Source organism: Niveispirillum irakense DSM 11586, from assembly GCF_000429645.1.
GTDB lineage: Bacteria > Pseudomonadota > Alphaproteobacteria > Azospirillales > Azospirillaceae > Niveispirillum > Niveispirillum irakense.
The window spans coordinates 93,756-151,426 of the sequence record NZ_KE386936.1 but is presented as its reverse complement, the minus strand read 5'-3'; the positions used below and the strand labels follow the sequence as shown (position 1 = coordinate 151,426).

Here is a 57,671-nt window from a genome sequence, read left to right as displayed (position 1 = left end):
CAGCTACCAAGGAGGCAGGGGCGGCAAACAGGGTGGGCTGTATGGTGACCACCAGATCCGGACGAAAACGCTGGGATTCCACCAGCAGGGCTGGAAGGCTGCTCAACCCGAAGGAGGCGAGATGCACAAGGCGTTTCAGCCCGGTCGGTCGTGATGGTACATAGATTGGGCACCGCAGAGCCAGCCCATCACGCCACCATCCGCGACGGCGATAAGAGTCTTCAACGCGCCAGTCCGGATAGTAGGGTGGCGCGCAGACAATCCGCACCTCATGCCCGGCCTGTTGCAGCCAATCCAGCCATTCTGCGTTGAATTTGCCGATACCCGTCTTTTCGGGAGAGAAATTCAGCGAATGGAATAGAATTCGCACCAAAGCACCGTCGGAGAATTTGGCCTGTGCAGCCTTGGGGGCCACGATCATCTTCAGAAACCCGTTGATCGCTTGTCCTGTCAATCTGAATCGCCACAGAAAATCCAATCCTGACCTGAGAATAGATTCTATTTTGCCGTTCTGCGTTGCAGATAGCTACGCCAATGTACTGGCTGTTTCCTGCCACCGGCAAACCGGGGCGGTTCAATGGCGCCAGATTGAACCACGCCGGATAACACCTAAAGGGTGACCTTCGGGCGGATTGGAGGTCGGCGACTGCCGTCCGCCACCCATTCGGCGTAAGCCAAACCAAAGGGGACGGATGCGCCTGCCCGGCGGTTGTGGGAGCGCAGAATCTCCCCTAAATCCCCATAATGCCATAGGGGCAAGGCAAGCCCCCGGCAAGACGATGCCACACCCCTGCTGGACAGGCATTGTCCAGCAGGGCCGTCACAGCGCCACAGCGATATGTCAGGATAACCGCATCATTTCTCGAACGCGATGATCGGATCGCGGAACAGAATATCCATGTCTGCCGTAATGACCTTCAGGCCGGCATTGCGGGCCATATCCGCCATGCTTTCCTGGGAAACGTGGAACCAGCGGCCGGGACGCATATCGTCTGGCTGGTTTTTGTCCAGGATCTGGGGACGGGACAGGTCAAACAGCTTGCTCCAAAGCTTATAGGCAATGCGCATCGGAAGGGTGCGACGTTTGGAGAATGCGTTACCCAGGGAATAAGCGGGCCGGTTGGCCATTGCCTCATTCCACTTGTCATAATCAGCATACATGACGAAGCCCCGCCCGCCGGGACGTAGAACGCGACCGAACGTTTTCATGTATTCTGCGATAATCGTCGGGGACAAATGGCAGAAGCAGCCGAAAGAAAACACATAGTCCACTGAGTTATCAGGCAGGAAAGACAAGGAGCAATCTTTGACCTGATGGTAGGTGACGTTGTCGCGCCGTCCCACATTCTCCCAAAAGCAATTATGCTCGGCTGACAGTACATCGGCCACATGCAGATGCTTGGGGTTACCGGTCAGTATGCCGCGCGACCAGGCACCACGCCCCGGTCCAATTTCCAGGGCCACAGTATCGCTGTTGACATAGGGTTTGATCGCCAGCCGATAGACCATGTGGATCAGGCTGGCATAGCCCATATCATGCAGGAACGAATAGGTGGAAGGGGCCAGCGGGTCCAAGGGATCACCCTCGATGAACCCACCCTTCCAGAGATTTGACTTCGAGAAATAGTCAACCTCGGCAGTAACGCGCTCTGCTGGATCACTCGGCGGCTGAACAGCAACCGGCTTCGTGGCGGACATGAAGGACTCCTCGGTCAGGAATGATCGCTAAAGGACAGGCTGTTACGTTGTCATGAAAGGTGACAGCTTGGTGATGCCATCGCAGATCGCATCCAGGGTTCCATTCCGACCCGGCGCCAGTTCATCCAAGCTATTGAAAGTGTAATAACGTTCGCCCGGATCGCGGACCTGCCGATGGAATTTCGGTGCGATCAGGGGCATATCCATCATGCGGCGGAAGAAGAGATAGTTGGCGAAGCGCCGTACCCGCTCCTTCTGCTCCTCACTGACGCGCGGCAGGTCTTCCACCCGGTCCAGCAGCGCGAAATATTCCTCCCGGCTCTGGATATCATAGGTGAAGCCCTTGCCGCGGTTGAACGTCTCCCCGGCCACGATCACGGGGATGCCGCGATAGGCAATCTCCAGCCCCATCTTGGTGCCATAGATCAGGGCGGCGTGGCTAGCCTCCGCCAGCGTATAGGAACTGAGGTTACTTTCCGGCGGGATCAGGAACACGTTGGCCGGCAAGGTCGGGAAAATTTTCTGGATTTCCGGGGTGATCGGCTGACGGGTGGGCATGCTGCCCCCTTTCACCTCTGCCGGATGCACCCGAATGACCAGTTGCAGATCTGGGCGCTTCTCAAAATAGCGGATAGTCGAGTAGAGCCAATCAAAAATATTCTCAAAGGCATTATATTCGTAATAAATCTGTGCATCCCAGATTACATTTGTGTAGAGGCTGACGATCTTTTTATTCGGATCAAGACCCAGGGCCTGTTCCATTTTGGAGCGGTCGAGGATGGGATTGGGGTGGTAGTTCACATAATCACGTCCGCCCGCGACCTTGCTTTCCAGATAGCTGCGTAGACGTTCCCAGTCCCCGTCATCAATCGCGGTGTCTTCCCAGACACTGTTTGGTTCGGTCACCAGACTGCGATGATATGTTTCACGATGGGAGAAAAGGACTGTATTCAGCCGGTACGGAACGCCATAGACGCAGACGGGAATATTGCGCTGGTTGCACAAATCAACCAGCGTGCCATGTTTCAGATAGACACCATGGATACAGACGACACGGTCCGGCTTCTCCACATCCAGGAAGCGGCCGGCCCGGCGGGTCATCAGGATGGCGGAGATCAACTGCCGGCGATAAACCCACACCTCATAAGGATCATTCAGATCCACCTCACCCCGCAGGGTGATCCGCAAGGTGGAGGAAAAGGCATGGTCACCAACCGGGATTCCATCCTGCACCTGTTCCCGGATGCGCTCGACGGGCAGCCGCTCCACCATCGCGGCGACTTCGTCAATCTCTCCGTCCACCGCATATTGGGTCAGGGCATAGAGCGGCAGGCCTGCCGCTTCCAGCGCGGTGGTGGCCGTGTCGGTGCAGGTGGCGCAAAGCGCGCCATTGGCTTGCCTGGAAAGGGCCGCGCCGAACCGGCCTGGATCCACCTGTCCCGGTCCGACGATATTGAACTCACAGGAAGCCAGCCCTTCCCCACAGATCAGGGCAACAGGGTTATGGCCACGCAGCCGCAGGGCCATCCCCCACAAAGCATCCATGCTCAGGGCGATCGTGTTCAGCCCATTACCGCTGACCAAGGCGACCTTCAGCCCCTCCGGCGCGGGGGCCGGCAAGGGCCCGCTGGCTTTCAAAAGCTCGTCCAGTTCGGCTGCCAGATTGGCGACTGCCTTTGTCAGGAAAGGCTTACGGCCTAGAATCCGTTTGGCCCAATAGACCCCCTCCCCCCTCACTCTCTCCCGCACACTCATCCGCATCGCGACACCGAACCTCAATAGTAAATATACGGCAACCAAAAGCGGTGGGCTGCGCCCCCACCAGAAAGCTGCAGAAAATTTTGGCATCCAGCACCTGCCCCAGTGCTCAACGCTTTCCATACAGCGCCGCTACTTGGCAGCCAAACAGTCGACAATATAACACATACCGGACCGGCCAATTCCTGTCACCCTGACATCTAGTCCCATGATAGCGAACCGCTCCCCGGAACATCGCCCTTCGTGAATAGGCCCCCTGATTTGATAGAGTGGGTTGAAGGCCGTTCAGCCGACCCTGATGTTGCGTGGCTCTGCCGGTAGGACAGGTTCCGCTTTCTTTGGAAGGGGGACCAGAAAACTCAGGCACACTTCCATCGCGAATTCATGATCTCGATAATAGGCGGGGTGCCGTCCGGCTGTGTGGGAGTCATCGACCGCTCATAGGTGGCCAGGCGGCTATAACCGGGGCGATAGCCGGGTGTCCGCCGGATCAGGCCGGCGATGATCCGTCCAGAGAGCAGCGGACCACGACGCTGGGGCGGCACCAGCGACCCCAGCCCCGTCCCCAACCACTGATCCACAGTCATGTAGCGCCAGGCATAATCGCTGAAATCATTCTGGAAATGGACAAAGGGAACGCGCCGGCCCCGGTTCCAGATCTGACCGTCACGCCAGAGGAAAAGCGGCTCTCCCTTTTGTTCGGTCACCCACTCCCCCGGGAACAGAGGGTTCTGCACCCAGTAGAAATCGGAATCGAATACCCGAGCCGTGCGGTCCTGCGGCAGCCGGCCGGCAGCGATCAAATATTCCTGAAGATCCTGCTCGTGGCGGAAGGGTGTGGTGAACAGGCTGACATTGCAGAATTCCCGGTCAGGACAGGTGGGATTGTCCCGGACATGCACGGCATCGGCGGCAAATGCCACAGGGTCGCGGGCGAACCGGGTAACCTCCTCCCGGTAGGCCTCAAACCAGCCCATGTCGGAAATGGTGGTAAAGCAAGGACAGCCCTGAATCATGAAGGTCTTGCCCCGGACATCCGCCAGAATGTCGTCGGGATGGCTGGTCAGCAGCAGGTCACCATCGATCAGAACCGCCGGCAGCTCCGCCTCACCCGACCGGATCAGACGCTCCAGCAACAGCCAGCGCAGATAGGTGAAACTGAAATAGGCGGGCAGCACCGTCAGCGTGGGAAAACCGGCCCTGATCTCATCCATCCAGGCGCCACGATCCGTCACCTCATACCCCAAATCGCGTAATTCCGCGATATAGCCGGGGGAGAGCCGCTCAAAGCCCGACATAAAGGAAACGGTTATCCGGTTCGGCCAGTTGCGCGCCGCCAGATAGCGGCCCTGGAAGCGCAAAGGCATGACGCGCTCGAAAGCCTCATCGTCGCCGGCTGCGAAAACCAGGACATGAAATCGCATAAGGGGCCTCGTTATGGGTACGAACCGGGCGCAGGCCGCATGGCCGTTAACGGGCAACGGGGGGCCGGTATGGGGTCGGATAAGAGGCGGAAGCCGCCCTATTTAGGAGAGGGTGGATGACCTGGAGGATGCCGGGATCAATAGGCTTCCTTGTCAATGATCCGCAGCGCCGTCAGGAAGAGGATCTTGACATCCAGCAGGATGGACCAGTTCTCCACATAATGGAGATCATATTCCACGCGCCGGGCCATTTTCTCCAGGGTGCGGGTTTCCCCCCGCAAGCCATTGACCTGGGCCCATCCCGTGATACCCGGCTTCACCTTATGGCGTTCCAGATAGGTATCAATCAATGTGCTGTACTTTTCCGTATGCGCCACGGCATGCGGGCGGGGGCCAACCAGCGACATGTCGCCCTTGAGGACGTTGAAAAGCTGGGGCAACTCGTCAATGGAGAGCCGGCGCATGATGCGCCCACACCGGGTCACCCGGGGGTCATTGCGCTGCGCCTGGCGGACTTCCTTATCCTCCACCTCGGCCATCCGCATGGTGCGGAACTTGTAAACGGTGAAAGCCCGGTTATTGAACCCGGACCGGCCCTGGCGGAAGATGATGGGGCCGGGCGATTCCAGCCGGATGGCCAGGGTCGCCGCGATCATGATCGGCGACAGCATCAAGATCATGATCCCGGAAAGCAGGATATCAATGCTGCGCTTGGCAATGCGCGCACCCAGCGGCAAAGGGCTGGACATCATGTTGATCGTGGGCAGATCATTGATAAACACGATGGGTCGCTGGGAATAGCGGATCGTATCGGGGATCAGATCAACATCCACCGGCAGACAGCGCAGGCGGGTCAGGATGCTGGAAATGCCATCCTCATCCCGATGGGGCATCGCCAGCAGCACACTGCCCACATCATGATCCTGCATCCAGGCAACCAGGGACGGCAAGGCATCAAACCGCTGCCCCTGCACCGCCCCATCCCCGCGGTCGTCCTCATCCAGGATATGATGGGCGATCACGCGGATGGTCGGGGCCGGATGGCTGTTCAGGTAATCACAAAAGCGCAGACAATCCTCCCGGTTACCGATGAGAACAACCGGCTTGGAGAAACGCCCCGCGCGGTGGGCGGACAGCACCACAGACCGCGCGACTGCCCGGTTGAAGATCAACAGCCCCAGGCTTCCCGTTGCCCAAACCCCGATCCAGAGGCGGGCGTAATTTTCTTCCGTTGCCGTGAAGAAGACGATGGCCGCCACAATCAGCAGGGTCAGCATCCAGGATGTGCTGATCGATCGAACCTGATGGATGAAATGGCGCAGACTGTCGAACGTGTAGCTGCGACGGTGCTTGGCAATATTGACAAAGACAATCCCGCCAAAGCCGGCCAGAAGGATATAGGGGGAGACCGGTGCCAGGCTTCCGAAAACGAAAAACAGGGCGATGTGGGCAGCAAAAACGATGGAGACAATATCAGCCAACTGAACAAGCATCAGGAAAAAAGTCTGGCTCCAGGCTTTTTCCATCCGGAAAGCGTTATATTCTTCCTCATGGGCTTGCTGCAGTAGCGACATAGCTGGGGTCCGCCGGATGTTTGCCAAGAGAATAGAGCGGAGGAAGGTCCGACCTGGTTGACTCTGATCCCCCAGCGACCATAGGCGCGAAAATACCACACCGATAGGTTGGGAAAAGCTGATTCACTGGCAAGATGATTATCAGAAGCCTGCCCAAGTGCCAATAGGCTTGCAAGGAGGCGAGCCCCTCTCCCTCGTTCGGAAGCTGCGTCATTTGGTTGAAAAATCAGTCAAACCAGCGCTGCCCAGACAAAAGGCTTGCCTCTATTTTGTGGCATTCCTCCCCCAACCAGGTTTCAATCCCATTGCCTGAAAACCGCCCCCATCAACGCTGAAACAGGAAATCCGCCTGCACCGGCTGCCCCTGATCGTCGCAATGCAGGTTATAAATCCCCGCCAGGCGCAGTCCGACCTTATCCAGAAAGGCGATCACGTCCGCAGCCAGGGCCTGCCCGTCATAAAGCTGGATGAATGAGGCCTCGACATAGGCATGGGTGACCTGCGGCAAAATATCCACAGCCCCTTTCAGCACCTCCAGCTCAAACCCCTGAACGTCAATCTTCAGCAAAAGGGGGCCGGTCTTCTCCGCCTCCTCCAGGAAGCTGGACAAGGGGGCAACAGGCACCTGCAGGGTGGCACATTCCCGCGTGCCGGGGAAAAGCCTGGCCTGGGCCTCCCCCACTGGCAGCAGGGATGAGCTATCTGGTCGTCCAGCCACATGCAGCGTCATTTCCTGCGCCACCGGCCCCACCGCCGCCCGGACAACCCGAAAAGCGGAATCGCCCTTGAAGATCGTGGCACAGCGTTCCGCCATGTCGGGCAACGGCTCAAACGCAACAATGCGGGCGGATGGAAAAAAGGCACGGGCCGCCAGACTGAACTGACCCTTATTGGCCCCGACATCCAGGATGGTGGCAGGTGTGCCTACCATCCGCAACGCGGTGTGATGTTCGATCGTGGCTCCGACACCATGACGAAGCGCCCCACGATAGCGGGGATTGCCAAGCAAAACGACCAGCTTGCGGGCCTGCCGCAAGCGCTTGTGCAAAACGGCGAACACAGCAGCCCCTTATGCGATTATGGTTTCTTTTAGGCCATTTGGCCGGTGAGGTGTCAAGGCCCTGCGGCGGCACGGCGTTCTTTATGATTATCTTTAAAATGACCGCTCAAGTGCCGACATCCGCCGATCCACGGCTCTGCCGCGCAAGGCGGGAATGGTAAGCTGCCGCAACGGCACTCGCCATGGCGATCGTAATCCATAGCGGGCCGCCATAATAAAAGGGAAGGCGGCCCAAACAGCTGAGAAAAACCCCCAGGAAGGAACCACCCAGCCCCATCCCGACCGCAACCATTCCCAGAAAGCGGGCATCTTTTTGGGCCAGAATAAGGAATCCGGCGATGCTGCGTCGCACCTGCAAGAACAGGGCGGCAGTGAACAGGAAAAAAGCCCCGGTCCCCAAAATTCCGGTTTCCGATAAAAGCCGTAACAGCAAAGACGCCGCATCCTGAGAATTCAGATACAGCAGTCTCAGCGGCACCATGTCAAACAATGCCAGATCATTGTTGGCAAAGGCGACGGGATGCCCCCCCAGGCCAACGCCAAGAAGCGGGTGCGCTTGCAGATTCTGGACGGTCACAAACAGGTTTGTCGCCAGGGCCAGGGCGGAGACTTCCTCAGTAGCAATCCGATCAAGGCCCCGGTTGGCCAGCACATCGCCAACGATGCCCAGGGAAGCCAGCTTGACCAGAAAATCACTGTCCCCGCCGCCCAGCAGTAACACCAGCCCCCCCACCAGACCAACAATCATGACGGTCACCAGCAGCAGCTTCGACACACTCAAGCGGGGCAGGAAGAAAATCAGCCCCAGCATCGTGGCGAGCATGCCCATATAGGCTACGGATGAAATGGTGACGAAAATTCCGCCGGTGATCAGCACGGCCACCCTCAGGCGCACAAAGGGACGGATAGCCATTTGCCACCCCCTGCCCAGCACCCTCAGACGAATAAGGGCCGGCCCCAGAAAAGCCGACAGAAACAAACCAAGATGGCTCGGCTCATTCGCGAAGACATGAGCCCGGTACAGGCCGGCCACAAGGTTCGCCGGCAGGATCATATCCTCGCTGGACAAGGCATTGAGCAGGCTGAAATCAATAACCCCCGCCCGGACGATGTTGTTGACCAGAAACTGGAAGACCGCCAGCCCGCCAATGACGGCAGCCCCGCCCATACCCCAGCGCAGCAGCCGGATGAACATATCCGGCCGATCCGCACATATCTGGATCACCAATATGACCATGCCCAGCATGGCGGCCATACCGATAACCTGGGACAGGCCGCGCGCAAAAATGGCCCCGGCAAAGGGAGAAACCAGGATAGACAGCACGCCCAGGAACAAAAATGGCAGGAACCAGGCCACAATCTGGAACTGGCGGGTGATGAGTTTGATCTGGTGAGCCAGGACCATGGCATAGGCAATGCCCCCAGCGGCAATGCTCAAGAACAGGCTGGCGGAGATCCATCCCCCCCCAATCTCCCGCCCCAGGAAAAATGCTGGTTGCAGCACAAAGGCTGCCACAACCATGTAGAACAGGATATCGGCTGATCCGTTTGACCGGGCTGATACCCTGTTGGCGTATGTCGAGGCCTGGGTCACCCGGAATGCTCCACAGACAGGCCGTTGCGGGCCGGCGGGGGCCGGTGGGCGCGTGTCACACCGGCAATATCCCGCTGTTCTGCCATGGGCACGCCGGAAGCGTCAACCCGCGCCGGCCATGGCACGCGGATCAGGTCAGGCTGGGCGGGTGGCCTGCTGCGCGATCCCGCTCATACCCGGTCAACCGGGCAATGATACCCGCAAAATCCACCGTGGCCTGCCACCCCAGCCGGTCCAGCGCCTTGCGGGGATCAGCACAGCCATAGCGAAGATCGGTGGGCCGCATCAGCGTCGGGTCACTCTCCACATGCTGTGTCCAGTCCAGCCCGAATTCGGCAAAGGCCGCGGCGACGAAATCGCGCAAAGCGTGGCTTCGGCCCGTCCCGATAACGAAATCATCGGCTGTTGGCTGCTGCAGCATGCGCCACATGGCTTCCACATAGTCCGGCGCCCACCCCCAATCGCGGTGGATATCCAGATTGCCCAAGCGCAACCCCTGCTGCTGTCCGGCGGCAATGCGGCAGGCAGCGGCCACGATCTTGCGGGTGACAAAGCGTTCCGGCCGTAAGGGGCTTTCATGGTTGAACAGGATGCCGGTGCAGGCATAAAGCCCGTACGCCTCCCGGTAATTGGCCACCTGCCAGAAGGCCGCTGCCTTGGCCACGGCATAGGGGCTGCGGGGACGGAACGGGGTCAACTCATTACAGGGTTCATCGGCATCGCCGAAGCATTCGCTGGACCCGGCGCTATAGAACCGGACGGGCTTGCCAACAAAGCGGATCGCTTCCAGGAAGTTCTGGGTGCCCACGCTGATGCTCTCCAGCGTCTCCATAGGCTGTTCAAACGACAGGCCGACCGAACTCTGCCCCGCAAGGAGATAGATTTCATCCGCATCCACCGTAACCATGGTCTGAAGGACGCTGCGGAAATCCGTCGGTGCCAGCGATTTCAGCGTGACCTTATTCTCCAGCCCCAGCAGGCGCAGGCTGGCGAAGGATGCCGATTGCGCATCGCGGGAGGTTCCGTAAACCTGATACCCCTTGTCCACCAGCAGTCGGGCGAGATAGGCGCCATCCTGGCCTGATATGCCGCAAATGAGGGCCTTCATCGTTCCGTCTCCTGGTAAGCGCACCATCTCCGGTATCAATCAGACGATCTGCTTGTAAAGCCCTATGGTTTGCGCGGTGGTGTGACGCCAGGTGAAATCCTGCGCCCGCAGGCTGCCACGGCGACGCATTTCGGCATGCAAGGCAGTATCATCCAGCAGCCGGCCCATCACATCCGCCATATCGTCCACCCTCTCCGGGTCGAAATAGAGGGCGGCGTCGCCCCCCACCTCGGGCAGGCTGCTGCGATCAGAACAGGCGACCGGGCAACCGCAGAAGGCCGCTTCCACCAGGGGTAAGCCAAACCCTTCATAAAGCGACGGAAAGACGAACAGTGCCGCACGGCTGTAAACAGCCTGCATCTGGCTGTCATGCAGGTTCATCTGATGCACCCGTCCGGCCATGCCGGCGAAGGGGGCAAGCTCTGCCGCCTTCAACGGGCCGCCGCCCACACAGACCAGATGCAGATCGGGCCGGGTGACCATCAGCGACGCAACAGCCGCCGCACAGCGGTCGAAATTCTTGTACCGGCCACGGGTGCCCACGAACAGCACATAGCGGTCCGGCAAGGCGGGAACCGGCAGGGAACCGGCGGACCGCGCATCGTCGATCACATGGTCACCGCCCAGATGGATGGTGGTGATCTTGTCGGCAGCGACATTGTGCAGCCGGATCAGGTCGGCCTTGGTGCTGTCGGAAATGGTTATGATATGGGCGGCCCGCGCCAGTAGCGGGCGCTTATCCTCCATCGCCAGTTCCGCCGCCGTGAAGCGGTCGGCATAAAGCTCGTGGATCAGGTCATATACCGTGAGAACAAAAGGCTTGGTCCCGAGATCGGGCAGAAACCAGGGGTCGTAGCTGGTGGGATGCAGCAGATCAAAGCGCCCCCGCCGCAGGGTGCGGCCGACCAGCAGCCGGTTCACGCTGTGCAGCAGCCGCCCCTGTCCCCGGAAGGGCCGATTGCCCAGGATCGCACGGAACCGTTCCGGCTCTTCATGCAGCAAATGTTCATTCTGGACGTACCGAAACGGGGTCACGATATCCAGACGCTCATCCCGACGGGCATTGCCGATCAGCTTGGCGAAATAGCGGGACACGCCACCGAAACGATGGGAAGAAAAGGTGTGGTGGTCGAAAACGACCGTCGGCTTTCCCATGGGGCGACCTGTTGCCTACAAGACAGGAAGATATGCCGGGGCCGGAAGGTTTGCTGCTGCCGGCACAACAGACCCGTGTGCTGGTACATCCATTTGGAATATCTATCAACGGCTTTCGGATCAACCAGACAGGCTTTGCCTGCAAGAAGGGGGCGGAAGCGGCAAGAAGCCGGCTTCCGCCCCGCCCGCCATAAGCAACATGCCCCGTCGAAGACGGAGCGCCGATCTTGTTCGATCATGCGCTTCGCTGGTAGAAACCCATGTGTCGATCCTTCAGAAAGTAAATATCCGTGCCGACCGACCACCTGCCCCCGACGTCCGAGCCATCCGGAGTCACCTGTCGTCTGTGTGGTCACCCGGCCCGCACGGCCTTCAAAGGCCGGGTTCTTGGTCGATACGATGTGACATATGCCGTCTGCGGGCATTGCGGGTCCCTGCAGACAGAGAGGCCATACTGGCTGGAAGAAAGCTATGCCGGTGGGAATTTAGCGACGCTGGATACGGGCGCCGGCCAACGTGTGCTGAACAACTGGGCACTCACCCTGTTCACCGCCCGTATCCTGGGTGCCCGCCGCCTGCTGGATTTTGGCGGCGGGGACGGGCTGCTCTGCCGGTTGCTGCGGGACAGCGGTCTGGATGCCTGGACAACAGACCGGTTCGCCAAGGCCACCTATGGCATTGGTTTCCAGCAGGAGCCGGCAGGACCTGTCGACCTGCTGACGGCGTTCGAGGTTGTCGAGCATCTGGCCAACCCCGAAGCCGATCTGCCCGGCCTGCTGGCCACGGCACCCCAGGCCTTCCTGGGGACGACCTGCTTCTACACGGGTCAGGGGGCGGACTGGTGGTACCTGACACCGGAAACCGGACAGCATGTTTTCTTCTATAGCCCCAAGGGGCTGGAGATCATTGCTGAACGTTTCGGCTATTCCGTCTTTTACCAGAAAGACATGTTCTTGTTCACGCGCACGCCCCTGACGGCGTGGCAACGGCTGCGGCTGCGGTTGTTGTTCAATCCCCGGAGCCTGAAATTGCTGCGCTGCCTGATCCCCCTGCTGCCAACGCCAGGGATTCAGTCCGATCTCATGACGGCAAGACAGGTGATCGACAGCAGGTCGTGAATATTGCCACCCTGGAGCCAGGCTGCGGCGCCTGGCTGTTTGGGGCCGCATTCCCGGCTTATCAGTCCAGCATTGTCCCCAAGGTTCGCTGGAAGGACACCATGTCGCGGGATCCCGTCGTGCTGATCAAAGGACCGCGAACGCCCAGCATCTGCCCGCCATCGCGCACCAGCGGCCGCCAGCCCCATCCCATGCTGCCGCGGACCGAGCGGACATAGAGCTGATCAAGGGGGATCGAAATATATATCCCTTTGTCGAAGCTCCCTTCGCCGAAATCCCTGGACGAAACATCGGTGAAGGTCGCGAAGGCGCCGACGGTGATGCCACTGTCAAAGGTGCGGGATATATTGAATGTCGCCCCGACATCCTTTGCCAGATAACGACCGACAGAGACCTGAGTATTCAAGTCTAAGCGATCGATATAGTAATAGCCGGTCAGATGGCCCGTGAGCGTGTCATAGTTCCGGAAATCAAACCACTGGTTATAATCACGCTGCCGCACCCAGTTCAGATCGGCACCGACCGCCCAGTTGCGACCAAAGGGTCGGTACAGGACTTCCCCGCCCACGCCGCCGAACATTTCATCCAGCAACCCGCCATAGAGATGACCATACCAACCCTGGGCAATGGTGAAGTTGTAATCAAGCTGCGCGTGGGTCAAAGCCGTTGTGCCCTCGGCCAGATACTCTTTGATATCCGAGCGGACATGGGGCAGCACGCTGTCGGAGGGAATGCGGAGCTTGTCGAAATTATTGTAGATATCGATACCCACCGCCCCGAAGACCGAAAGCCCGCTGCCAAGTTGCACGCTTCCGCCTACCCGCATCCACAACTGATACAGAAAGAATGCTTCCGGACGGCCGATGGTTTGGCGAAAGGCCGGCGACACGAAAAATGACGTGGTTGGATAAGAAGATGGTGCCGGGTGACTCGCCTGGTTCAGTTTCAGTGCCGGCTCCTCGAAGCGGGCACGGGACAGCACCTCCCCCAGCGACCCACGGCCCGGCGTCTCCGCATATTCCAGGTCGGTGCGCATGATGGTGGCTTCGAGCGTCTCAATGCTCTTTTCCATCAGCACGATACTGATTTCCTCAAACCGTGCAGGCAGGGTCACGGAAGCTGACCGGGCGGCCCGACCGATAGCCTGCGGAATCCGCCGGTAGCGGTTCTGGGTAAGATAAAGCCGCACGGAATAAGGCTTGTAATCGGCGGCCACCAGACCGAACCCCTGGAGCTTGAGCAGCCGCTCCAGTTCCTTCTGCTCCGCGACCGTCGGCGCACCATCCGCCGCTGACAGCACCTGTGGGCTGTGATCAACCATGACCGGAGGGGCATCGGCCACGGGGGCGGCAGAATCCGCCGGTTCCGCCATGTCTCCCAGAATACTCGGAGTGTGTCGGAGCTGCGCGGCATCAAACGTCATGCGCAGACGCTCTTGCCCCAGCTCGACCATCCGTACATGGATGCCGCCCTGCAGGTCGGGATCGGCCAGGGCAGCCCGGGTCGCCAGAGCCATCGCGGCGGTGAAGGCATCCCGGTAGGGGCTGCCGGCCACGGTCAATTCCAGCCCGGACGCCCCCTGGACGGTGTTGACAAGGCGCAGGCCATCCAACGCGGCCTGACTTGCAACTGAGATACGAACAGTTTGATCACGCGGTGAGGGCTGCGGGTCGGAGGGGGATTCTGGCAGGGGGGGGAAAGCCGATGCGGCTGCGGGCAAAAGAGCGGGGGCCGGCCGCGGCTGTAAAGGTGGCGGCGGCGGGTCCACTTTGGGAACCCGGGATTCGTCATTGAAATTGGTGGTGGTTACAACCCGGAACAGGAGTTTGTTGCCACGTTCCACGCCCAGCCCGATCTGAAGCCAGCCCCATGGCGTATATGTCACCCCCGCATTGATGGGCAAATCAACGGGTAACGCACCACCCACTTCATTGCGATAGGCGTTGCTGTCATATTCCGCCATCAAAGCCAGACCGGGAACGGGGGTCTGGTAACGAACGCCACCAAAAAGGGCAACCTGCTCCCCCCGGAAATAATTGTTCCCGAGATTGCCGACCTCTCCGCTGAAACCCGGCCGGGTTTTGAAACGGTCGGAAAACAGGCCCAGTGGATTGTCGAAATGCCCGCGTGAACCCAGTTGGCCCCAGGCCATACCGAGGGACGCATCCCAGGGGCCAAATTGTTTGTTGGCCACCACATATTCCGACTGGAAAAAGCCGGTACCGGCAATGTCGCGCATGCCGACCGACAGATCCGGCAGCCAATCCGTCTCCTTCATCAGCCGGAGCTTCAGATCGAAACCGCGATCCTTATAGGTCTGATCCCCGCTGAACTCCTCCGGACCGTACAAGGCATTGCGCACATCCGTATAGCGCAATGTGGTCTCAAGCCAGGGCATGGCCTGTAACGTTATGAAATAGCGGCGGTTGGGCCATACAAAGCTTGCCCCGCCATGGAACTGACCCTCCCGGTTCATCCGGGCCGTCGGGGTCTGGAACAGGCCGATATGGCCGTAATCATTGACAGAATATTGCGCGCCCGAGGATGTCTCCTCGGCACGCGCGGGGGACGCAACGGAAAGACACGCACCGACAGCCACTGCACCCATAAGCCGGTTACGGAAGCTCACCATGGAAACGGTCTCTTCAAGGAAGTCTGCTCCGTCACAGGTCCGGAAAGGCCCGGATGGCCGGGTCGCCCCAGGGGGGCGACCCTACACTAAACCGGTTTCAAACATGTTTGCAGGATACCGGGCCGGGGGCGGTTAGCTTTCGCCCCCTCAATTTGACAGAACAACGAGAGAGGCAACGGTCACGGCCATATCGCGCACCAGCCCGAAAACGCTCGTCGTCGTACGAAGGAAGTCGAACTTCCGCAGGTCGCGTGGCACGACAATCGTGGAACCCGGGGGCAGCGGCTTGTCATACCGGCTCCGGCTATCAAGCTTGAGCGGCACAGCTTCGCCATTGGGCAGGATCAGGAAAGCGCTGTCCAGGTCGGCATCGGGCGTGGTCCCACCGGCCAACCGGACGTAGTCTTTGGCCGTCAGTTCTGCCTGGAACAGGATGTTGGCCGGGTTCAGCACCTCGCCAGTAAGCGTGACATGGGCGGGGCGCTTGGGAATGAACAGGGTGTCTCCCGGCTCCAGAACGAAATCGAATTCCGGACGGGCAAGCAGGGCCATCGGGTCGGCTTCCACCATGACCCGGCCAACCGCTGGCGTTTCCCGAAGGCTGGTGGCCAGCGCCTGCAACGCTGGCAAGGCCGAGCGCATGGAATCGCTTTCCGTTCCGGATGCGCTCATAAGTGCCTGCGGGACTGACCGCTCCAGCTCACGCGCGGCGCGGTCAAAGGCCGCCTGCTCCGCAATACGCACACGCTCACGCGTGAAAATGGAGCCGTAGACATAGCTCTGCTCTGTCAGCCCGCCGGCCCGACGCATCAAATCCGACAGCTTTTCCCCCCGACGGATATTATACCGTCCGGGATACATCACCTCGCCCCTGATCTGCACCAGGCCAACTTCCAGTTCCGACCGCCGGGCGGGAACGCGCAGCACGTCTCCCGGAGACATCGTGCGCCCGTCCAGTTGCTGCAGGCTCAAGGAGGACCGGGATTCATTGAACAACTCGCTCAATTCCAGCCGGCTGGTATCCGCATCCAACGTAAAGCCCTTGGTGACATAGAGAACTTCGCTCAGCGGCGTACCGGGCAACAGGGGGAAGATGCCTGAACGGCGCACCGCACCCTCGACGGCGGTGGCGTGTTCCAGCGTCAGGGGCAGCATGTCAGGGTGGGTATTGAAAACAGGGGGGCAGACCGGCGGGCTGGCCGTATCGGCTTTGGCGAGGGTCGCAGTTTCAGGGGTGTCGCGCATCGTCCGCGTGGCCGCAGGGAAGCGGGTATGGACACTGAAGCTCACCGTCTCCAGCAGATTGGCCAGCCCGGCGCAGTTGGGAGGGACATTCTGGTTGGCCCGGTTATGGAGAATGTTCTGAACGACATCAGAGCCCAGGAAATCGATATCACTCTGGCTGAGAATGATGATCCGGTCATTGGCCCGCAGGGACATATCAAATTTGCCGTCCAGCGCGTCGCGAAGGCTGAACGGGATATACCGCCGCATGCGGGTGACCGGATCCTCTGTCAGCACAGCGGCGAACAGCAGATAGGGGTCCGCTTCCAACAGGCGCGGGGAACTCAACACCGTGCGCAGCGTCTTGCTCCGGGTCACGGACCGTTCACCCGGCATGCGTACGGCGCCTTCCAGGGCAATGGCCGTTTCCGGTCGGCCGACCACAACGACGTCATTGGGCTGCAGCGCCATGGACATGCTGGTCACGGCCACCACACGGTCGCGCCCGGCATCGTCCAGACGCATGACCATAATCTCGTTGCCCTGGCCGCGCTGCGGCCCGCCCGCCATGCGCATCGCCTCAGCGACAGTCAGCTGCGTGCCGGGGGCACCCATTTCAAAAATGGCGGAGCGCACCACATCACCGATCACGGCGACAGTCTGGCCCAGCGGCGGGACAATGATCTGATCGCCGTCCTGCAGCTTGAGATTAAGGGCGCTCGTCGTGTTCACCAGAAGGTCGTATATATCGAGCGATGTCGTCTCGCCATTGCGCAGCAATCGGACATTGCGCAGGCTGCCGTTACGCTGAATACCCCCGGCCGTCACCAGGGCGTCGATCACACTGGAAAGACTGGTCAGAACCAACTGACCAGGTTTTTCCACCGCGCCGCCGACCAGCACCCGTACGGACCGTACCGAACCAAGGGAAATAAACAGTTCGGTATGCTGGAATGTCGCCTCGATTCGGGCAGCAAGTTCTCCCCGCACATCTTCGAATGACCGCCCTGCAACAGGAAGTGGCGTCAGATCGGTCAAAACGATACGCCCTTCCCGGTCCACGCGGACCAGCTCGGTCCGGTTCACCTGGCCTCGTAAGGTAACCACCAATTCATCCCCAACGCCCATGATATAATCATTGGGAATGGAACCAGTGAGGATGCCGGCCGCCTGAATATTGGAGCCGGCCAGGAAATCATATCCGAAGAGTCTGACCAATGAAGAGGTGCGGCTTTGATAGTCGATTTCGACCGGCGCTATATCATCTTTATTGGCTTTTTCTTCGTTATCCGTCCCTTCCCTATCCCTGGGATTTGCGTCGGCGGAATTTTTAACCGGGTCGCGGGCGCCGTCCAATGCAGATTGGGGAGACCGCTGCGGAGCATTCGCGCCGGACAATCCGCGAGACTGCAACTCGCGCTGCACGTCCTGCATGGTAACGCCGGCCGGCAACTCTAGGGTTTGTGACCTGGCGATCGGAGCGCTCATCACGAGAGCACTGACAAGAAGAAATGTCCGTGCTACAGCGACAGGACGGTGCCGGCTTTCCCGACACCCTGACCATAGCAAACGCATCCTGATCTCCATGAATGACATACACGAGCAATGCTTAGTTGGGCGTCGGTCGGTTTTGCGGCATGGGGTGACCACCCTGGCGGCTTTACCCTTTGCCCTTACGGGATGCCAAGTGGTTAGCATCAAATCGCCCTTCTGGGCAACTGTGGCCTCGATTATGCCGGGCAGCATGGATGGAAGTCCTGTAACCCGGGCGCAGATCGACGCTCTGCCCTATGCTTCCGTTATGGCCTGGTTCGAGAATACGCCGAAAGCGTTCATGGTCCTGGGCGAGGTGACGGCGAATGGCAGCCTGGTCTGGGTGTCCTCAAACCGGCAGATCCTGGTTACCCGCGGCCCCTTTGTCGTCAGAACCGCCGGCCTGCCGGAGGATTTGACCGAGGTACGGTTCACGGATGATAGGATACCCGACCTTCTGGCTGCCCAGGGCACCCAATCCCGGCGGCGGATCGATATCCAGAAGGCCCAGCGCTTTGATATGGTGCTGAACAGCTTTTATGGGCGGGGCCGGCCGGTGGAGCTGACAATCATGGGCCAGTCCCACGCCGTTCTGGCCATTGATGAGACGGTGCAGTTGCCGGATGGAAAAAAGATAACCAATACCTATTGGGTGGATCCTGAGACAGGTTTCTGCTGGAAATCGCTACAGAATCCTGTTCCCGGCCAGCCCGCCCTCAACCTGGAAATCCTGAAGCCTTTCGCCGGCGGCCCTGCATCGCCAGCCTGAATCCGGGATGGTATAGGCCGGCTCAGTGCCGGTCTTTCCGGCCACGCCGGATCACCCAGTGCGGCAGCAGCCGTTTCAATGGTGGAACGACAACGGCCCTGAGCGCCTGATAGGCGTAATAGAAGGTCAGGCCGGGGGTGCGCAACCCATGGCTGCCCAGAATCTCCCAGCGTTGCCGGACGGACGCCAACCGCTTGGTGTCGCTGACCCCGCCGGCTGTGACGGCCGCCACCATGGTCTCCACCCGCTGGAATTTGCACCCCGCTTGCCACGCTTCCACAAAGAAGCGGTAATCTGCGGCGGTCCCGCTCATTGCAAAGGGGAACCGTTCAAGCACGCTGCGGCGGGCGAACAGGGCTTGGTGTGAACAGATCATGCCGTAAACCAGCCGTTCGGGCGGGCCGGCAAACAGGGTACGACTGTCCCCATCCGGATAGCAGAAGCGGGCGCGGCCATAGACCAGATCCGCATCGGTGGCATCCAGAGCCGGCGCCAGTGTGGCAAGGACCGATCGATCAACAAAACAATCGCCGCTATTCATGAAACAGACCCACTCGCCCGTCGCCATCCGAACGCCTTTGTTCATGGCATCATAAATGCCACGGTCACGCTCGCTGACCCAGCGATCCACCCCTTCAACGCCTGATAGCAGATCGGCAGTGCCATCGGAGGAACCACCATCGACGATGATGAATTCAACCCCCTCCCGGTCCTGGCCGCGCACACTATCGATAGTCGACCGCAACCCGTTAATATCATTATAGCAAATGGTAATTATCGAGACGCGCGGCGGCGGCGCGACCGTAAGGCTGGACATGTGTGGCGGTCCTGTCAGGCAAAAAGGCCGGTACGGTACAAGGGAAGGGCAGGAATTGGCAATGTGGATGGCGCCCGTATCCGGGCTATATGGGCGGTCTATTTTCCTGCTTTTGGCTACCCAGATGGTTGCAATGCCGCTATAAGAACGCCGATCCGCTCCGCCGACCGCGGATCGGCGCCGTCAGACTGGCTTAAATCCAGCATCCGGCCGGCAATCAGTTGTTCTCAAATCGTGTGGGGGTCACGTATATGTCTCGAAAAGTGGCGCTGATTACGGGCGTGACGGGTCAAGATGGCGCCTATCTTTCTGAATTGCTCCTGTCCAAGGGCTATATCGTTCACGGGCTGAAGCGCCGATCCTCTTCGTTGAACACAGGCCGGATCGACCATTTGTACCGTGACCCGCATGAAGAGGACGTCAATTTCTTCCTGCATTACGGCGATCTGACAGATTCGACCAATCTGATTCGCATCGTGCAGGAGACCCAGCCGGACGAGATCTACAATCTCGCGGCGCAGAGCCATGTGCAGGTCAGTTTCGAGACGCCGGAATATACGGCGAATTCCGACGCTATCGGCACCTTGCGTCTGCTGGAAGCGATCCGCATCCTGAAGTTGGAAGGCAAGACCCGATTCTATCAGGCGTCGACCTCCGAACTGTATGGCAAGGTGCAGGAGACGCCGCAGCGCGAAACCACGCCTTTCTACCCGCGCAGCCCCTATGCCGCCGCCAAGCTGTACGCCTACTGGATCACGGTGAATTACCGCGAAGCGTACAATATGCACGCCTCCAACGGCATTCTGTTCAACCATGAAAGCCCGATCCGTGGCGAAACCTTCGTGACCCGTAAGATCACCCGCGCGGTGGCGGCGATCGAACTGGGGCAGCAGGAATGCCTGTATCTGGGCAACCTGGACGCCAAGCGCGATTGGGGGCATGCCCGCGACTATGTGGAGGGCATGTGGCGCATCCTCCAGCAGCCGGAAGCGGATGATTATGTGCTGGCCACCGGGGAAACCCATCCGGTGCGCGAGTTTGTGGAGAAGGCGTTCGCCTGCCTTGGCCGCAGCATCGTCTGGTCGGGCACCGGCGTGGATGAAATCGGGACCGACCCGGCAACCGGAAAGGTTGTTGTGCGCATCGATTCCCGTTATTTCCGCCCCACCGAAGTGGACTTGCTTTTGGGGGATCCGTCCAAGGCTAAGGCCAAGCTGGGCTGGACTCATACTACGCCGTTTGACGAACTGGTCCGCAGCATGGTCGAAAGCGACCTGGCCCAGTTGCGCCGTCAGAACTGACACCAGGAAGCAGGACGATGCAGGGCTTTGATCTTACGGGCAAGCGTATATGGGTCGCCGGCCACAGGGGGATGGTCGGCAGCGCCCTTGTTCGCCGACTGGGGGCAGAGCCCTGCACCGTTTTGACGTCGGACCGGGCGGCGGTGGACCTCCGCCGCCAGGCAGAGGTTGAGGCCTGGATGCGGGACAACCGCCCGGATGCCGTGGTGGTGGCTGCGGCCAAGGTTGGCGGCATTCTGGCCAATGACCGTCTGCCGGCCGACTTTCTTTATGAAAACCTGATGATCGAGGCCAACATCATCCATGCGGCCTATCAGGCGGGTGTGGAGAAGCTGTTGTTCCTCGGCTCCTCCTGCATCTATCCCAAAATGGCTCCCCAGCCGATCCGGGAGGATTCGCTGCTGACCGGCCCGCTGGAACCCACCAACCAGTGGTATGCTGTTGCCAAGATTGCCGGGATCATGCTCTGCCAGGCCTACCGCCGGCAGCATGGCTGCGACTATATCTCGGCCATGCCGACCAATCTGTATGGTCAGGGCGATAATTTTGACCTGACCTCCAGCCATGTCATGCCGGCCCTGATGGCAAAGATCCATGCCGCCAAGACCAGCGGCGCGGAAACGGTGCCGATCTGGGGTACGGGCACGCCACGGCGGGAATTCATGCATGTGGACGATCTGGCCGATGCCCTGGTCTTCCTGCTCCGCACCTATAGCGGGGAAGAGCATGTGAATGTCGGCACGGGTGAGGATGTCACCATCCGCGAACTGGCCGAAACCATCGCAGAGATTGTCGGGTTTACCGGCCGTTTCGATTATGACAGCAGCAAGCCCGATGGCACACCGCGCAAGCTGATGGATGTCTCCCGCCTGCGCGATCTGGGCTGGTCGGCCCGGATACCCTTGGGCGAGGGCATCCGCCAGACCTATGAATGGTATCTGGCCACCCAGCCCGAAGCCGTGCGGCGCCTGGATATGGGCGGAGGGACTGGCCGGGGCTGAGACGGGCCCCGCCTCTCCCCCCCTCCCCTCTGCCGCCTGATCAGGACAGCATGACCATGATAAGGCATTGCTGCGGTGACAGGATGCGGCGGATACGGCCGATCCGGTACGGCTCCAGGGCCGGCTCATAATCGTCGGGTGATACGGCCAGGGCGCCGATGCGGTCCCCTTCCCGCTCCACCGCAATCACCAGATCACCCGGATTTCCCGGCGCCATCGTCACCGGCACCTTGCCGCAATAGGCGATACGGTCCACCCGGGTGCGCATTGCTTCATACCGGTCCTGGAAGCCAGGATCATCACCGGCGGCACCCGCGCCGGCCAGTTCCACTGCCCAGTCATCCCCGCCCACATAGCCGGGCTGGGTGGATTTCACGGCGAAGGAGACGGCCTGCGACCAGCGGTCAGTCAGATACCCTTCGGCATCGAAGCCGCACACATCCCCCTTGGCAATGGGGCCGCAGTCAGCCCGCTTCACTTCATACTCGGCATAATCGCTGCCCTGGACATTCAGCGATCCGCCGGCATTCAAGGACCGCCCGGTCAGGCTGTTCCGCCCGATCAGCATGGCGGCGGCGGCGGAGTTGTATCCCTCCTGCGCGACTGCATAAATCTCCAGTGCGGCCGTCTGGTCGGAACCGTAACTGGTCAGGATCCGGCCCCCTTCGACCACATCCCGATAAAGGGCATGGGACGAACTGCCCTGACGGCCAACGAGCAGATTGCCCGAGGCATCCAGTCGTAAGCGCTCCACCCCGCCGATGGACAGGGCCAGCCCGCCATCAGGGGCGCGGAACAGGCCGGTGGTGGATGCTGTGGAAAACCCATAGGCGGGTGACGGTGCGCCACCATCATCGGCCATCACCTGGCCAGTGAACCGGGGACCGGCAACCGGCGCAAAGCCAGCGGTCGGAATGCCTGAGTGAAAGGGGCTGAACATGGCACTCACCCATAAAAGACGATGTTGACGATGCAGTCGGACGCGGCGGCAAGGCCGATATCGGCGATCCCAGCCACCTGTCGCCCCACCGGGTTCAGTTCCGGCGCACTCCCATCCAGGATGTCCTGGTTGGGCACCATCGCCGCACCGCCCAGCCGCAGCCAGAAATGCCCGGTCGCGCTGAACAGGGCGACACGGGCACCGGTTGGCACCGCGATGGATTTCGGAACCCCGGCGGTAAGCAGGATAGCGTAGATGGTGTCAGCGGGGTTGGTCACAGGCAGCGACACGCCCATAGCGTCAACGGCCAGACAAAGGCTACGCATTGGCAATCCCTTATAAAAGAAAAGGCCCGACGGGGGACATCCCCGTCGGGCCTTTTCATGGTGACTATCGCATCACCGTAATAGGTTTTTTATCGTAAGTAAAGCTATTATTCCTTTTTACTGGACGGCCAGATTTCTCTGGCGATGCTGCCGGATGGCAGGGGCCATCGTCTGAGGAAATACAGAATCTCTCTTGATCGGCTAACGCCAAAAAAAAGACAGTACCCGCATCTGCCATTGATTCAAAAATAATAATAAACAAACTCACTTCGTCAATCATTGATGAAAAGTTATAAATAATAATAAGTGATAACTAAATTTATTACATTGCATGTGCAATAATTGGAAGTTCTCACTCCCATTGCGATGTATGGAGCCTTTGAAATGCACCACAATGACATCGGCACCCTGTACCAGATTGATGCCGACCTGCGGGCTATCCTGGAAGACATGCTGAGAATGGTCCTGCAAAAGACGGCCACCGGCACAGGTTCCATCCACCTGCGTGGCTCGGATGGTGTTGATACCCTGAGGGCTGAGTATCGTGACAATCGTGTGTTTAGCCATTGGACCAATGTAGGAGAACTCCCCTTCGATGTCGTGGCGGAAACCGGCATGGCCCGTGGTGCCGGCCCGGCCGGGCGCCGCGGCGTCACTGTGCCGGTGAAACTGGCTGGCACCATTATCGGGCGAGTTTCGCTGAGTGTTACCGCACAGGATCGGCTGGCCTGGACGGAAGCGTTGGCCCAGGTTCTGGCGCAGCAATGCACTTATCTGATGCAGCGGCATTTGGCCCGAGGCTGGAGCCGGGAGCGCTTGAATCAGCACTGGATGCTGGCGGGGATGAGCCAGGGGATGCGCCTGCTGGATGCCTTTGTGGAGCGGGCTGCCGCCAGCAGCCTGCCCGTGCTGCTCCACGGGGAGTTCGGAACGGAAATCCCCCTGGTCGCGGCGGCCATTCATGCCTGTGCGGCGCGACGGGATGGACCTTTCCTGCATATTCAATGCACGGCGGGGGAAGCAGCGGGGCCGGAATCCTGGCTGAATGCGGCGGTCGGCGGTACGGTGCTGCTGGTGGATATCGAACACCTGCCCATGGCCGCGCAGGACCGGCTGGCCCAGTATCTGGCTTTGCCCGCCATGGCAAAGGCGGCGGAAAACGGTGCGCCGGCACCGGCCCGGCTGATCGCCGCCAGTGCCGCCGATCTGCGCCAGATGGTGCGGGACGGTCAATTTTCCCGCCCGCTGCTGGCCCGGCTGGATTATCTGACAGCCACCATTCCCCCGCTGCGTGACCGGCGCGAGGACATGCGCGCCCTGCTGGCCGCCGCACTGGAGCGGCACGGGCAGAAGCCGGAAGAAAGGCTGAGCGACGAACTGGTTACCCTCTGCCAGGCCCATGACTGGCCAGATAACTGGCTGGAACTGGACCGGTTCGGGGGACGGCTGGCTGTGATGGCGGCGGGTCGGGTGATCAGCCATGCCGACATTGTGCGCCACGCGGCCTGGATACTCCCGGCAGATCGCCAGACCAGCCGGCAACAGGCCGCCACAACGGAGGCGGCCCCACCAACCCCGCCACCGGCAAATGCCCCCCCGAATGCGGGTAACGCCGGCGGGGCGGTGGTACCGTTGGCCCCCCCGCCGGCGCAGACGCCCCCGGATCACCGGTCTTTCCCGCCTGACCATTGGGTGGCGATGGCAATCAATCCCGATCCGACCCTGCTGAAGACCCTGCATCCCTGCCTGCGCCGGGCACTGGCCTTTTTGGGCCGATCTTATGCGGAGCCGGTTTCGTTGCATCAATTGGCCAGCCAGTCCCATGTCAGCGCCTCTCATCTCAGCTTTCTGTTCCGAACCGAGCTGGGCCTGTCCACCAAGACGCTACTGAACCGCATCCGCATCCACAAGGCGCAGGAAATCCTGCGCAGCCATCCCCGTTTGCCGGTGACGGAGGTGGCCCTGCAGGTGGGGTTCGCTGACCTCAGCCATTTTGAGAAAAGCTTCCGCCGCTTCGTCAACCGCACGCCGGGGCAATACCGGCGCGGGGGGTGACGAGGACACACGTCCCGGGCACGCCGATATCGGCGTGCCCGGGTGTTTGCTCGGTGGGTTATCAACAATAAAATGATCGCAATGGTATGTATTTTTACAGCGTTGTAGAATATATTTCCTAGTTAAATCTGTGTTCAACTAAATATCTTGCTTCCTCCCCTTCCTCTCCTTTTATTGCATCTAGCATCGTATCCATTCTTGCCTCCCAGGGAGCGATTTTTTTGTAATCTTCGTAACTTAGAAAAGTGTTCTTATATTGGGACATAATATTTCTTTTTTCAAAAAACGATCCATCCTTTAAAGATGCGATCAAATCGTCGCCAATTTTTAATATTAAATCGGCTACATTTTTTCTATATTTGAAAATAATATCCATTTGTAATTGTTTGTAATTGATTTCAAAATTTTTAGCAGGTCCGTCAATAAAGTAACCAACATCTAGAAATCCAGATAATATTAAATTTTCTATTGGATGCCTGAAAACTTCAGAAAATTTTCTCTGGTTAAAAAAGTTAATAAATGTATAAAATCCAGAATCACTATCTTGAATCTGTTCTGTACAGATTACATCGAAAAGAGATGCCTTAAACCATAAACCAGTCATATTCTTCGACGTGCTTGCGTAATCCATCCATTCCGTATCATTTAAAATTTGCTCTTCTATATATCCAAAATTGTGAATTGTCTTATTAAAAGCAATATTCCATTGAACTTCTTGCCATTTCGATAGGCTACTTTCACCCAAAGAACCTAAAGCTCCTGAAATTAATTTATTTGCTATTAAATATATGAACGCACGAAATTTTATATCATTATAAGTTAGTTGATCTGTTGTTTTAAATTTATTTTCAAAAATCTTGCTTAAAATAGTTTCATGAAATTTCCATATTATGGTCCTCCAATACCATGTTGTCAAAATACGAATCATTTTAGATATGCTTTTTAATTTTAACTTTTTCTTTTCCGAAATATATACATTATTATCTTTTCCTTTTAGGTATCCATATAATGACGATATATTATCATATTTTTTTTTAGAATAAAAATAAAATCCGACCAGAGTCATTGGCATATTAACCTGAGATGTGTAAATTCTGTCCAAAACTTTCATATATTTAGACAAAATTATTCCATTAACATAATCATACCAATTATTGGATATTATGTTATAGGGAATTTCTGGATCCAATTTGTCGTATGTCATCTTTCCAGCGGCTATAGATGTTCCCTTAAACACTCTTTTTTTATTCATTTTATCTTCTAATTTGTCCCAATCATTTACCTGTGTAAAAACACAAATATCATTTGTTATATAAATTGATTTTAATATTGACTCTAAATTTTTTACCCAATCACTAAAATAAATTGAAACAGGCTCTTCCGATTTTTTAGGAAAACCGGGTACCGTTCCACTAGGGTCAAAAATGCTCTCCCCGCCAAGAAAATTATTAACGGGGTCTCCAAATTTTTCTTGTATTGATTTAACAAGAAGTTGACATATTCTGTCTTTTTCCATTTTTGCATTTGCTATATTTATATGCCTTCTGGGAGGAGACACTAATTCAAATACATTTAGCGCGTCCGTTTCTACTGCCCAAACTTCCGTGATAATTTTTCCATCATCACTTTCATAAATATATTTACCTGTAAATTTATCCACTGATTTAGATTTCAAATCTGGAATTTGGCTAGCTGAAACACTCTGATCCTTGCTATATACCACAAATATTTTTGCGACATCGATGTGCAAAAAGCTAAAAACATCGCTATTATGCGAACAAAATTCTACTTCGTATCCATATGTATTATTTTTTATTTCCTCTCCACCGTTTTTAATTAAAACTTGAATTCCACTTTCTGGAAATTTGTATATAATCTCTTCATTTTCGCCTTTTCCGCCATTGTTTATAATTTCCATTTTTTATTCCTCCTGATCATAGGTGCGAAATTCCATTTCGACTGACGAATTAAGAGCTGGGCCTGGCTTCCGCCCCCTCACGCCACAGGCGGCACCCAGCCCTTCCAGGCGTCCCACCAGCATGGCGAGGGGTTGCTGGAGAGAAACCAATTGGCGCGGTTCACCCAGCCGTCGCGATATTCGAAATCCGGCGTGCCCGGCTGGCTGATGGATTGATAGAACTGCACCCGCGCGGCGGTCATTGCGTCGCAGGCGGGGGCGATGCCCTGGGCGGCGATATACTGGTTGACCAGCGCACTGGTTTCCGGCCCCGGTATGCCATCCTGGCTCGCCCCCACCAGCCCCTGCAGGCAGGAGACCGCCTGGCCCGGCCCCGATGTCCAGCCGAAATCCATGACAATGGCCACCAGCGGGCTCCAGGTCAGCTGGTTCAGGCCGGGTCCCTGATAGAATTGCGTTACGGCAATATCGGCGGCCACGGCCAGCGTGACGCCCTGCTGCATCTGGCTGGCACTCAGGCTGCAGGGATCGACCTTCAGATAGGCACCATAAACATCGGGCGTCACGCCCCGCATGGTGCCGATCAGCGTGCTGCCGCCCGCAGCGCAATTGGCATAATTGCCCGTATCATTCGGATCATCCTCCCATAGCCCTTCCCATTGGGCGATGGCAGTCTGGAAGGCGGTGGCGGGAGTGGGATAGGCCATTGTCGGAACTCCTTCTTTCACCTTTATTGACGGGTGACCGGCACAGGCGGCGTCAGGCGCCCGGCATCAGGCCGGTCAGCGCCTGTTCGGCCGCCGCCATCGCCTGATTCACCGCATCCTGGGCGGCCTGTTCCGCGTTGGTGGCACTGCTGGTGGCGCTGGCGGCGGCGGCCATGGCGGCATCCACCTCCCGCTGTGCCGCCTCCATCCAGGAAGCAGGGCCACCGCCGGACGGGATGGCAGCAGCCGACACCGCGCGCTGCACGCCTTCTTCCGCCGCGCGCATGGCGGCAACAATGGCATCCTCCGCTGCCTGCATGGCCGCACTGATCGGGTCCGGAGGGGCGGCAACCGGGGCCGGGCCACCCGGCAGATCGGGCGCGGGCGGAAGGGGAGCGGAGGCGTCGGAAATGTCGGTCATGGCATCCTCATTCCGGGAAGGGGGCATCAGATCATGGCAACCGGGGAGGCGGCTTGCCGCCGGAACAGGCGTGTGGTGATGGACCCGTCCGGCCCCAACACCAGTTCGCCGTAAAGACCATTATTCTCGATGGGGAAAAGACAGGTGGCGCCATCCTGCGCCATCTGCCCCCGGCTCGGCAGGTTCGCCGCCAGAAAGCTCTGCCAGCTCCCCATGTAATCATTGATGGTCTGCTGGGCCTGAGCGGCGTTGCCCCCGGTATAGTTGGAATAGATCATGATCGTGGCCACAGCTTCCGAAAGGCGGGCGAACCCCACCTGCTGGCCCTGGCGCTGCCAGGCCTGCACCGCCGCCGCCACCTCCCCCGGCCCCACCAGCCCGGCGACCGAGGGGCATTCCAGGGTGGAAAATAGCAGGGGCAGCAGGGTCGTCAGCGCCGTCGATGCCATCTCGGTCTGCGTGGCAGCCGGGGCGGATTGGGCCGACATCCTGGTCACATAGCCCAGGAACGCGGTGTAGTAATCCGCAAATTCCGCTGCAGTGCGCGCCTGCTGTACGGCGAACTGGGCCGCCGTCTGGTTGGTCGGGCCGGAGCCGCCGGCATCGGGGAAACCCAGCATGCCATGCAGCGTCAGGGTGGTACGCAGATCCAGTGCCTGAAACAGCGGATTTCCCGCCACGCCCAATTGCGTCAGCAGGTTCTGCACGCCGGCCAGGTCCTGGGCGGTGACCAGCTTGTTGCGCGACAGGATGATGGAAAGCTGCGCCGCCAGGGTCGGGTCCCCCGTGCCGGTTGTTTCCGCCTGGGCCAGAACCCGCAGGTCCGCCGGGTCCATCGTCTGCAATTTCACCGGGCCGACCATCAGCCCGATCATCGGCAAAACGGTATAGGGCGATCCGTGCAGGCCCTGCTGCACGCCGTCGATAAGCCGGCTCTCATCGGGAAACGCATACTGGAACCCGGATTGCCCCGCCCAATCCACCCATTCCAGCCCGCCATCGACAAATGCCATGGCAAACCGCGTGGTTTCCGTCAGGTCACCCCGCCCCATCACCGGTTTGTTCGCGATCACCAATGTCATGATACCCTCTTTTCAACCGTCAGCCGGCGGGAAAACTCTTCAGAACGGTGGAAGCCGCCACGCCGATATTGCTGAAATCCTGCGTCGCCGATGCCGTCATCTGCTGGGCCAGGGTCAGCGCCTGGGCATAGCGCTGGTCGCCGGTGGCCAGAAACTGCGCCATGGCGACGCCAGAAGCGGTATTGGCAATGGTGGTGGCATTGCGCAACGCGTCGGCAGCATCCTGCACCGCGATGGCCGCCGCCTGGGCAACGGATTGATAGGCTTTGCCAGCACCGCTGGTGAGCACCACCTGCGGCGACATCGTTGCCTGCTGCACTTGGTTGATCACGTCGATGATCTGCGGATTGACTTTGGTGATATCGGCCATGACGGGTCCTCATGCTGCGGGATCGGGCCGGTCGGCGCTACCGGGGGCCGCGATAATCTGTCGATGGTCTGTCTTGCGCGGGCATCGTTTCCGGCATTGCCTGTCACCCACCCGGCAGGAGCCCCCGAAGCTGCCGGAGCCAACGGGCCCACCGTGCCCGGCATCCGGCTTTTTCAGCCCTGTCCACGCTGATACCGGCCACGGAGCCGGCAACCGGGTGGTCGCGGGCCAGTCAGTCATCGCCCGAATAACTGTATGGGGCATAGGCAGAATATGAACCGGCCGGATCGCTTGAACTGCTAGGGGGCGGGCTGCTGGAACTCGCGGGGGAGGGCGGTGCCGGGCCTGTCGCCAGCTGCACCAGCTCCGCCAGGGCGGCATTGGCCGTGGCTGCATCTGCCCCCGACTGCTGGGCCAACTGGCGCAGCCAGGCGATGCCCGCCTGCGCCTGGGCCATGGCGGCAGCCTCGGCAGCGGCCATGTTCGATGGCGGGTTTGGGCCGGCCAGCGGGGCCACCTGCGGTGCTGGGGGTGCCGGTGGCGGAGGCGGCGATGGCATCGGAAACGGCACTGCCAGCATCTTGGCACAGGCGGCCGTGACGGCGGCATTGGTTGTCATGCCAGCGTTCTGCTGGCGGCTGACGGCGTTGTACATCGCCATGGCCATGGTTTCGACCATGACCGTATCCAGCATGCCAAAGGCCTGCGATGGCGCCTGTCCTGTCATCAGTGTGGCGACACCGGCCACGCTGTCGACGATCTGGTCATTGACCAGGAAATTGTCAGCCATTGACGATCCCCAGGGTTAAGGGCTTGCGGTGGCGCTTTGCAGGATCATGGTAATCACCCGGCCCAGGGCGGCCTCGGCGATTGCTTGTCCGCGCTGCTGGTTTGCGGTGGCATTGGCCATCGCCAGTCCGGCGGCATGGGCGGTGGCGGTATAGACCATGCCCATGGCCACGGATGGCGCCATCGCGACATTCAGCACCGTCACATCGCTGATGGCCGATACCGGTGTAAGAGTTGAGCCACCGGCCATTGGCTTCCCATCTCAGCTGGCTGGCGATGCTGATCATGTGCGCGGGTCGGGCGCTATCCATCGCAAAGACAGCAGCCCGATCCGCGCAGGGCCGGTTAAACCAGCCCGAGGATCTGCGTGGTGGCCACGCCGGTAGTCGCCGTATCGATCGACAGCAGGGTCGAGATGCCCTGGGTGGTGGCCGTCTGCATCGTCACATAGGACTGGTTCTGGTTGTTGGTCGCATTGTGGGCCGCATTGGACAGGGCCTGGCTGGTCACCACCATCAGGTTGCCCACGGCAACGGCGGGCGCATCGCCCAGAACCGCGGTGTTGACCTGGCTTACGCTGTCAGTGACCTGACTGTTCAGGGAAGTGGGAAAAGCCATGTTGAATTCTCCTGGTCAGTAGAATTGAAACAGATCAACTATCGAAAGGCATCATCGCCGCAGCTTCAGGAAGGCGGCAGCCGATGTTCCGGTATTCAGGGAGTAGAGCAGGGCCACGCCCGCTGTGGTTGCAGCCTGTGCCGTTACATACATCTGCTGCTGCGCCATCGTGGCATTATGCGCAGCATTCGCCAGGGCCTGGGCGGTGGCCTGATAGAGGTTTCCCATCGCCACCGCGGGAGCAGCGCCCACAACCTGGACATTGCTCTGGGTCACGCTGTCGGTGATCTGGTTGTTCACGGAAGTCGGGAAGGCCATGGGAACAACTTCCTAAAATCGTCAAGAAACGTCAGCAGGCACTATCTGGCCCGCCAGCAGAGCCCGCCCGGGCACCTGTTCAACGCCGTCAGGACGACAGGATGTCCTTCGTCGCCACGCCGGTCGACGCGGTGTCCAGCGAATAGAGGGTGGCGACGCCCATGGTGGTGGCGGCCTGGGCCGTCACATAGCTCTGCTGCTGGGCGTTGGTGGCGTTGTGGGCCGCATTGGCCAGGGCCTGCGCCGTGGCCTGATACAGATTGCCCATGGCCACCGCGGGCGCATCGCCCAGAACCTTGGTATTGGCCTGGGTCACGCTGTCGGTGATCTGATTGTTCACGGAAGTCGGGAAAGCCATTGCCTTATCCTTTCATCATCATTGTCGCCGGGGCTGGCCGGCCTTGTGGCGGAATGTCAGCGCGGTCAGCCCAGCCCCTTGACCCCGGTCTTCAAAATCTCCGACGTCGCCACGCCGTCCGCCGCCGTATCCAGCGAATAGAGGGTGGCAACGCCCATGGTGGTCGCAGCCTGCGAGGTCACATAGCTCTGCTGCTGGGCATTGGTGGCATTATGGGCCGCATTGGCCAGGGCCTGGGCCGTGGCCTGGAACAGGTTGCCCATGGCCACGGCAGGCGCGTCGCCCAGGACCTTGGTGTTGACCTGGGTCACGCTGTCGGTGATCTGATCATTAACTGCTGTCGGGAAAGCCATTTTATCGCCTCTATGTTCGGGTCCCGGTCGATGCCCCCGGAAGGGGCCGCGACCGGTTCCGTGTCGGTTTGATGCAGGCAGTGATTGTTTTTCGATGGTAAATGCGCGCCTATTCGTTTGATTGGGGCATATTACTATTGACGCGGGCATATTTGCTCTCATAGCGAGAGTGTCGGCACAGGCTTCCATAATTTAAGCGTTTTTCCATCGCCAGATACACCCTCGCTAGGTGTTTTTTGCCAGGATAACTAAGCTAAAAATCTGGACGATTTTAATGTTGATGACCAAATAATGCACGCCTAACCTAGGAAAAATGGCGCATCTTCTGGTTTGAACTAACCGTTTTATCGAATAAGTCGCCATTAATAATTTAATTATGAATGGTGATTAAGTGAACACCTACAATGGAAAAACGTTAAATAATGTATATGCCTGTCTGGTTCACGAAGAACGTGAATGCATACTCGATTTGATTATGAACATCCGGTTTCATGACGAAAAATCTCCTATATTATTATATAATGGCGGTCGCGATCCGGATTTGCTCGTTGGGCGTGAAATATGGAACAGGTTGGGGGTGGTGGTTCACCCCTCCCCCCAGCCAATGACCTGGGGGTATCTGCATAATTTCGCCTTGGACTGCATAAGATTTTCCATTGCGAATTTTAGGTTCGACTGTCTGACAATCGTTGATTCTGACCAAATCTCACTTCGATCCGGCTATTGCGCCCATTTGGGTCATGCTTTAGCCCAATGGCCGTCGGCAGGCGTGCTGGGTGCGGTTAGTGGCCCCCACGGACGGCGCAATGCCCCTCCCCCCGCCCAACGCATCTGGGATGAATATGAGCTGTGGAAACCCTTCCTCTCCCGTGGCCCAGGTGGGGAAGAGGGCTCTATCCATTCGCTGTTCTGGCCCTCCACGGTCTTTACTGAACGCGCGGCCCGCGACCTGTGCGACCTATGGGACAGGGAGCCGGCGTTGCGGGCCGCCTTGGGACGCACCAAGGCATGGGCAACGGAAGAGGTGGTGCTGCCGACCCTGGTGGCAATGATGGGTTACGAGGTCCGCCCCAGCCCTTGTTCCTTCGATTATGTGAAGTTCAGAAAAGCCTTTACGGCGCACGATCTGGATCAGGCGCTGGCGCGCCCCGACGCATTCTGGATGCACCCTGTTCCCCGCCAGATGGGGCACCCGTTGCGGATTGCATTGCGGGAGCGAACGCAGAATTACAGGAGAAGTGTGCCCATGCGACCGGATCAGTCCCATGATCTTGCAACCTTTGGCAACCCGCCGCTGCTGCTGGTTTCTGACATTCTGCGGATCATGCATGGCATTCCCGGCTGGCTGCGGGACGAGGAAGCCGATTTGCTGATCGCCGTTCTGTCGCGGATCGTTCTGGGCCGCCCCGGCCCCCATACAATCGTGGAGGTTGGCAGTCACCGGGGGCGCGCGACCGTTGTTCTGGCTAATGTTCTTCGCCAACTGGCACCGGACTCCCGGCTTTATGCGATTGATCCCCATGATGGCCTGGTTGGTGCGGCTTACCAGCAGCTTTATTCAACCGGCCCCACCTTGGCGTCTTTCCAGCAGAATATTGAAAATGCCGGCGTGGCCGACATCATCACGCCTATTGTTTCGAAAACGGGTGACTTGGGTTGGGAGAAGCCGGTCGAGTTCCTGCTGATTGACGGGCTGCATGATTATGCCAGTGTTGCCAGTGATTTCAGAAGCTTTGAGCGTTGGCTGGTTCCTGGCGCCTGCATCGCATTTCACGATTATGCGCCTTCATTCCCAGGGGTGCTTCGGTTCGTGGACGAATTGCTGCGCCAGCCCCGCTATCGGCCTGTCACCCTGCGGGGCAGCATGATGCTTGTGCAATGCCTGTCACCGCAGACATAGGGATGGGTTACAAAATCCCAGTCCTGTTAAAGCCTGCCGCCTGAGGGCGAGCCCCCTCTCCAGGGCACGCGCCCTCTGTCGTCACCCCGATACGCTTCACATCTCCAGCATCCCGACAATTACGGTGGCATCAGCCCTGCCGATGCAGATACTGATCACTCTTCAGAATGCGCCGGGGCCCGGCAATGCCGGAATGCCACCTCGTTGCACCCTGCCCCGATCAATCCGGTAACCGGAGCGCCCAATACCCATGCAGACCATCGCCGCGCTGATGGCAGATGCCGTTGCCCAGCACGATGCCGGCCATACCGCACCGGCAGAGGCGGGATACCGCGCCGTGCTGGCCCGGCAGCCGGATCATGGGGAGGCGCTGCACCGGCTGGGTATCCTGTATCTGCAAACGGGGAACGCGGGGGCGGCACTGCACATGCTTGATGCCGCCCTGGCCGCCGAGCCCGCCAACCCTGCCTATCATTCCAACCGCGCCAGCGCGCTGCGCCGGCTGGGCCGGATGCAGGAAGCGCTGGAGGCCTGCGTACAGGCCCTGCGGCTGTCCCCGGATTTTGCCGATGCCTATGTCAATCTGGTCAATACCCTGGACCAGATGCGGCGCTATGGCGATGCCGTCAAGGCGCAACAGCAATTGATCCTGCTGCGGCCCTTTTCCGGGGAGGCCCGGCTGCAGCTCGCCCGGCTGCTGATCCTGGACAATCAGGCCGAAGCGGCGATTGATGCGCTGTACGAGTTACTGGGAATGCAGCCGCTGTCGGTGGCGGCTTATGTCAATATGGGTGTGGCGCTGCGGCGGCTGGGCCGGCTGGAAGAGGCGGAAGCGGGCTACCGCACGGCCCTTGGTTTTGCGCCGGATGATCCCGGCCTGCTGTGCAATCTGGGGATCGTGCTGCAGGACCGTGACCAGTATCGAGAGGCGATTGAGTGCTTCCACCGCGCCATTGCCCGCCAGCCGGACAGCGCCACCGCCTATCTGAACCTGTCCGTCGCCTGCCGGGAGGAAATGCGCACCGCGGAATCGGTAGCCGCCGCCCGCGCCGCCATCCGGCATGATCCCAGCATGGCCGCCGCCCATGCGGCGCTGGCCGTGGCGCTGCTGATGCAGGGCGATTACGCGGAGGGGCTGGCCGAATATGAATGGCGCAGCCGGATGCCGGATTTCCCCTCGCCCAAGCGGGATTTCACCACACCGGTCTGGGACGGGTCGGACCTGACGGGCCGCACCCTGCTGGTGCATGATGAACAGGGGGTGGGTGATGCGCTGCAATTCGTGCGTTATCTGCCGCTGCTGCGGGATCGGGGCATTGATGTTGTGCTGGAATGCAACAGCCAGCTGACCCGCCTGCTGACCCAGATGCCGGGTTTGGGCCGGGTGGTGGGCCGGTACCAGCCGCTGCCGCCCCATGATGCCCATGTGTCGCTGCTCTCCCTGCCCTATCTGCTGGGGGCGCGGGTGGATAATATCCCGGCCCAGGTGCCCTATCTGGCCACTGAGCCGGCGCTGGAAGCGGAATGGGCGGCCAGGCTGTCAGGCTTTGCCGGGCTGAAGGTGGGGCTGGTCTGGGCCGGCAATCCGGAATTCAAGGCCGACCGGCTTCGCTCCCCCGGGTTGGCGGCCTTCCGGCCGCTGCTGGACGTGGCGGGCGTGTCTTTCTTCGGCCTGCAGAAGGGGCCGGGACGGCGGGATCTGGAAACGATCGGGCCCCTGCCCGCCTGCTTCACCGATCTGGGCCCCGAGATCGGGGATTTTGCCGATACCGCCGCCATCATGGCCAATCTGGACCTGATCATCACATCCTGCACCGGCCCGGCGCATCTGGCCGGCGCGCTGGGGCGGCCGACCTGGACGGTACTGCCCTTCTCCCCCGACTGGCGCTGGCTGGAAGACCGCACGGACACCATCTGGTACCCGACCATGCGCCTGTTCCGCCAGGAAAGGCGCGGCGACTGGGCCCCCGTGCTGGCGCGGGTGGCCGAGGCGCTGGCCATTAACTCCAGGGAATAAAAGGCCGGATACCGCCGGCTTCCATGTCCGGCCCCACGCACAGGCGGGCACGCTGATTCAGCCGGGCGGCCAGTTGGCTGAAGCCGCTGGCCGCACTGATGCCGACGATGTCGGCCTGGGTCAGCACATGGAAATCCTGCAGATATTCCAGCCCCGGCCAGGAGGGGGCCGCATCGTCCAGCGTTACCGGCCGGAATTCCCGGAAGGCGGCGCGCACCGCCGGGATGTCGTCGCTGGCCAGATAAAGCACGGGCCGGTCCAGGGTCGGCCACAGGGTGCGCAGCCAATCGACATACCAACTGGTTTCCGTCACCGGATAGCCATACTGAAGAAAATCGCCCCGCCGGATATGGATGGCGACGATGGTGCGCCCCACGGCGCGCAGCGTATCGACCGGCGGGTCGATCCAGGGGGACCATTGCGGGCGCGGACGCAGCCAGGACCGCACCCGATCGCGATATGCCAGCGGGTAATCATAGAGAAACAGCGGCGACAGCAGGTCGCGATCCACCACCGCCGGCCCCTGGTTTTCCCCCGTCAGGGCAGCGTTCAACACCCGGCGGGCAAAGGGCCAGGGCGGCAGCGGGCCGCTGGGGGCCGGATCATCCAGGTCGAAATAGGCGCCGCCTACCCAATCCGGCGTTTCCAGCACACAGCCCTGTTTTTCCGCATAAAGCCGCATCAGCACATATTCCAGCACATTATGGGCAAAGCGCCCCCGGTTGCCCAGGGTGCTGGAGGTCAGGCGCGGCCGGTCGGGCGTCGGATTGGCCGGGCGCTGCCAGTGCCAGCCCTGCTGGCGGCGGGTGCGTTCCAGGGCGGCCAGGGAGCGGATGGTGAAGGTCCAGCAATTATCGGTGCGCAGTGGTTCCAGCCGGGCGGCGGCGGCCGCCGGGTCGGCCCCTTCCGCCAGATCCAGTGCCGACAGGGCGGTCAGGCATTCAATCGCATAGTGGCGGCCGGCCAGCGGCACGGTCGCCAGCCGGGTGAACAGGCTGCGCGCCTCCGCCCGGCGGTCCCCACGCAGCAGCAGCGCGTAGAGCAGTTCCAGGCAGGTTGAAACATCCGTGCCATCCAACGGCAGATAGGTAGCCAGGGCCGCCTCTGCCGCCGCGTCCTGCCCCTGGTCCAGCAGCACTGCCACCACCCGCGACCGCGCCACCGCCAACCCCAGCCGGGCGGCGCGGCGATAGCAGGCCAGCGCGCCCTCCAGATCGACCAGCCGATAGCGCAGATTGCCCAGGTTGAACCAGATTTCCGGCGTGCCGGGGGACAGGCTGGCCGCGCGTTTCAACGCGATCAGCGCGCCCCCCGTATCATCCTTTTCCAGCAGGGCATTGCCCAGCCCCATCCAGGCGGACAGCAGGGTGGGATCGAGTTCCAGCGCCCGGCGCTGGCAGGCGATGGCCTCCTCTATCCTGTCATGCTGACGCAGCAGCAGGCCCAGATCATGCTGGATATCGGCCCGGTGCGGGGCCAGCCGCCCAGCCCGGCGCAAGGCCCGGATGGCCCCGGCGCGCCCGGCACCGCCATGGCCGGCGGACGCGGACCCCAAAGCATACCAGGCGGCGGCATTGGCCGGGTCCAGCGCCAGCACCATCCGCCATTGCGCATGGGCCGCTGCCCCATCGCCGCCGGCCAGCAGAATGTTGGCCAGGTTCAGCCGGGCTTCGATCAAATGCGGGGCCAGGGCCAGGGCCCGGTGGATCAGCACCATCGCCGTGTCCCGCCGCCCCGCCTGCCGTTCGGTCAGGCCCAGCAGGTGCAGGGCATCGGCATTGCCGGGGTCCGTCTCAAGCACTTGCCGATAGGCAGCGGCGGCCCGGTCGATCCGCCCGGCGCGATGATCGGCCAGCGCCGCCGCCAGGATGTCGGCCGTCATCGGCTTGCCCGCCGTCTGGCCCGGATCAGATATTGCTTTCATCCGTCAGGTCGACGGCCCCATGGCGGAACGGGATCCAGTCCTTCAGTTCAGCCGAATAGTGCAGCCCATAGACCGATTTCAGAAAAATCCGATCCAGCTTAGGGCTTTCGCGCAGGGTGCGTTCAGTGTCAACCAGGGGGGAGAGGGCGAACAGCTTCTCCCACAACTCCGTTGCTTCCACCGCGCGGCCTGCCTTTTGCACATAGTCGCGGGCGGCATCGCTCAACTGCCAGGTCTCCTCGACCTTATCGTAATAGCCCATGACCGGTTTCCCCTGGTGACGCATGTCGCAAGACAGATACAGAAGCCGGTCAGGCCCGGCAAGGTTTGGCGGCGGCCTTGGCGCGGGCCATCTCCGTCAGGGCTGCCGTCACCGCCTGAAAGACCGGTTCCCAATCCAGGTCGCTGGTCTGGCGGAACAGCCGCATACTGGGATACCAGGGCGTGCCCTGCCCCCGGTCGCCATAGACCCAGTAGGGCATATATTGCACCAGATTCCAGATCGGCGTGCCCAGAGAGCCGGCCAGATGGGCGGTGGAACTGTCGGTCATGATGACCAGATCCAGTTGCTCCACCAGCGCGGCGGTGTCAGCGAAATCATCAATATGCGGGCCCAGCGGCGTCACCAGCAGGGGGGAGGCCAACCCGGCCAACTGTTCTTCCGGCGGCCCCTTCTGCAGGCTGTAGAGCCGCACGCCCGGCACGGCCCCAAAGCGCAGGAACCGCGACAGGCTGGTGGCGCGCCGCGCATTATCGGCAAAGGTGATCCGGCCCGACCAGATGATGCCGACGCGCAGCGTCCCCGGTTCCGCCGGTCCCAGCACCCGCGCCGCCTTGGCGCGTGCATCGGGCGGGATATGCAGTGACACCGGCGGCGGCACCGCATCGATGGTGGTGCCACACAGATAAGGCAGGCTCATCTGCGAGGTCTGGACGTCAAAATCGGGAAAGGCCGACCCGGCGGGGACAAACTCATCAACCGGCAGCCCGCCCAGCACCCGGCGCAGTTCGGGATGGCATTCAAACAGGATACGCCCGCCCCGCGCCTTGACCAGCGGCACGTAGCGCGCGGCCATCAACGTGTCGCCAAACCCCTGCTCGGTGGACAAAAAGATGCGCCGCCCGTTCAGCGGGCTGCCATCCCAGGGCGTGCCAGGCGTCGGCCTGGTGCGGTAACTGGCAATCAGGCGGCGATATTCATAATCCCGGAACCCTTCCGGATAATGGCCGACCTGCAGCAAGGTCAGCGCCCGTTCCCAGCGCAGGGCGGGGGAGTTCGGCTCTGCCGCCAACGCCTTGTCAAGCAGCAGCAATGCCTCGTGATAGGCAGTGGATTTGCGTTTGCTGATGGCGGCGTTGAACAGTAATTGCGGGCTGTCGGGCAGCAGGCGCATCGCCCGGGCATGGGCGTCGGCTGCTTCCGTATGGTGGCCAGTGTCAGTCAGCAGGTTGCCCAGGTTGGACCAGGTACCGGCATTGCCCGGATCATATTCCAGCCCGCGCCGGTAACAGACCAGCGCTTCCTCATTCCGTCCCTGCCGGCGCAGCAGCACGCCCAGGGTACTCCACGCGGCCCCGTCACGCGGGTTGACGCGCAGCATCTCATCCACCTGCCGGCGCAGCGTATCCTCACTGGCGGCTGGTGTCGGGGATGTTGTGGAAGAGGGGGGGATGGTGGCAGGCGGCGCTTCCGCCACCGCCACCATCGATTGAGAGCCCGAGGAGGAAGCCGGCTGGGGGGCCGGCTTCCCATGATCGGTGGTGGGGGCGCGCTTCTTCTTCGATGTCGCGTTCATTCAGCCAACCGCCTGTTGCTTACCAGGCGAACCGGGCCTGGGCGGTCAGGGCATGCTGGGTGCGGTTATCGCTCAATTCCGCATCATACCGGGCGGACAGGCGCAGATTATTGGCCAGCGCCATGGTCAGGCCGCCACCCAGCACCGCGCTGTCACGGCCCGGTTCCGCCGCGCGCACGGTGAAGCTCTGCCCCAGCAGGGTCTGGCGGGTATTGTAGCCGGGCTTGGACAGGTCATGTTCCCAGCGGGCCGACAGTTCCGGCAGCAGCACGGCGCCGCTATCCAGCGCCACCTGATGGCTCAACCGCACGCCCAGGCCACCGCGCAGGTCGGCATGCCGGTCGCTGTCAACCGACAGGTTCAGGAAGTCAGCACCCGTCTCGGTGAAGGCGTCGGCGTCGCTGTCATCATAGCGCAGGAAAGCGGTCGGGGTGATCACGGCATTGCCCAGGGCCACACGGTAACCGGCTTCCAGGCCAGCCCCGATGCTCTTGCCGTCGGTCTCACCATTGGCGGTGCGGGTCGTGCTGCCGATGGTGATGGCGCGGGTCGTTTCATAATTGCTGAAGGTCATGCCGGCCTGGGCATCGACGAACAGGGCATCCCGGCTCCAGCCCAGATAATTGCCGACATAATAGCTGTCGATATTGGCCCGACCGCTATCCTGGCGACCCGTCACCTTGCTGTCGGCATAGCCAAGGGCGAAGCCGACGCGGAATTCATCGCTCATGCCATAATCAAGGCCGGCCATGCCGCCCGCCGAGCGGTGACGGAAACCGGGATTGTTGCCATCATCGGTGGTGCGCGCCCGGTTGCCGAAAGCACGGCCCCAGCTCTGCCAACCGGTGCCACCGCCATGCAAGCCGCCCTGGCGGGTGGCGACCATGTTGCCGAAACCACGGCTGACATCAACGGCAGCCAGCGGCAGATTGGCGTTGAATTCACCGGAAACGCCGCCAAGCGCGACCGCCAGCCCGTCCATGCCCAAGGGGATCAGCGCATTCAGCAACGGCCGCGCCGCAGCGGTGCCGGATGCTTCCAGCGTATCGACAACGGCACCCGCCGCCGCCTGATTGCCGGTCAGGCCGGCCAGCCCGCGATAAGAGGCCGCAGCGACATAAAGATCGACGCTGGTCGGGTTGTACAAGGCGACAACGCGCGTACCCGCCGCCAGACCTGCCGTGGGCTGGGTGATGGCGGCGAATGTGCCGTTAACACCGCCTTCGGCCTGGATGACGCCGGCCAGACGCTGGCCCAGGCTCAAAGTATAGCTGTTGGTGCCCTGCGTTTCACCAGGGGCATAGGTGATACCGCGCAGCACCGGCGTCAGCGTCACACCGCTGCCGATGGTGTAGCTGTTGCCAGCACCGGTGACGATGACGCGGGAATAATTGCCGGCGCCGTTGCCCGTACCCGGACCATCGATATCCAGCGCCAGGGTGGAACCGGCGGCCTGGGTCACCGGCGCGGTAAAGGTCAGCGTACCGGGGGAGTTACCGGGGCGCAGCGTGCCGGAAATGGTGGTGGCACCGGCAATGCTGCCACTGCCGCGCAAGGTGCCCTGCGTGCCGACGGTCACGGTGCTGGCGGCAGTGCTGTTGACGTAAAGCTGGCCGGAATCAACGGCAATGGTGCCACCCGTGACACCACCGGTCAGGCTGGTCTGGCCGCCATTGCGTACGATCACGGTGCCGCCAGCATTGTTGATGGCGCCCGACAGGGTGGTCTGCCCGGTAGAGGCGACGACCAGGGTGCCGGCATTGGTGATGGTGTTGGCAATGCTGTTCTGGCCACTGCCGGTCAGGGTCAGGGGCGTGGCAGCCGCCGCTGTATTGATAATCGTGCCGGCCAGCACGATGTTCGTGCCGCTATTGTCAATGGTGCCGCCCGTGGTGGCCACGTTCAGGGCCAGGGTCGCAGGCTGACCAGCCTGCCCCAGGGCGCCGGCGCTGGCCGGGCGCAGGGTACCGCCATCGAAGGTCAGCGTGCGGGTACCGGACAGGTTGGTGCCAACGCCGGCACTGTCCTCGGTGGTGTAGAAGGCCTGGTTCTTGTCGATCACGGCGCCCAGATTGCCGGTATCATTTGATGTGCAGCTCGGGCAGAGCGTGACGACGACATTGTCGATATTCTGGGCCGATCCTAAGGAATCCGCCACGAAGCGCAGCACCGACTGGCCGCTGAAGGCCTGAACGTTGAAGCTGTAGGTGGTCCAGTTCGTCGGCACGGCATTCTCGCCGGCATAATTGAAGATCTGCGCGTCGCCGAAATAGGCGCTCAGGGCTTCACCGCCCTCGCTCTTGAAATCGAAGGTTACCGTATATTTCGCCCCGGCCGTCGTGGCGACACCCTGGCTCAGCGCATTGGTGGAGAAAAGGAACTCCGCGCTGTTGCCGGTACCGTCAGCACCCACGCCCGCGCGCACGGCGCTGGGGTCAGTGGCCGTCCAATTATCGAAAATCACCGCATCGGAACCGGAAACCCGGGTCACGCTCTCAAACCCGCCATTGCAGATCAGCGCACCGCTGTCACACGTGGCGGCATTGGCCTGCGTGCTCATCACGGCGGGGATTGCCACACCCATCAACAGGGCGGCCTTGATCCCGGCCCCGACCTGAATTGCAACCGGCAGCCGGCGAGTAAAGCGTTCCATAATGAGGGCCCTTCCCAATTTGATTAACGGCATTTAAACAACATAACCATATCGGTTAATGAATAGTCTCAATACCGTATAAGCCGTTTTCTAACAACGACCATGTGCCGCGCATCATCACGCAAATATCTTGCAACTTAGTTAATTACTCGGCCAATCCCAATCAATTATTCCGATACATCGGGGCAATTTTCCTGGCCATTCGGCATAGGACATTCTGCCAGTCACCGGGGGATTTCGCCCTGAACATGTGGACGCAGTCATACCAGGGTGTTCTTTCTGGATGCTGCATCCAGCGCCAATCGGCCAGCCAGGGCAGTGCCAGGAGGGCGGGGCGCCCCATGGCACCGGCGACATGGATCATGGCGCTGTCGCAACTGATCACCAGATCCAGATTGGCGATGATGGCGGCACTGTCCATGAAGCTGTTGAAACCATTGTCCTGTTCCGCATCGGCGAAGCAGGTGATACCCAGCGGGCCGGCCAGCGTCGCCAACGGGTCCAGCCCGGTACGCTGCTGCAGGCTGAACAGGCGGATGCCGGGGATGGCGGCGATGGGGGCAAAGGCGGCCAGCGGGATGGACCTGTCGGGCCCGTTGGCGTGCCAGTTGATGCCAACCCGGAACCCCTCCCCCCCGATGCGCTGTGCCCAGGCGGCGACCAGATCGACGGGGGGATGCAGATAAGGCCGGTTGCCACCCGGAATGCTGTCCGCCTCCGTGCCGCACAGGCCCGGCAGGCTCATCAACGGGGCAAAGCAATCGGCGGGCGGCAGCGGATCGCCATGGCAGATCAACTGGTCAATATCCGGCACGCAGCCCAGTATGTCCCGCAGCACCGGCTGGCATTCGAACAGGGTGCGCGCCCCCATCCGCTTCAGCACAGACATATAGCGGATGAATTGCAGCGTATCGCCCAGCCCTTGTTCGAAATGAACAAGGATGGTCTTGCCGGCCAGGGATGAACCGTCCCAGCGCGGCAGGTCGGGGAAATCCCGTTTCCAGCCCCACACCGCCTGCCGGTCGCGCCAGTCATAATGCGGCCAGCCTTCCTGCAAGCGGCCCTGGCCCATCAGGCAGGTGCCCAGGTTCTTGTGATATTCCGCCACGGTCGGGGCCAGCCGGATGGCCCAGCGATACCAGATCGCGGCCTCCTCCGGCCTTTTCTGCCGCCCGATGGCGCCGCCCAGATTATTGGCGATGGATGCCATGTCCGGCCGCAGCACCAGTGCCAGCCGATAGGCCCGTTCCGCCTCCGCTGGCCGGTCCAGTGCCATCAGCGTGTTGCCCAGACGAAAGGCGGCGTCGGGATAATCCGGCTGTTGCCGTACCAGCCGGGTCAGCAGGGACAGTGCCGGTTCCGGCTGCCCCTGCGCTGCGGCCAGGCTGCCCAGCCGGAACAGCGTATGGGGATGGTCGGGGCGCAGGCGGTGGGCCGCCGCCAGCACCGGCAAAGCGGCCGAGCCCTGCCCGTCATCTTCCAGCGCAATGCCCAGGTTGAACAAGGCCACGGGATGGTCAGGCATCAGGCGCACAGCGGCGGCGAAATGGCCGGCAGCCTCCCCCGGTCGCCCTGCCGCGTGGGCGGCGATGCCGGCTTCGACATGCAGACGGAAATCGTCGGCCATTCCCTGCTTCCCCTCCGCCCCTTCCATTTGCGGGCTGCCACCCATGCTTATACCAAGAGCCACGGATCATGACTCTTGGTATTGACCCGTTCCCTCAATCGCCGGGCGCTGCCTCCGGCAGCTTGGCTTGCGCGCACATGGGTGCGCGGGCCGGCGGTCGCCGGCCTCCAAGGGTCATGTCCCATGCCCCTTGGTATCAGGCACTGACAAGCGGCTTGGCAATGACGGCCCACGCCTTCATGCTCCCGCCGCCCGATCCCGGAGAGAAAACGCCTTGCCCCCCGCTTCCCCGCCCGACCTGCTGCGCGCCGTCATGGATGCCTATCGCCAGGGCCGGCTGGCTGAAGCGGAAAGCCTGTGCCGCCATTTGTTACAGCAGGACAGCGCCCATGTCGGCGGCCTGTTCATGCTGGCCGTGCTGCGCATGGCAGCGGGGGATAATGACGCGGCGGCGCACCTGTTCCGGCGCACCCTGGTGCTGTCACCCGCCATCGCCGATGCCTATGGCAATCTGGCGGCCATCCGGCAACGCCAGGGGGCCGTAAAGCAAGCCGCCCGCCTGCTGGACCATGCCCTGGCCCTGTCGCCGGACAATGCCGGCTGGCGGGCCAGCCGCGCCCTGCTGCGGCCGGAAGGGGCAGCAGCGATCGGGGATTGCCGGCGCGCGCTGGTGCTGGCACCGGGCCTGTCCGCCGCCTGGCGGGCCCTGGGCCATGCGCGGCGTCAGGCGGGCGATGCGGTGGGGGCCGCCACCGCCTTCGACCGCGCCTATCGCACCGACCCGGCCTTTCCCCTGACGCAGGATGAAGCTTTCACCTGCCAGCTGCTGGCGGCTGACTGGCGGGATTATGATGGGCAGCGTCAGCGCCTGCTGACACGTATCGACCAGGGCGGCCCCGCCCTGCCCCTGTTAACACAATGGATCGGGGCCAGCCCGGCGCAGCAACGCCGCGCCGCCGAGCGTGTGTGGAGCCAGCAGGGCCAGACGCCTTCCTCTGTTTCCCCTGCGGCCCCACCTTGGGGTGACAAGGATAAGGACCGGTTAACCGTCGCCTATCTTTCCGCCGATTTCCACGACCATGCCACCGCCTATCTGATTGCGGAACTGTTTGAACAGCATGACCGGCAGGGTTTCCGCATCCTGGCCGGCAGCTATGGCAGGGAAGATGGCAGCGCCATCCGCCAGCGCATCCAGGATGCTGTGGACGGTTTCCACGATCTGGCCGGCATGGGCAGCGGGCAGGTCGCGGCCTGGGCAGCGGCAGAGCAGGTGGATATTCTGGTGGACCTGAAAGGCTATACGGCGGGCGGGCGGCTGGATTTGCTGTCACGCCGGCTGGCCCCGATACAGGTGGCCTATCTGGGCTATCCCGGCACAATCGGCGGTGGGGTGCTGGATTATCTGATCGGCGATCCGGTGGTGACGCCACCCGATCACCAACCCTTTTATCATGAGAAGCTGGCCATCCTGCCTGACTGCTATCAGGTGAATGACCGCAAGCGCCCCCTGCCCACCGTGGCACCCGACCGCACCGCCCTGGGCCTGCCGGAACGGGGCTTTGTGTTCGGCGCGCTGCATACGCCGCAGAAGCTCAATCCCGCCCTGTTCGCGCTGTGGATGCGGCTGCTGCGCGCCGTGCCGGACAGTTGCCTGTGGCTGTACAATCCGCACGGGGCCGCCGCCGGGAACCTGCGGGCAGCCGCACAACAGGCCGGGGTGGACCCGGCCCGGCTGGCCTTTGCCGGCCCGGCACCGTTAGCGGTGCATCTGGCGCGTTATCGAGCCATCGACCTCTGCCTGGACAGCTTCCCCTATACCGGCCACACCACCACGTCGGATGCGCTGTGGATGGGCGTGCCCGTGGTGGCCCTGCTGGGTGATGGCTTTGCCGCCCGCGTATCGGCCAGCCTGCTGCGCGCCGTCGGGCTGGCCGAGTTGGTTGCCACCGATGCGGCAGAATATGAAGCGCTGGCCCTGGCACTGGCGCGGGATGCCACACGGCTGGCAAGTCTGCGGCAACATCTGGAACAGGTGCGCCCCACGGCCCCCCTGTTCAACACGCCGCGCTTCACGGCGCATCTGGAAGATGCCTACCGGATGATGTGGGCCCGCCACCGGGCGGGCCTGCCGCCGGACACCCTCAGCCTGCCGCCACGCGCCTGACCAGGGCGTCGCGCACCCGCGCCATTACCGGCCCCCAATCACCGAGCTTTTCCTGCCGGAACAGGCACATGGTCGGATACCAGGGGCTGTCCTCCCCCGCCTCCAGCCAGCGCCAATCGGCATTCAGCGGCAGCACGGTCCAGACCGGGCGGCCCATCGCACCGGCCAGATGCGGTGGTGCGGTGCAGGAGGAAATGACCAGATCAAGATTGGCCATGATGGCGGCACTATCGGCAAAATCCGCAATCGCCGGCCCCAGATCAGTGAAATGCGGCCCCAGCCGCCCGGCCATCCCGGCCAGATCGCGGCGTCCACCCCCCTTCTGCAGGGCGAAGAACTGCACGCCTTGCACATCCAGCAGCGGCAGGAAGGCCGCCAATCCGGGGGAGCGGCGGCGATCATCCTTGAAATCCGGGTTGCCGGCCCAGACCAGCCCCACCTTCAGACCGCCACCACCCGCCAGCCGCGCCGCCCAATGCGCCACCAGCCCCGGTTCTGCCGCCAGATACGGCACCGGGGCGGGGATGTCGTCCAGCCCCAGCCGATGCGGCAGGCTCATCATCGAAACATGGGCGTCGTGGGACGGCAGCGGATCGCCCCGCGCCACCACGCCGTCAATGCCGCACAGGCTGGCGAACAGGCGGGCCAGCGGGCGGGCGCATTCCACCACCACCCGCGCCCCGCGCTGTGCCAGCAGCGGGGCAAAGCGGGCAAACTGTATCCCATCGCCCAGCCCCTGTTCATCATGGACCAGCAAGGTCAGCCCGGCGGGATCGCCGCCTTTCCAGACGGGCGAGGGATAGGGCTGTTCGGGGCGCGCATATTCCTTCAGCCGCGTGCGCCATTCATAGGCGGCGAACCCCGCCCGCACCTGCCCTTTCAACAACAGGCAGGTCGCCAGCAATGTGTTGGCCGGCGCATGGGCGGGATCGGCGGCCAGCGCTTGGCGGCAATAATCCATGGCCGCGTCGATACGGTTCTGGTTGCGCAGCACCAGCCCGAGATTGAGCCAGGCATCGGCGAAATCCGGCTTCAATCTTATGGCCCGGCGCAGCCAGGCCGCTGCCTCTTCATCGCGCCTGCCATCCTGTGACAGGGCCAGCCCCAGATTGTTCAGCGTCGCCGGCTCATCCGGGGTCAGCACCAGTGCCCGGCGATAGGCGTCCACCGCTTTCCCATAGCGCTGCTGGTTCTTCAGGGTGACACCCAGATTGACATGGGCGCGGGCGTCGTTCGGCGTCAGGCGCAGCAGGTCGCGCCACACGGTTTCCGCTTCCCCATCACGCCCCAATGCCATCAGCGATGATGCCAGCAGGAAGCGCTGCAAGGCACTGTCCGGCATCCGCGCGATATAGCGGCGCAGCGGCACCAGCGCCCCTTCATGGTCGCCCAGGTCCAGCAGCACGCTGGCCAGATTATGCTGGGCCATGTCCATGTCGGGGTCGATCAGCACCGCTTCCCGCCCGGCAATGGCGGCCTGATCCAGTTGCCCCAGCGACCGCAGGGCTGTGCAGAGGTTGGTGAAGGCCGCCGCATTGCCATGCCGCCGCCGCAGCGACCGGGCCAGCAGCGGCACGGCCCCCGCCGCATCACCCCGCGCCAGCACCAGCGCACCCAGGGCGCTCAGCAGGTCCGGGTCTTCCGGCCGATCCTGCAGCGCGCGGCGATATTCGGCTTCCGCCGCACCTTGCGGATCAGTGCCGCCGCTCATCCCGTCCCCTCCGGGGCAACCCAGCCTTTGGCGATGAAATCCGGCAGCAAAGCGCGCAGGGCGGCGGGGAAATGATCGTCGATCGGCACGCGGGCCAGGGCCGTCCACATACCGGGAATGGCCCCTTCATCAAACCGCCCGGTGGCGAAGAACCGTTCCAGCCGCGCCCGGTTGGCGGCATCATCCTGCCCGAAACTGCCAATCATCTCCCGATGCGCAAAGGCGTCCAGCTTGGCCAGGAACCGGTCGATCCCGCCCATCCAGGTGAAATGCCAGCCGGCGGCGGGAAGGGGCTGGCCGATACGCTGCTTGGCCAGATAGCGCATATTGTTGGCCCCCACCCGCTGCACCAGCCCATAGGGGGCCGCCGCCACCGATATCCAGGGATCGGGGGACCGCAGGTTCAGGAAATAGAGATAGATATCCAGTTCCGGGGCGAACAGGGCGGGGTTGCCCGGCCCAGCATCGCGCAGATGCTGCACCACGGACGGGCGCAGAATTTCATCCGCATCGCTGATGATCACCATATCGTCCGGCCCGGCGGCGGTCAGGCCGCGCAGGATCGCCTGACGCTGGTGCCCTTCCCGCATCCAGGCAAAGCCGCCGGGATCATCGGCCACCACGACATGGATGATCTTGTCGGCATAGGCGGCGAAGCGCTGGCGGTTTTCCGCGAAATAAAGCGGCTTGGGCGTGCCGGCATGGGTATAGGTCGCCTCCACCAGCACGAAATGATCGACCACGGGCGACAGTTCGGCGAGCCGCAATTCCAGCAGGTCCAGCTCATTATAGAACTGGAAACAATCATAGATCTTGCGCCCGCCCGGCGGCGGGGTCGGCAGGGTCGGGGTGATGGCACCGGTGGCGTTGAACCAGGACAGGAAGGCATCATAGCCGCGCAACGTGCCCCACATCACGGACCGCTCGCCCTCGTCATTATCGTCCAGATGCAGCGATTGGCCGATCTGCCCGATCAGGGCCGATGCTTGTGCCTGCCAGCCGGGCTTGAGGCGACCATTGGCCCCATCGGTCATCACCGATCCCAGATTTTCCAGCATCAGGCGTTGCGCCAGGGCCAGCCGCGCCTGATTGAGCCTTGTGCCTGCCTCCCCGTCACAGCCAAGCGATGCTGCCTGCCGCAACAGTTCCACCTGTTCCGCCCGCCGCCCCTTCAGCCGGTGGCGTGCCGCCACCATGCGCAGCAGCAGGGCATGGCGCTGGTTGGCGTCACGGGTGGCCGCCGCCTGCCGGGCGAGGCTGGCATCCTCGCCCAAGGCCGCCGCGACCTGGGCCATGGCAGGGAAAAGGCGGGCGGCCTCCGTCCCATCCAGGGAGCTTGCGCTGGCCAGGGTGGCGCTCTCCGCCGCTTCCAGCCAACCGGACAACAGCGAACGGGCCTGTTTGGTGGACAGCACCGCCGCGCTGTCAATCCGCAAAGCCGCATCTGCCAGGGTCAAAGCCAGCCCATGATCGCCCATGCCGTGGGCGGCAGCAGCGGCGGCCAGCCGGATGCCGGTATCGTCCGGCACGGCATCCGCCACCAGCAGGCAGGCCGCCAGCAGGGCGGGCGCGTCCCCGGCATTCTGGGCCTGCAGCGCCACCTGCCGGGCGGCTGCCACCAGCCCATCGGCAAAGGCCCCCTTGGCCAGCAGCGGCCAGACCCCGTGCAGCGCCGCAACACGCCGGGCCAAAGACGCCCCATCCTCCCCCGCCGCTGCACCGGCCAGCAGCGCCGGCATCCAGCCCTGCCATTCCGCCATCGGCACCGGCCCGGCCAACCGGTGGGCGCGCCCCAGCGCCAGCAGCGCGTCGGTCGCCCGCCCCTGTGCCGCCTGTACCTGCATCAATACCCGCCACGCCCCCAGATGGGCCGGGTCCAGCGCCAGCACCTGGGCGCAGATATCCACCATCCCGTCATGATGCTCCACCATCGCCGGGCCGCGCAGCCGGGCCAGCAGGCCCGGCACGTCAGCCGGCGGTGCCTGCCAGACCGTGGCATCCTGCAACCAGGCCAGCCATTGCGCGGCCCGCCGGTTCCAGCCCCCGGCGGCATCGGCCTGCCCCATCTGGGCCCGCAGGTGGCGGGCAGTGCCGGCAGGATCATCCCGGCGGCGGCGCAACTCATCCACCAGCGCATCAGCAAAGCGGGCGGCATGGTCCGCCGGATCAGCCGGCACCGGCAGCAGCCGGGCAAAGCCGGCAGCCGTCTCCGTCAGCGCACCCAGCCGGCTGGAGACGACAAGGCAGCCGGCGGCCATCGCTTCCAGCACGCTGATGCAGGAGGTTTCGGCAAAGCGGTTGGGATAGGCCAGGGCCGTGACATCGCGCAGGCCAGCCGCCAGCACCGGCTGGGTCACACCGCCAATATATTCCACCCCATCGGTCCGGCGGCACTGGTCATACAGCGCGCCATAGGGGTCGCGCGCCAGCGGCACCTGATAAGTTTCCAGGGAGGAATAAACGCGCAGCCGCGTGCCGGGAAGGGCGGCCCGGATGCGTGGCATGGCGGCCAGCAGCACATCCAGCCCCCGGAAGGGCGTGCTGGTATAGGCCAGGATGGGCGGCCAGGGTTTGGCCGCGACAATGTCCGCCTCGGCAGGAAACAGATCCGCAAAACAGGGTGACGGCGCGTTGCGCAGGATATGGCAGCGATGCCGGGGCAGCCGGAAGCGGCGGATGAAATCCTCCCGCTGCCAGCGGCTGACAAAGATAAAGGCGTCCCACATGCTGGCGATGGCGGGGTCGGCCAGCCCGGCCACCGCCGGCTGATCACCAGCATGTTGGGTCCACAGCACCAGCCGCCGGCCATCAGTCAGGGCGGCGCGCAGCCCGCGCACCCCCTCCGCATCACAGCCGCCCATCACCACCAGCCTGTCAAACCCGGACAGCCGGGATATGGGCATGGTGCTGTGATGATGGCACGAAACCCCCTCCACCCTGCCGGGCATTGTGGTGCCATTCACCAGCGTAACATCCAGCCCAAGCCGCGCCAGGGCGGGGGCCAGATAGCAGACGGCCGATTGCGTGCCGCCCAGCGGGGCGGTCCGCACTGTATCGGGCGTGTAATCGCCGAAGGTCGTGTCGAGGAAGGCGAGTTTCATGACCCTATGGACCGCACTATCGTTCCGCTTTTTCTTCCTGTTAGCATAATTTGACTGCTATGGGACGCATAGACGCGACGAAACCGGGCCGGGGAAAGCCATGCTGATCAACGCGGAGGAATCCCGCCGCCTGCTGGTGAATGATCCGACCCATCTTCTGGCGCTCCAGTCCCTGGCCGTGCATCGGCGGGATGCCGGCGATGGAATGCAGGCCATACGCCTTTATCGCCGCGCCTATCGCCTGCACCAGGACAAACAGGTCTTCGATCAGCAGGTGGAAGCCTCCTTGCATGTGGCGCTGAACCAGATTTCCACCCTGCTGAACCCCGGTCATTTTGATCAGGCGGTGCAGGATCTGGAATGGCTGGCCAGCTTCATCCCGCCATCGGGCCATCTGGCCCGGCTGCTGGCCACGGTCTGGCTGATCCAGGACCGGGAGGGCGATGCCATCGCCATGCTGCCGCGTGCCGGCATCACGGTGCCGGAAGAGAGCGGCCTGGCCATGGCGATGAAGGCGATCGACACCCATCGCCAGCAATATGGCGTCATCGGCACCGTGGTCATCCCGGCCTTCAAGGCCGCCGCAACCATCGTGGAAAGCCTGGACAGCATCCTGGCCACGCTTTCCCATTACCGCACCGCCTCGGGACGGGAAGATGCCCAGGTTTATATTGTGGTGGTGGATGATGGCTCCCCCGACGATACGGTGGATATCGTCCGCCGCTGGGGCCGGGCGCATCCCGACCAGGGGCTGGCCCTGATCGTCAATAACCAGAACCAGGGGGCGGGCCGGGCGCGCAATGCTGGCGTGGCGGCAGCCCTGGGCCCCTATCTCTGGTTTCTGGATGCCGATGACCGGTTCCTGGAACGGCATTTCCACATCACCGCTGGCGCGCTGGATGCCAATCCGGATTGGGATTATGTACGCACCGACATGCTGTTCGACCGGATTGACGCGCAGGTCTCCACGGCATGGCGCGAAGCGTCGATCCGCACCTATCCCTGCAACCTCTGCATCCGGCGGGAAGCCCATGCGCGCACCGGCGGCTTTGCGGAGGAGGCGCCGTTCTGTCCGGCCAGAGCAGAGGATGTTGCTTACTCCCGCGCCATCACCCTGCTGTTGAAGGGTGTGAAGATCGGTGTGCAGACGGTCTTCTACCGGATGAGCCCCGGCAATGTGCTGGACCGGTTGCAGGCAGAGATGATCAGCGGTCGCCGACCCGGGGAAGGGCAGGAAAGCGACGCCCGCTTCATGGCCATCGAAATCCTGATCCGCCGCCGCCTGCACGCCCTGGCCGCCGGGCAGGAGGCGACGGAACGCGGCCGGATCGGTACGGCCACGGCGCTGGTTTCCATGGCGCGGGAACGCACCGGGACAGGCGATCATCCCGCCGCCCATGCCCTGCTGCGCCGGGCCACGGCGCTGGCCCCCAGCCTGTCCGCCGCTTGGTTTGAACTGGGCATGACCGCCCATCGCCTGTTGCGCCAGAACGAGGCGAAAACCGCTTTCGCCCGTGCGGCCGGCCTGCGCCCGGACGCGGCATCGGCCCGTGTCAATCTGGGGCTGCTGCTGGCGGAAGAAGGGGATGCCGCCGCAGCGCTGCCCCATCTGCACCGCGCCGTGGAACTGGCGCCCACCAACGCCAATGCGCGTTTCCTGCTGGGCCGCGTTCAGCGCCGCCTGGGCCAGAGGACGGAGGCGGAAGAAAACCTGCACCAGGCCGTCACCCTGTCCCCCACCCTGGCGGAATATCAGGCCGAATGGTCGGGCCTGCTGCTGGAGAAGGGGGACGCCGTGGCGGCCCTGGCCGCCGCCGACCGGGCCACCGCGCTTTCCCCCGGCCTCTATGATGCCCATTCAGCCAGGGCCGCCGCACTGGAAGCCCTGCAGCGCAGGCAAGAGGCGCTGGCCGCTTGGGACCGGGCCATCGCCTGCAATCCGGGTTTTGGAGAGGCTTTCACCCGCCGGGCCCTGCTGCTGCTGGGCGACCAATGGGGGCCAGCGCCAACGCCCCGCGCACGGGCAGCGGATGATGAAAAGCGGCTGGCCCTGACCCGGCTGGGCAGCAATGGCCGATTCGGCAACCAAATTCTCCAATACGGAATCGCCCGGCTTTACGCACAGCGCCACGGCCTGACCCTGGAAACCCCACCCTGGATCGGTCGCCACCTGTTCGATCTGGATGATCCGCTGCCCGGCCCCGCCCTGCCCCGACTGTCAGAGGAAGAAGCCGGTCTGGCCGCGGGGCTGCTGCCGGATGCCGCCCCCACCGCCGCCGGCCACGATATCGACGGCTATTTCTGCGGCGATACCAGCCCGCTTGCCCCCTTGGCCGAAAGTTTCCGCCGTTTCTTTACAAGCGGCGCGCGCTGGCAGCAGCATATGGCACAGGTGACGGAGCGGCTGCGGGAAGCTGGCGATACCATCGTCGCCCTGCATCTGCGGCGCGGCGACTATGGCTGGGGACAGTTCTGGGTGGCGCCGGAAGCCTGGTATCTGGACTGGCTGGCGACGATCTGGCCACGGCTTGAGCGACCCGCCCTCTATATCGCCACGGATGATGCCAACAGCCTGGCGGCCTTCGCTCCTTATCAACCGCTGACGGCTGCGAGCCTGGGTATGGAGCCGATAAAGGGGGCCGAGTTTCTGGATGATTTCCAAGCCTTGTGCGCGGCCGACATCCTGGCCATCTCCAACAGCACCTTTTCCTTTACTGCTGGGTTGCTGAACCCTCAGGCCAGGGCATTCCTCCGGCCGGACCGCGCGACAGGCACCCTGATCCCCTACGACCCTTGGTCATCATCCGCATTAATGCGTTAACAAAACGCACATGCAGCATACACGTTAACAAGTATAAATCTGCTATCCGTGCCATTAACGTTCCAGTAACCTATTAAAGAAATCTTACCTGTGTTTGCGTCATAGAATCACTTTATGGGGCTTTGCAGTTGAGAGAGACTGTGACTTGTTCTTCAGACAGCCCCTATTTTCCCGAAATAGTGCTTTTTTGGTTGCCATACAAATGGCATCCAGCGATACCTCTTAATGTGTAAAAATTTGTCCGACCCTAAATCGGATGAGGGGGAACACCTCTTTTGGGTGTGTCCCTTCAATCAGTACCAAGTGGGGATTTGAGATGGCTGCTGGCGGTACCCTGACCCTTTCGGGCGGCGCGGACGTGACACTTTCGACGGGTGTCGTCTATTCGTTCATTGTGGGCGTGGGCAGCGGCACCCAGGGTGTTCAGCTCAACACTGCCGGTCAGACGCTGACCGTCACTAATATTGACCATCTCTACGGTGCCAAAAGCGCAACGGCAAAGGAGACGGTCACCCTCGGCGGGACCGGCGGTAACACGCTGGGCATCTCCTATCTTGAAACCATTATCGGCAATGTCGGCGCGGACACCCTGATCCTCCTGAGCACCGGCAATACGATGCGGGTCAGTAATGTTGAGACCTTCATCGGCGGTGCCACCGGCACCGATTTCATCACACTGGCCAATACCGGCGGCAACACCATTTCCGTCAGCTTCATCGAAAGCCTGCTGGGCAGTGATGGCAACGATGTCGTCATCTCAACCAACACGATCGGCACCACCACTGTGGTCGGCCTGTTTGAGACAATCATCGGCAATGGCGCCAGTGATCTGTTGGCCAGCGTCGCTACGGCGAACGGCCAGACAACGACGGTCATCAATTTCGAGTATATTCTGGGCAATGGCAGCAAGACCGACGTCGTCAGCCTGGGCAATGGCGGGAACACGATGGGGATCGCGTTCCTGGAAACGCTGATCGGTGGCGCCGGCTACGATATCGTCACCAATGGCTTCCAGACGGGCACCGCCAACTTGCGCACCGGCGGCATGACGCTGATGGTGCAGGGCATCGAGATGTTTGCCGGCGGCTCTGGCGGGCGCGACACACTGATCCTGGGCGATACCAACACCACCATCACCATCGCTGATATCGATACGCTGATCGGCAGCGACGGCGTCGATGTGGTCACGATTGAAGAACGGCGAACGACCCCCATCACCGGCAGCACGGCCCTGGTTACGGCCACCAGCATGGGGACGATGTTCGTGTCGATGGTGGAAACGCTGATCGGCACCGCGCAATACGACACGATCGCGATGTCGGCCCCCGGCGCCACGAACGGCAACACCATCAATGTGTCGATGATTGAGGAGATTATCGGTTCTTCGGTTGCCACCAGCGATGTTGTGCAGATCGACCAGACCGGCGGCAGCACCACAACCATCTCCCTGGTCGAAACCCTGATTGGCACCAGCAGCAATGATTACGTCCAGTTGGGCGCCGTCGGCAGCTTTGCCAATACGACCCTGCTTCAGGGTATTGAGACCATCATCGGCGGCAAAAATGTCGATACCATCCAGTTCGCGACCACTGGTACGGTGACGACAGCAGCGGTGGAAACAATCATTGGCACCAATGGTGCAGATACGGTCCAGTTTCTGTCCGGCATCGGCACCACTGCTACCATCGAATCCGTTGAGACGCTGGTTGGTGGCGACGCCGCCAATATGATCAGCGCCAGCCAGACGGCAGGCTCGACACTCAATATCGACATGCTGGGCACCCTGATCGGGGCCTCTGCTTTCGACGATATGGTGATCTTGCAGAGTGCGGCAACCGCCCTCACGCTCCAGGATATCGAGACGATCATCGGCAGTGCGTACCAGGATGTGGTGCAGCTCGCCGCGAATACCGATCCCGCCAAGCAAACCCTGGTTTCAGGTGTTGAAACCCTGATCGGCAGCGGTCACAGCGCCGTCCTGGCCGATAATGCCGGGAACACCATCCTCGTCTCTGGCCTGTCCACGCTGGTCGGCGGCAGCGGCCTTGACGTCATCACGCTGGGCAGCAACGGCAACACCACGGTTGTCAGCAACGTGGAAACGCTGATCGGCGGCACCGGCACCGACGATATCTTCGTCGATATGGCGGCGGCCACCCTCTATGTCTCGGGCGTGGAGACGGTGCGGACCGCGACGCAGACCATCGCCGTGGGTGGTGTAGCGCAGACCATTGTCATCGGCGGCGTCTCCAACGTGCTGCACATGCCGGCCTCCGGTGGCAGCAGCGATGTTGTCCTGCCTTATGAAACCGTCATTGGTGATGGCGGCACCGATATCATCACCCTGACGCAGACCCAGGGCACCACATTGGCGGTGCAACTGCTGGAGACGCTGATCGGCAGCACGCAGAGTGAAGCCATTACCGTCATCGGCAATGGCGGCAGCACCATGCTGGTGTCGCAGATTGAAAGCCTCACCGGTAACAGCGGCAACGATACCGTCTTGCTTGGGTCCAGTGGCGCGATCACCCTGGCGGGGATCGAAACGGCCATCGGCAGCAGCGGGGTCGATATCGTCACCCTGGCGCAAGGGGCCACCATTTCGGTGGCAGCGCTGGAGACGCTGACCGGCAGTGCCCAGACCGATCTGGTCACCATCGCCGGCAATGGCGGCAGCACCATGCTGATATCCCAGGTTGAAAGCCTGGTGGGCAGCGGCGGCACCGATCTGGTGACCCTGGTCGATGGCGGCAACACAATCAGCGTTTCGCAGGTTGAAAGCGTCATTGGCGGCAGCGGTGCGGACAGCCTGTCCCTCGGCGCAGGCGGCAACAGCATCGCCGTCTCTGCGGTGGAAACGCTGCGCGGCGGCAGCGGTACAGACGTTGTCACCCAGCTTTCCAGCACGGGCTCCACCCTGGCCATTTCCCTGGTCGAAACCGCGATCGGGGGAGCCGGCATTGATGTTCTCAGGGTGGGCAGCTCCGGCAATACGATGACCGTCTGGTTGCTGGAAACCGTTACCGGCAGCTTTGGCAATGACGTGATCACCGTCGCCACCGCCGGCCCCGGCTTCCCGGCGGCAGCCGGTTCGATCAATGTGCTGATTGATGGCGGGGCCGGCAACGACACCCTGATCGGCGGGGCTGGCAATGATACGCTGATCGGCGGCTCTGGCGCCGACACGATGACCGGTGGCGCAGGCAGCGATCTGTTCGACGTGACCGACGGCGACACCATCACCGATTTCACTGATGGCGTTGATACGATCCGCATCTCTGGTGCCACCTATTCCATCGGCGATATTTCCGTGGTCGATAGCGGCGCCGATGCCATCGTCACCATTGGTTCCGGCACGCCCGTCATCATCACCCTGACCGGTCGCGCCGGTCTGACCAGTGCCAATTTCACCGTCAGCAATGTGGGCGGTGCGACGCTGCTCACCACCGCGGCCGTGCCGGGCACGCCGACCGATAGCGACAGCACGGCCAACAGCGTTGTCGAAGGCGCCGCGAACGGCACGCTGGTGGGCTTGACCGTCTCTGAACCGAATGGCCTCAGCGGCATCACCTACAGCCTGACCGACAATGCCGGTGGCCGCTTCGCCATTGACGCCACCACCGGTGTCGTCACCGTCGCCGACGGCACCAAGCTGGATTATGAAACCGCCACCAGCTACACGATCACGGCCCAGGCCAGCGATGGGACGGCCACCAGCAGCCAGACCTTCACCATCACCATCACCAACGCGGCGCCCAGCCAGCCGACCGACGGTAACAACGCCGCCAACAGCGTTGCCGAAGGGGCGACCAATGGCACCCTGGTTGGCATCACGGCCACATCGACCGACGTCAATGGCGGCACTGTCACCTATAGCCTGACCGACAATGCCGGTGGCCGCTTCGCGATTGATGCCACCACCGGTGTCGTCACCGT

Annotated in this window: 43 protein-coding genes (1 of these 43 only partly in view); 10 read left to right on the top strand and 33 right to left on the bottom strand. The window is 61.7% G+C overall.

The genetic code is table 11. The annotated features are described in order from the left end of the window. From G473_RS28695 to G473_RS0123830, 9 genes are all read right to left on the bottom strand, one after another. A protein-coding gene (locus G473_RS28695; protein ID WP_245580323.1) for a WcaI family glycosyltransferase crosses the window boundary here: on the bottom strand, positions 1 to 421 show its beginning. The gene continues 884 nt to the left of window position 1, outside the view; 421 of the gene's 1,305 nt are visible here — the first part of the coding sequence; the start codon lies at positions 419 to 421; its stop codon lies beyond the left edge, outside the window. A 434-nt stretch (positions 422 to 855) separates the two neighbouring features. Continuing rightward, positions 856 to 1,698, bottom strand: a complete 843-nt coding sequence (locus G473_RS0123865; protein ID WP_035709256.1) for a class I SAM-dependent methyltransferase — start codon at positions 1,696 to 1,698, stop codon at positions 856 to 858. 42 nt (positions 1,699 to 1,740) lie between these two features. Beyond that, positions 1,741 to 3,435, bottom strand: a complete 1,695-nt coding sequence (locus G473_RS28690) for a hypothetical protein (RefSeq protein WP_051330673.1) — start codon at positions 3,433 to 3,435, stop codon at positions 1,741 to 1,743. Between the two features lie 380 nt (positions 3,436 to 3,815). Next, positions 3,816 to 4,880, bottom strand: coding sequence for a hypothetical protein (locus tag G473_RS0123855; RefSeq protein WP_029015168.1), 1,065 nt, complete (start codon positions 4,878 to 4,880; stop codon positions 3,816 to 3,818). Between the two features lie 137 nt (positions 4,881 to 5,017). Beyond that, a complete protein-coding gene (locus G473_RS28685) occupies positions 5,018 to 6,454 on the bottom strand; it encodes an undecaprenyl-phosphate glucose phosphotransferase (protein ID WP_029015167.1) in 1,437 nt (478 codons plus the stop codon). A gap of 325 nt (positions 6,455 to 6,779) precedes the next feature. Then, entirely contained in the window at positions 6,780 to 7,514 is a 735-nt protein-coding gene (locus G473_RS0123845; protein ID WP_210163394.1) for an FkbM family methyltransferase, read from the bottom strand. A gap of 106 nt (positions 7,515 to 7,620) precedes the next feature. Then, positions 7,621 to 9,108, bottom strand: a complete 1,488-nt coding sequence (locus G473_RS0123840; protein ID WP_154667569.1) for a hypothetical protein — start codon at positions 9,106 to 9,108, stop codon at positions 7,621 to 7,623. Positions 9,109 to 9,238: 130 nt separating this feature from the next. Continuing rightward, positions 9,239 to 10,216: a GDP-mannose 4,6-dehydratase gene (locus tag G473_RS0123835; protein WP_029015164.1), complete on the bottom strand. Its 978-nt coding sequence runs from the start codon at positions 10,214 to 10,216 to the stop codon at positions 9,239 to 9,241. A 39-nt stretch (positions 10,217 to 10,255) separates the two neighbouring features. Next, a complete protein-coding gene (locus G473_RS0123830; protein WP_029015163.1) occupies positions 10,256 to 11,371 on the bottom strand; it encodes a glycosyltransferase family 4 protein in 1,116 nt (371 codons plus the stop codon). Positions 11,372 to 11,772: 401 nt separating this feature from the next. Between G473_RS0123830 and G473_RS0123825 the strand changes: the two genes are divergently transcribed. Then, the gene (locus tag G473_RS0123825) at positions 11,773 to 12,489 is read left to right on the top strand and encodes a class I SAM-dependent methyltransferase (RefSeq protein ID WP_029015162.1); all 717 of its coding nucleotides are present in this window, start codon (positions 11,773 to 11,775) and stop codon (positions 12,487 to 12,489) included. Positions 12,490 to 12,550: 61 nt separating this feature from the next. On the opposite strand, the gene G473_RS29695 is transcribed toward G473_RS0123825, so the two are convergent. Both G473_RS29695 and G473_RS28670 read right to left on the bottom strand, forming a co-directional pair. Next, entirely contained in the window at positions 12,551 to 15,121 is a 2,571-nt protein-coding gene (locus tag G473_RS29695) for a YjbH domain-containing protein (RefSeq protein WP_051330672.1), read from the bottom strand. A gap of 147 nt (positions 15,122 to 15,268) precedes the next feature. Then, complete coding sequence (locus tag G473_RS28670; protein ID WP_084438615.1) at positions 15,269 to 18,091, bottom strand: polysaccharide biosynthesis/export family protein; 2,823 nt, start codon at positions 18,089 to 18,091, stop codon at positions 15,269 to 15,271. On the opposite strand from G473_RS28670, the gene G473_RS30695 reads away from it, so the two are divergent. Continuing rightward, on the top strand, positions 18,090 to 18,647 hold the full coding sequence (locus tag G473_RS30695) for a YjbF family lipoprotein (RefSeq protein ID WP_161631037.1): 558 nt from the start codon (positions 18,090 to 18,092) through the stop codon (positions 18,645 to 18,647). The two genes, G473_RS28670 and G473_RS30695, sit on opposite strands and share 2 nt — an antisense overlap. A gap of 22 nt (positions 18,648 to 18,669) precedes the next feature. Here G473_RS30695 and G473_RS29690 read toward each other — a convergent pair whose 3' ends face one another. Next, complete coding sequence (locus G473_RS29690; protein WP_084438613.1) at positions 18,670 to 19,464, bottom strand: glycosyltransferase family 2 protein; 795 nt, start codon at positions 19,462 to 19,464, stop codon at positions 18,670 to 18,672. 251 nt (positions 19,465 to 19,715) lie between these two features. Between G473_RS29690 and gmd the strand changes: the two genes are divergently transcribed. Further along, positions 19,716 to 20,765: a GDP-mannose 4,6-dehydratase gene (gmd, locus tag G473_RS0123800; protein ID WP_029015159.1), complete on the top strand. Its 1,050-nt coding sequence runs from the start codon at positions 19,716 to 19,718 to the stop codon at positions 20,763 to 20,765. A 17-nt stretch (positions 20,766 to 20,782) separates the two neighbouring features. Next, positions 20,783 to 21,766 carry a GDP-L-fucose synthase gene (gene fcl, locus G473_RS0123795; protein ID WP_035709251.1) on the top strand — a complete coding sequence of 328 codons (984 nt, stop codon included), beginning with the start codon at positions 20,783 to 20,785 and terminating at the stop codon, positions 21,764 to 21,766. 40 nt (positions 21,767 to 21,806) lie between these two features. Here fcl and G473_RS0123790 read toward each other — a convergent pair whose 3' ends face one another. The 3 genes from G473_RS0123790 to G473_RS30575 form a co-directional block, all read right to left on the bottom strand. Beyond that, a complete protein-coding gene (locus tag G473_RS0123790) occupies positions 21,807 to 22,706 on the bottom strand; it encodes a hypothetical protein (protein ID WP_029015157.1) in 900 nt (299 codons plus the stop codon). A 5-nt stretch (positions 22,707 to 22,711) separates the two neighbouring features. Further along, entirely contained in the window at positions 22,712 to 23,032 is a 321-nt protein-coding gene (locus G473_RS0123785) for an NAD/NADP transhydrogenase alpha subunit-like protein (RefSeq protein WP_154667568.1), read from the bottom strand. A 64-nt stretch (positions 23,033 to 23,096) separates the two neighbouring features. Then, positions 23,097 to 23,300 (bottom strand): hypothetical protein, encoded by a 204-nt coding sequence (locus G473_RS30575; protein ID WP_154667567.1) that lies wholly within the window; start codon positions 23,298 to 23,300, stop codon positions 23,097 to 23,099. Positions 23,301 to 23,416: 116 nt separating this feature from the next. Between G473_RS30575 and G473_RS28660 the strand changes: the two genes are divergently transcribed. Next, on the top strand, positions 23,417 to 25,087 hold the full coding sequence (locus G473_RS28660) for an AraC family transcriptional regulator (protein WP_161631036.1): 1,671 nt from the start codon (positions 23,417 to 23,419) through the stop codon (positions 25,085 to 25,087). Between the two features lie 118 nt (positions 25,088 to 25,205). Here G473_RS28660 and G473_RS30570 read toward each other — a convergent pair whose 3' ends face one another. From G473_RS30570 to G473_RS0123720, 11 genes are all read right to left on the bottom strand, one after another. Continuing rightward, on the bottom strand, positions 25,206 to 27,005 hold the full coding sequence (locus tag G473_RS30570; protein WP_154667565.1) for a hypothetical protein: 1,800 nt from the start codon (positions 27,003 to 27,005) through the stop codon (positions 25,206 to 25,208). Between the two features lie 77 nt (positions 27,006 to 27,082). After that, on the bottom strand, positions 27,083 to 27,712 hold the full coding sequence (locus G473_RS29680) for a glycosyl hydrolase 108 family protein (RefSeq protein ID WP_029015154.1): 630 nt from the start codon (positions 27,710 to 27,712) through the stop codon (positions 27,083 to 27,085). 52 nt (positions 27,713 to 27,764) lie between these two features. After that, positions 27,765 to 28,133 carry a hypothetical protein gene (locus G473_RS0123760; protein ID WP_154667564.1) on the bottom strand — a complete coding sequence of 123 codons (369 nt, stop codon included), beginning with the start codon at positions 28,131 to 28,133 and terminating at the stop codon, positions 27,765 to 27,767. Positions 28,134 to 28,159: 26 nt separating this feature from the next. Continuing rightward, a complete protein-coding gene (locus G473_RS0123755; protein ID WP_029015152.1) occupies positions 28,160 to 29,215 on the bottom strand; it encodes a hypothetical protein in 1,056 nt (351 codons plus the stop codon). A gap of 19 nt (positions 29,216 to 29,234) precedes the next feature. Then, positions 29,235 to 29,585, bottom strand: a complete 351-nt coding sequence (locus tag G473_RS0123750) for a hypothetical protein (protein WP_029015151.1) — start codon at positions 29,583 to 29,585, stop codon at positions 29,235 to 29,237. Between the two features lie 232 nt (positions 29,586 to 29,817). After that, positions 29,818 to 30,375 carry a RebB family R body protein gene (locus G473_RS28650; RefSeq protein WP_035709248.1) on the bottom strand — a complete coding sequence of 186 codons (558 nt, stop codon included), beginning with the start codon at positions 30,373 to 30,375 and terminating at the stop codon, positions 29,818 to 29,820. Positions 30,376 to 30,390: 15 nt separating this feature from the next. Continuing rightward, positions 30,391 to 30,624 (bottom strand): RebB family R body protein, encoded by a 234-nt coding sequence (locus G473_RS0123740; protein WP_029015150.1) that lies wholly within the window; start codon positions 30,622 to 30,624, stop codon positions 30,391 to 30,393. A gap of 95 nt (positions 30,625 to 30,719) precedes the next feature. Then, complete coding sequence (locus tag G473_RS0123735) at positions 30,720 to 30,992, bottom strand: RebB family R body protein (protein WP_029015149.1); 273 nt, start codon at positions 30,990 to 30,992, stop codon at positions 30,720 to 30,722. 51 nt (positions 30,993 to 31,043) lie between these two features. Next, positions 31,044 to 31,310, bottom strand: coding sequence for a RebB family R body protein (locus G473_RS0123730; RefSeq protein ID WP_029015148.1), 267 nt, complete (start codon positions 31,308 to 31,310; stop codon positions 31,044 to 31,046). 88 nt (positions 31,311 to 31,398) lie between these two features. Then, complete coding sequence (locus G473_RS0123725; protein ID WP_029015147.1) at positions 31,399 to 31,668, bottom strand: RebB family R body protein; 270 nt, start codon at positions 31,666 to 31,668, stop codon at positions 31,399 to 31,401. Positions 31,669 to 31,733: 65 nt separating this feature from the next. After that, complete coding sequence (locus G473_RS0123720) at positions 31,734 to 32,021, bottom strand: RebB family R body protein (protein ID WP_029015146.1); 288 nt, start codon at positions 32,019 to 32,021, stop codon at positions 31,734 to 31,736. Positions 32,022 to 32,412: 391 nt separating this feature from the next. On the opposite strand from G473_RS0123720, the gene G473_RS30085 reads away from it, so the two are divergent. Next, positions 32,413 to 33,921 (top strand): class I SAM-dependent methyltransferase, encoded by a 1,509-nt coding sequence (locus G473_RS30085; RefSeq protein WP_154667563.1) that lies wholly within the window; start codon positions 32,413 to 32,415, stop codon positions 33,919 to 33,921. 250 nt (positions 33,922 to 34,171) lie between these two features. Next, positions 34,172 to 35,938 (top strand): tetratricopeptide repeat protein, encoded by a 1,767-nt coding sequence (locus G473_RS0123710; protein ID WP_029015144.1) that lies wholly within the window; start codon positions 34,172 to 34,174, stop codon positions 35,936 to 35,938. On the opposite strand, the gene G473_RS0123705 is transcribed toward G473_RS0123710, so the two are convergent. The 5 genes from G473_RS0123705 to G473_RS0123685 form a co-directional block, all read right to left on the bottom strand. Further along, on the bottom strand, positions 35,922 to 37,820 hold the full coding sequence (locus tag G473_RS0123705) for a tetratricopeptide repeat protein (protein WP_029015143.1): 1,899 nt from the start codon (positions 37,818 to 37,820) through the stop codon (positions 35,922 to 35,924). The genes G473_RS0123710 and G473_RS0123705 overlap by 17 nt on opposite strands. Before the next feature lie 25 nt (positions 37,821 to 37,845). After that, complete coding sequence (locus G473_RS0123700; protein WP_029015142.1) at positions 37,846 to 38,124, bottom strand: hypothetical protein; 279 nt, start codon at positions 38,122 to 38,124, stop codon at positions 37,846 to 37,848. A 49-nt stretch (positions 38,125 to 38,173) separates the two neighbouring features. Then, positions 38,174 to 39,658, bottom strand: a complete 1,485-nt coding sequence (locus G473_RS28645) for a tetratricopeptide repeat protein (protein WP_245580321.1) — start codon at positions 39,656 to 39,658, stop codon at positions 38,174 to 38,176. A gap of 19 nt (positions 39,659 to 39,677) precedes the next feature. Beyond that, positions 39,678 to 42,311 carry an autotransporter outer membrane beta-barrel domain-containing protein gene (locus G473_RS0123690; RefSeq protein WP_029015141.1) on the bottom strand — a complete coding sequence of 878 codons (2,634 nt, stop codon included), beginning with the start codon at positions 42,309 to 42,311 and terminating at the stop codon, positions 39,678 to 39,680. 163 nt (positions 42,312 to 42,474) lie between these two features. Further along, on the bottom strand, positions 42,475 to 43,938 hold the full coding sequence (locus tag G473_RS0123685; protein ID WP_029015140.1) for a tetratricopeptide repeat protein: 1,464 nt from the start codon (positions 43,936 to 43,938) through the stop codon (positions 42,475 to 42,477). Positions 43,939 to 44,212: 274 nt separating this feature from the next. Here G473_RS0123685 and G473_RS0123680 point away from each other — a divergent pair, with 274 nt between their 5' ends. Beyond that, positions 44,213 to 46,102 (top strand): O-linked N-acetylglucosamine transferase, SPINDLY family protein, encoded by a 1,890-nt coding sequence (locus G473_RS0123680; protein ID WP_051330667.1) that lies wholly within the window; start codon positions 44,213 to 44,215, stop codon positions 46,100 to 46,102. Here G473_RS0123680 and G473_RS0123675 read toward each other — a convergent pair. Both G473_RS0123675 and G473_RS29675 read right to left on the bottom strand, forming a co-directional pair. Next, the gene (locus G473_RS0123675; RefSeq protein ID WP_029015138.1) at positions 46,080 to 47,813 is read right to left on the bottom strand and encodes a tetratricopeptide repeat protein; all 1,734 of its coding nucleotides are present in this window, start codon (positions 47,811 to 47,813) and stop codon (positions 46,080 to 46,082) included. The two genes, G473_RS0123680 and G473_RS0123675, sit on opposite strands and share 23 nt — an antisense overlap. Next, complete coding sequence (locus tag G473_RS29675; protein WP_051330666.1) at positions 47,810 to 50,914, bottom strand: glycosyltransferase; 3,105 nt, start codon at positions 50,912 to 50,914, stop codon at positions 47,810 to 47,812. The genes G473_RS0123675 and G473_RS29675 overlap by 4 nt, the downstream gene beginning before the upstream one ends. Positions 50,915 to 51,014: 100 nt before the next feature. Here G473_RS29675 and G473_RS0123665 point away from each other — a divergent pair, with 100 nt between their 5' ends. Both G473_RS0123665 and G473_RS28635 read left to right on the top strand, forming a co-directional pair. Beyond that, positions 51,015 to 53,735 (top strand): glycosyltransferase, encoded by a 2,721-nt coding sequence (locus tag G473_RS0123665; RefSeq protein WP_029015137.1) that lies wholly within the window; start codon positions 51,015 to 51,017, stop codon positions 53,733 to 53,735. 316 nt (positions 53,736 to 54,051) lie between these two features. Further along, positions 54,052 to 57,671 (top strand): beta strand repeat-containing protein (locus tag G473_RS28635; protein ID WP_035709245.1); only part of this gene is annotated, 3,620 nt, incomplete at its 3' end.

Coding starts and splice junctions, on each gene's coding strand:
- G473_RS0123865 (WP_035709256.1), bottom strand. CDS start 1,698: ATGTCCGCCACGAAGCCGGTTGCTGTTCAGCCGCCGAGTGATCCAGCA.
- G473_RS0123855 (WP_029015168.1), bottom strand. CDS start 4,880: ATGCGATTTCATGTCCTGGTTTTCGCAGCCGGCGACGATGAGGCTTTC.
- G473_RS28685 (WP_029015167.1), bottom strand. CDS start 6,454: ATGTCGCTACTGCAGCAAGCCCATGAGGAAGAATATAACGCTTTCCGG.
- G473_RS0123835 (WP_029015164.1), bottom strand. CDS start 10,216: ATGAAGGCCCTCATTTGCGGCATATCAGGCCAGGATGGCGCCTATCTC.
- G473_RS0123830 (WP_029015163.1), bottom strand. CDS start 11,371: ATGGGAAAGCCGACGGTCGTTTTCGACCACCACACCTTTTCTTCCCAT.
- G473_RS29695 (WP_051330672.1), bottom strand. CDS start 15,121: ATGGTGAGCTTCCGTAACCGGCTTATGGGTGCAGTGGCTGTCGGTGCG.
- G473_RS30695 (WP_161631037.1), top strand. CDS start 18,090: ATGGATGGAAGTCCTGTAACCCGGGCGCAGATCGACGCTCTGCCCTAT.
- G473_RS28670 (WP_084438615.1), bottom strand. CDS start 18,091: ATGCTGCCCGGCATAATCGAGGCCACAGTTGCCCAGAAGGGCGATTTG.
- G473_RS29690 (WP_084438613.1), bottom strand. CDS start 19,464: ATGTCCAGCCTTACGGTCGCGCCGCCGCCGCGCGTCTCGATAATTACC.
- gmd (WP_029015159.1), top strand. CDS start 19,716: ATGTCTCGAAAAGTGGCGCTGATTACGGGCGTGACGGGTCAAGATGGC.
- fcl (WP_035709251.1), top strand. CDS start 20,783: ATGCAGGGCTTTGATCTTACGGGCAAGCGTATATGGGTCGCCGGCCAC.
- G473_RS0123790 (WP_029015157.1), bottom strand. CDS start 22,706: ATGTTCAGCCCCTTTCACTCAGGCATTCCGACCGCTGGCTTTGCGCCG.
- G473_RS0123785 (WP_154667568.1), bottom strand. CDS start 23,032: ATGCGTAGCCTTTGTCTGGCCGTTGACGCTATGGGCGTGTCGCTGCCT.
- G473_RS28660 (WP_161631036.1), top strand. CDS start 23,417: ATGCACCACAATGACATCGGCACCCTGTACCAGATTGATGCCGACCTG.
- G473_RS30570 (WP_154667565.1), bottom strand. CDS start 27,005: ATGGAAATTATAAACAATGGCGGAAAAGGCGAAAATGAAGAGATTATA.
- G473_RS29680 (WP_029015154.1), bottom strand. CDS start 27,712: ATGGCCTATCCCACTCCCGCCACCGCCTTCCAGACTGCCATCGCCCAA.
- G473_RS0123760 (WP_154667564.1), bottom strand. CDS start 28,133: ATGACCGACATTTCCGACGCCTCCGCTCCCCTTCCGCCCGCGCCCGAT.
- G473_RS0123755 (WP_029015152.1), bottom strand. CDS start 29,215: ATGACATTGGTGATCGCGAACAAACCGGTGATGGGGCGGGGTGACCTG.
- G473_RS0123750 (WP_029015151.1), bottom strand. CDS start 29,585: ATGGCCGATATCACCAAAGTCAATCCGCAGATCATCGACGTGATCAAC.
- G473_RS28650 (WP_035709248.1), bottom strand. CDS start 30,375: ATGGCTGACAATTTCCTGGTCAATGACCAGATCGTCGACAGCGTGGCC.
- G473_RS0123740 (WP_029015150.1), bottom strand. CDS start 30,624: ATGGCCGGTGGCTCAACTCTTACACCGGTATCGGCCATCAGCGATGTG.
- G473_RS0123735 (WP_029015149.1), bottom strand. CDS start 30,992: ATGGCTTTTCCCACTTCCCTGAACAGTCAGGTCACTGACAGCGTAAGC.
- G473_RS0123730 (WP_029015148.1), bottom strand. CDS start 31,310: ATGGCCTTCCCGACTTCCGTGAACAACCAGATCACCGACAGCGTGACC.
- G473_RS0123725 (WP_029015147.1), bottom strand. CDS start 31,668: ATGGCTTTCCCGACTTCCGTGAACAATCAGATCACCGACAGCGTGACC.
- G473_RS0123720 (WP_029015146.1), bottom strand. CDS start 32,021: ATGGCTTTCCCGACAGCAGTTAATGATCAGATCACCGACAGCGTGACC.
- G473_RS0123710 (WP_029015144.1), top strand. CDS start 34,172: ATGCAGACCATCGCCGCGCTGATGGCAGATGCCGTTGCCCAGCACGAT.
- G473_RS0123705 (WP_029015143.1), bottom strand. CDS start 37,820: ATGACGGCCGACATCCTGGCGGCGGCGCTGGCCGATCATCGCGCCGGG.
- G473_RS0123700 (WP_029015142.1), bottom strand. CDS start 38,124: ATGGGCTATTACGATAAGGTCGAGGAGACCTGGCAGTTGAGCGATGCC.
- G473_RS28645 (WP_245580321.1), bottom strand. CDS start 39,658: ATGAACGCGACATCGAAGAAGAAGCGCGCCCCCACCACCGATCATGGG.
- G473_RS0123690 (WP_029015141.1), bottom strand. CDS start 42,311: ATGGAACGCTTTACTCGCCGGCTGCCGGTTGCAATTCAGGTCGGGGCC.
- G473_RS0123685 (WP_029015140.1), bottom strand. CDS start 43,938: ATGGCCGACGATTTCCGTCTGCATGTCGAAGCCGGCATCGCCGCCCAC.
- G473_RS0123675 (WP_029015138.1), bottom strand. CDS start 47,813: ATGAGCGGCGGCACTGATCCGCAAGGTGCGGCGGAAGCCGAATATCGC.
- G473_RS29675 (WP_051330666.1), bottom strand. CDS start 50,914: ATGAAACTCGCCTTCCTCGACACGACCTTCGGCGATTACACGCCCGAT.
- G473_RS0123665 (WP_029015137.1), top strand. CDS start 51,015: ATGCTGATCAACGCGGAGGAATCCCGCCGCCTGCTGGTGAATGATCCG.